Consider the following 56,473-nt stretch of genomic DNA (forward strand, 5'->3'; position numbering starts at 1 on the left):
GTGATGACGGCCGTGTGCGTCATCGGCACCGAGCTGTCGGCCAAGGTGCAGAACGTCCTCATCCTGGCGCAGGTCGCCTGTCTGCTGATCTTCGTGGCCGTGGCGCTCTACGCGGTCTACGCCGACACCAGCGTCTACGAATCGGCCGAGCCCTCCTGGAGCTGGCTCAACCCCTTCGGCGCCGGTGGCGCCGCGCTGACCGGCGGGCTCCTCCTGGGCGTCTTCATCTACTGGGGCTGGGAGTCTGCCGTCAACCTGACCGAAGAGGTCAGGGACTCCGCGAGCGCCCCGGGCCGGGCGGGCCTCTGGTCGACCGTCATCCTGCTCGTCACCTACGTGTCCGTCGGCTTCGCGGTCGTCGCCTACGCCGGGCCGGCGTTCCTCGCCGAGAACGCGGACGAGGAGGAGTTCATCTTCGCCCAGCTCGCCGGGGACGTCCTGGGCGGCTGGGACTGGATCCTGCTGATCGCCGTCTCCACCTCGGCGATCGCCTCCACCCAGACCACCATCATCCCGGCCTCGCGCACCGCGCTGTCCATGGCCCGCCGCCGGGCGCTGCCCGAGCACTACGGCCACATCAGCCCGCGCTTCCGTACCCCTGACGTCAGTACCTGGTGGGTCGCCGCCATCGCCATCGGCTGGTACCTCGTGGTCAACCAGATCAGCAGCAACGCCCTCTACGACTCGCTGACCGCGCTCTCGCTGCTGATCTCCTTCTACTACGCGCTCACGGGCCTGGCCTGCGTCGTGTACTACCGCCGCCATCTCTTCGAGAGCGTGCACAACTTCCTGCTGATCGGCCTCGGGCCGCTGGTCGGCGCCGGACTGCTGACCTGGCTGCTCGTGAAGTCGGTCTCGGACATGTCCGACCCGGCCAACTCCTACAGCGGCACCTCCTGGTTCGGCCTCGGCCCCCCGCTCGTCATCGGCATCTGCATCGCCCTCACCGGGGTGGTCCTCATGATCGTCCGGCGGTTCGTTGCCCCGGCCTTCTGGAGCGAGCGCCCGGGCGTGGCCGATCCCGACCTGGTGCACGGCAGCGGCCCTGGCTCCGGCCCCGGCTCGGGTCCCGGCTCCGGCGAGGAGAGCTGAGATGTCGGTCGTGCTCGGCTACGACGAATCACCCGGCGCCGCCCGCGCGTTGCGGATCGCCGTCGAGGTGGCGCACGCCTTCGACGAGACGCTCGTCCTGGTCTACGGCGCCGCGGTCCCCGGCCCCACGGGCGAGGAGTACCGGTCCCACCATGAGGCCATCCGGGAGGCGGGCCGCACCGGGCTGCGGCACGCGGTCACGGAGGCCGAACGGGTGGGCGTGCCGACCGTCGTCGAGGTGATCGACCGGAAGCCGGCGGAGGCCCTGATCGACGCCGCGAACCGGCACGCCGCACGCGTCATCGTGGTCGGCAGCTGGGGCGAGAGCCCGATGCGCGGCGCGCTCCTGGGCTCGACGCCCCACAAGCTGCTGCACATGTCCCGCGTCCCCGTCCTCTGCGTGCCAACCGAGGACTGAGGGCTCAGCGGACCGGGTGGCCGTTCTCCAGCTCCACCGGGCCGCCGCCGCGCGCCAGGGCGTCGAGGGCCGCGACCACCCGCCGGCCCAGCGAACCGGGGAGATGGGCGATCGCCTCCGAGGGGTCGATCAGCTTCCAGGAGAGCAGCTCCTCCTCCTGGAGCCGGATCGCGGCGAACCGCTCGTCCGGCAGCACCCCGCCGTCGTAGATGTACGCCACGATCGGCGGCCGCTCCGTGCCGTGCACCCAGTCGACCGCGAGCAGCGCCCCCAGCTCCAGATCCAGGCCGATCTCCTCAGCCGTCTCGCGGCGCGCCGCCTGACGGGGCGTCTCACCCGCGTCCGACTCGATCGTGCCGCCGGGCAGCGTCCAGCCCTCGCGGTAGTTCGGCTCGACGATCAGGACGCGCCCCTCGCCGTCCCGGAAGAGCGCGGCGGCTCCGGCGAGGACGCGGGGCAGGCCGGCGATGTACAAGGCGTAGTCGTTCGTCGTCATACGGTCAGCGTAGCCAGCCGCAGCGTCCGCTCGGCCAGCTCGCTGATCCGCACCCGGTCGAAGCCGAACACCGCGCTGCGCACTCGGTCCTCCAGCGGCTCCGACCACTGCGGCGGGATCGCCGCCGCCCCGCACATCACCCCCGCCACCGAGCCGGCCGTCGCCCCGTTCGAGTCGGTGTCCAGGCCGCCCCGGACGGTCAGGGCGAGGGTGGCGCTGAAGTCGCCGCCGCCGTACAGCAGCCCGGCCGTGAGGACCGCCGCGTTCGGCACGGTGTGGATCCAGCCCAGGCCGGCCGTCCGCTCCGCGAGTTCGGCGAGCGCGTCGGACCACTCCACCCCCGCCTCGTGCAGCGCCATCGCGTGCCGGACGGTGCGCGCGAGCCTGCTGCTCGCCGGGATCCGCTCGAGCGCCGTCTCCAGCGCCGTCCGCACGTCCGGCGCGGTGAAGGCGGCGGCGATCAGGGCGGCCGCCCACATCGCTCCGTACACCCCGTTCCCCGTGTGGGACAGCACCGCGTCCCTGCGGGCGAGCGAGGCGGCGCGCCGGGGGTCGCCGGGGGAGGTCCAGCCGTACACGTCGGCCCGGATCAGCGCGCCGATCCACTCCTGGTGCGGATTGTCGTACGTGGCGGTCAGCGGCGGCTTCAGCCCGTTGGCGAGATTGCGGTAGGCGGTCCGCTCGGCGGTGAACGTCTGGAGGTACGGCAGCCGCAGCAGCCAGTGCTCGCCCACCTGCTCGGTCGTGAAGGCGAACCCCCGGGTCTCCAGGAGGTGCAGGCCGAGGACCGAGTAGTCGATGTCGTCGTCCCGGCAGCTCCCCCGGATCCGCCCGCGCACGCAACCGGGCCACTCGGGCCGCAGCTCGAACCCCTGGGCGAGAGCGTCGGGCGGCGGTGGGGGCAGGTAGTCGGTGAGCGGAAGGGCGTCCGTGACCCGCAGGTACCGGTCGATGAGCTCGGGCGTCCACAGGTCGCCGCGCTCGACGGGCTTGCCGAGCATGTTCCCGGCGATCCGGCCCGTCCAGCCACCGAGGATGCGGTCGGCGAGTTGGCTGTGATCGATCGGATCCGATTCCGTGCTCATATGGACCCACTATGGTGCGAAATATGGCCTTATCAGGGGGTGGCACGCCGTCTGGGGTGCGGATAGGGTCGGCCACGGCGCGACTGCACGTTCGAAAGCAAGGGATGCAAGGTGACGGACGGAGCAGTAACTGAGGTCGCACGCGTACTCGTCGCGGCCGACAAGTTCAAGGGCTCGCTCACGGCCGTACAGGTCGCGGAGCGGGTCACAGCAGGTCTGCGACGGGTCGTCCCGGAGCTGGAAGTGGAGACCCTGCCGGTGGCGGACGGCGGCGACGGTACGGTCGCGGCCGCGGTGGCGGCCGGTTTCGAACGCCGTGAGGTACGGGTGACCGGGCCGGTCGGCGACCCGGTGACCGCGGCGTTCGCGCTGCGCGGCACCACGGCGGTCGTGGAGATGGCGGAGGCCTCGGGCCTCCAGCTGCTGCCGACGGGCGTGTTCGCCCCCCTGACGTCGACGACGTACGGCTCGGGCGAGCTGCTGCGCGCGGCGCTGGACGCGGGCGCGACGACGATCGTCTTCGGCGTGGGCGGCAGCGCGACGACGGACGGCGGCGCGGGCATGCTGGCCGCGCTGGGCGCGGTCTTCCTGGACGCGGAGGGCGAGTTGGTGGGCCCGGGCGGAGCGGCCCTGTCGTCCCTGGCGACGGCGGACCTGTCGGGCCTGGACGAGCGCTTCGCCTCGGTGGACCTGATCCTGGCGAGCGACGTGGACAACCCCCTGACGGGCCCGAAGGGCGCGCCGGCGGTCTACGGTCCGCAGAAGGGCGCGTCGCCGGAGGACGTCGAGACGCTGGACGCGGCGCTCGCGCACTTCGTGACGGTCCTGGAGAAGGCCATCGGCCCCAAGGCGTCCGAGTGCGCGGTCGCCCCGGGCGCGGGTGGCGCGGGCGGCATCGGGTACGGCGCCCTTGTCGGCCTGGACGCGAGCTTCCGCCCCGGCATCGAGCTGATGCTGGACGTCCTGGGCTTCGCCCCGGCCCTCGACCGGGCCACGCTCGTCATCACGGGCGAGGGCTCCCTGGACGAGCAGACCCTCCACGGCAAGGCCCCTGCGGGCGTCGCGGCGGCGGCCCGAGCGGCGGGCAAGGAAGTCATCGCGGTCTGCGGCCGCCTGGCCCTCACCCAGGACGCCCTGACGGCAGCCGGCATCAGCCGCGCCTACCCGCTCTCGGCCCTGGAACCCGACCCGGCCAAGTCCATCCCCAACGCGGGCCCGCTCCTGGAAGAGGTCGCGGCGACCATCGCCCGCGACTACTTGGTGTAGCCGCCGGGCGCGGCGCGAAAGTGACCGCGCCCGCAGGCGCGAAACTGCCGCCGCCTCGTGGTCGCCGGGCTCACGGAGCGGACGCGCCCGCAAGGGCGCCGTCCCGCTGTGCCCACCCGTCCCGCCCCAGCGGGACGATTGCCCACAGCGGGGTGGGGTTGCCGCCGACGCGCCCGCTGCCGCCCCGCCCGCAGCGGGGCGCAGCCCCGCACCCCCACCCGCCCCCGGCAGGGTTTCGGGAAGGGGTGGGGTGGGGGACGTCGCCTTGGCGGTCACCCCGCCCCCGCCCCCGTCAAGCGGAACGCGTCCAACGCCAGTGTCATCTCCGTCAGGTCCCGCGGGCGGGACAAGGACCTCGACGTCAGCTGCTCCAAGCGGCGCAGGCGGTTGAAGACCGTGTTCCGGTGGCAGTACAGGCGGGACGCCGCCCGCCCCGCCGACCCCTCGCAGTCCAGCCAGACGTCCAGCGTCTCCAGCAGGATCGCCCGATCCGCGGGGTCCAGCTCCAGCAGCGCCCCCAGGACGTCCGCCACCAGCAGGCCCGCCAGTTCCGGCTGCCCCACCACCAGCGCCCCCGCCATCCGGCGGTCGAGGCGGACGATCTGCCGCGATTCCGGCGGACTCGTCCGCAGCGCCAGCTCCGCGAGGCGTCGCGCCCGGCCCAGTTCGGCCAGTCCCGTCACCACCGGGCTGATCCCGCCCGGACCCGGGCACCGCCCCTCCAGGAGCTCCGACAGCGCGTCCAGTCCTGTGCCCTCCGCCAGCGACACGACCCCGAACTCGCAGTCCGCGCCCATCCGCCACAGGAACCGCACCCCGGCCCCCTGAAGCCGCCGGTGGAACGGCTCCGGCACCTCCCGGCGGTCGTGCCGCAGCACCACCACCGCGTACCGGCCGTGCTCCGGAAGATCAAGGCCCGCCGCCGCCCGTGACGTGACCTCGGGCGAGCGCTGCCCGTGGAGCAGCGCGTCCAGGAGCGCCTGGAGCTGCTCGTCCGTACGCCGCCGCAGCTCCAGCTCCGTCGCCCGGTACGCCTCCGACGCCGTGTCCGCCTGCGCGTCCACCGCCGACCACATGATCGTCGCCGACTGCGTCAGCGCGGCGAGCCGGGACGGAAACCCCGACGCGTCCTCGATCAGCGCGTCCCACACCAGCTGCCCGGCATGCCGGTACGCGTGTACGACCAGCTCCAGCGGCATGCCCTGCTCGGCCCGCCGCCGCCCCAGCTCGTCCGCGTGCTCCAGATCCCGCCGGGGCGAGTCCCGCGGCGCCGAGATCATCTCGATCCCGATGCGCAAGGCCTCCTGGGCCTCACGCCAGTGCTGGTCGTACGGCACGATCCGGCCGTACGCCGGCTCGTACTCGTGCAGCTCCCTCAGATGCTCGTCCACCAGCTCCGGCAGCCGCTCCAGAAGCGCCGTGCACGCCTCCGACAGCAGCTTCCAGTCGTCGCCGGTCCGCGGTCTGCGCCGTCCCATGCCCGGAGGATGCCACCCCCGCCCCCTTCCCGACAGGCCCCTGACACGCGGTGTTGTGCGCGTGCACAACCCACCGCCACGCCCGCTGGTCACCGGCAGCGATTCGGCCGCCGAACGTGGACGGGCGGCCACCGCGGTGCTGGGGTGAGCGCCACTGAACGGGCCACGGAAGGGGAGCCATGGGAGGGACCGCACTCGCCCTCGAGGTAGCGGACCTGTCGGCGGGATACGGACCGGTACGTGCGCTGAGGCAGGTGTCGCTCACCGTGCCGGAGGGCGGAGTCGTCACCGTCCTCGGCGGCAACGGAGCGGGCAAGTCCACGCTGCTGCGGGCCGTCTCGCGCACACTGTCGTTCCACGGCGGAGCCGTCACTTCCGGCACCGTGACCTTCGGCGGCCGCCCGATCGGCGGGCTCGCCCCCGACCGGGTCGTCGCCGCCGGGGTCTCCCAGGTGCCGGAAGGGCGGCAGGTCTTCGCGCGGATGACCGTCGAGGACAACCTGCGCGCCGGGGCGCTCGGCGCGCGAGGCGACCGCGCGGGAAAGGCCACCGCCCTCAAGCGGGTGCACGAGCTCTTTCCCGTCCTCGCCGAACGCGCCCACCAGCGCGCCGGGCTCCTCTCCGGCGGCGAGCAGCAGATGCTCGCCGTCGGCCGGGCCCTGATGGCCTCGCCGAAGCTGCTGCTCCTGGACGAGCCCTCGCTCGGCCTGGCCCCGCTGATGGCCGCCCGGATCGCCGACACCATCCGCGAGATCAACGCCCAGGGCACCGCCGTGCTCCTCGTCGAACAGAACGCGGCGCTCGCTCTGCGGCTCGCCACACGGGCGTACGTCCTGGAGGTCGGCGAGGTCACCCTCTCAGGACCGGCCGCCGAACTCGCCGCCTCCGACGAGGTCCGCCGCCGCTACCTGGGCGTCGTGGACGAGGAAGCCGCCGCCGACGCGGCGACCGCCGCCACCGTCCACCCCGTGCTCTCCCGCTGGGAGGGCGGCCGATGACACCCACCGCCGAGCACCCCGAGAGCCTCGAAGTCCGCGACCTCACCGTCCGCTTCGCCGGGCTCACCGCCCTCGACACCGTCTCCTTCGCCGTCCGCCCCGGCACCGTCCACGCCGTCATCGGGCCCAACGGCGCCGGCAAGTCCACCTGCTTCAACGTGCTCTCCGGGGTCTACCGGGCGACCTCCGGCAGCGTCCGCTTCGGCGCCCACGAGCTCACCGCCCTGGCCCCGCACAAGATCGCCGAGCTCGGCGTCGCCCGCATCTTCCAGAACCTCGCGCTGCCGCCCCGCGCCACCGTCGAGGACAGCCTGATGCTCGGCCGCCACCGGCTCACCCGGACCGGCTTCGTCGCCGCCGGGCTCCGGCTGCCCTCCGCCGCCCGCGAGGACGCCCGCCACCGCGCCCGCGTCCGCGAGATCGCCGCCTTCGTCGGCCTGGAGAAGCAGCTCCGGCAGCCCGCGGGATCGCTTCCGTACGGGCAGCAGAAGCTCGCCGAACTCGCCCGTGCCCTCTGCATGGAGCCCAAGCTGCTCCTCCTCGACGAACCCGTGGCCGGCATGACCGCCGACGAGCGGCGCCGTACCGCCGCCGTCATCGCGGGTGTCCGGGACAGCCTCGGGATCTCCATCGTCCTCGTCGAGCACGACATGGGAGTGGTGATGCGGCTCGCCGACGCCGTCACCGTCCTCGACTTCGGCCGCCGCATCGCCGACGGCGCCCCCGGCGACGTACAGAACGACCCGGCGGTCGTCCGCGCCTATCTCGGAGAGGAGACCGCCGAGTGACCACCTTCGCCGAACTCCTGCTCAACGGCGTCTCGTTGGGCTCGATCTACGCCCTCATCGCCCTCGGCTTCGTGGTGATCTTCCGCGCCACCGAGGTCGTCAACTTCGCCCACGCCTCGCTGCTCCTCGCGGGCGGGTACTTCACCGCCGTCCTCCATGACGACATCGGCTTCTGGCCGGCCCTCGCCGTGGGCATCGGGGGAGCGGCGGCCGTCGGCGCCGCCGTCGAGTTCCTCGTGATGCGCCGCTACCGGGGCTCCGACCACAGCGTCCTCGCCATCGTCACCATCGGCGTCGACATCCTGCTCGCCACCGAGCTGACCCGCCGCATCGGTACAGACATCCTGTCGCTCGGCGACCCGTGGGGCGACGCCGTCGTCACCATCGGCCCGGTCACCCTCGCGCAGACCCGGATCGCCGCCTTCCTCCTCGCGGGCCTGCTCATCACGGCCTTCCTGCTGGCCTTCCGGTACACCTCCTGGGGCGTCGCCATGCGCGCCGCCGCCGAGAACCAGGAGACCGCCGCCCTGATGGGCATCAGGCTCGGCCGGGTCTCGCTCGGCGCCTGGGCGGTGGCCGGCGGACTCGCCGCCGTCGCCGCGCTCTTCCTCACCGTCTTCCCCACCCCCGGCCTGGAGCGCTCCACCTCCTTCGCCGCGATGAAGGCCTTCCCCGCCGCCATCCTCGGCGGCCTCGACTCCACCACCGGCGCCCTCGTCGGCGGCCTCCTGGTCGGCGTCACCGAGTCCCTCGCCACCGGCTACCAGGGCGATCTGACCTTCCTCGGCCGGGGCATCGGCGACGTCGCCCCGTATCTGGTGATGGTCGCGGTGCTGCTGATCCGTCCGGCCGGACTCTTCGGTACGAAGGAGCTGGCCCGTGTCTGAGACCCTCGCACCCCGGGCCGCAGCCGCGTTCGCCCGGCCCCGCGTCTACGGCTGGGCCGCCGCCGGGCTCGTCCTCGCCGCCTTCCCCTTCTACCTGGACCGCTTCTGGCTCCAGGCCGGGCTCTTCGCCATGGCCGCCGCGATCGGCGCCATCGGCATCAACCTGCTGACCGGGGCCACCGGCCAGCTCTCCATGGGCCACGCCTTCTTCCTCGCCGTCGGCGCGTACGGCTACTGCGCCTTCGCCGGAGACGGTTCCGACGGCCTCACCGGGCTCGGCCTGCCGGGCTGGCTCGCCGCCGTCCTCGCGGTCGTCCTCGCGGGCCTCGCGGGCGGCGTCTTCAGCCCCATCGCGGGCCGGCTGAGGGGCGCGTACCTCGGCATCGCCACCCTCGCGCTGATCTTCATCGGCCAGCACGTCCTCTTCAACGCCCACGACCTCACCGGCGGCTTCAACGGCCGCGCGGTGCCCCCGCTCAGCCTCTTCGGGATCACCTTCGACGACACCGAGCTGCTCGTCGCCCAGGTGCCCTTCGGCTCCGCCGAGAAGCTCTGGTACCTCGGCCTCGTCCTCCTCCTCGCGGGCGCCCTCTTCGCCCGCGGGGTCCTGCGCGGCCGCCCCGGCCGCGCCATGAACGCCATCCGGGACCACCGGATCGCAGCGGGCGTCATGGGCATCCCCGTGGCCCGCTACCGCGCCGCCGTCTTCGTCCTGTCGTCCATGTACGCGGGTCTGGCGGGCGTGCTCCTCGCGCTGGTCTTCCAGCGCACCGTGCCGGAGTACTTCGGCATGCTGCTCTCCCTCGAATACCTGGCCATGATCGTCATCGGCGGTCTCGGCTCGGTCGCCGGCGCGGTGGTCGGAGGCGTCTTCGTCTCCCTCCTGCCGCAGCTCCTCAACCGGTACAGCGACGCGCTTCCCCTGGTCTCCGCCCCCGGGACGGGCGGGATCGCACCGGGGGAGGCCGCCCGCTACCTCTACGGCGCCGCCGTCGTCGCGGTGGTGCTCTTCCTGCCCGGAGGCCTGGTCCGGCTGGCCGCCCGGAAACCCAAGCGATCCACCCAACCCTCGACCTCGCACTCCTCTGGGGAGGAACGATGACCCACCGACGACTGGCGTCCAGAACCCTGGCCGTCTCGCTCGCCACCCTCGTCGCCCTGACCGCCGCCGGCTGCAGCTCCAAGGCCAAGACCGGCGAGGACAAGGGCACCGGCGCCGGCGGCGTGAAGGCCGGCAAGGGCGTCACCGACAAGACCATCACGCTCGGCGCGCTCACCGACATGACCGGCGTGTACGCCACGCTCGGCAAGAGCGTCACCCAGGCACAGCAGCTGTACGTGAAGCAGGTCAACGCGGCCGGCGGGATCTGCGGCCGGCAGCTGGAGCTGACGGTCCGCGACCACGGCTACGACCCGCAGAAGGCGCTCTCCGCCTACACCGAGCTGGAGCCGAAGGTGGTCGGCTACGCCCAGTTCATCGGCTCCCCCTTCGTCGCGGCGGTCAAGCAGCGCGTCGACGGCCAGGACAAGGGGCTCGTGCTGCCCCAGGCCTGGTCCGCCTCGCTGCTCGGCTCCCCGTACATCCGCGTCCTGGGCTCCACGTACGACATCGAGACGATCAACGCCGTCGACTTCCTGGTGAAGGAGAAGGGCCTGAAGTCCGGCGACAAGATCGGCCACGTCTACTTCGAGGGCGACTACGGCGAGAACGCGCTCGCGGGCTCGAAGTACGCGGCCGAGAAGGCGGGCCTCACCGTCGTCGAGCAGAAGATCAAGCCCACCGACAACGACATGTCGGCGCAGGTCGCCGCGCTCAAGCAGGCGGGCGTCAAGGCCATCGTGATCAGCGCGGGCCCGCGCCAGGCCGCCTCCCTGGTCGGCGTCGCGGCGGCCACCAAGCTCCAGGTGCCGGTCATCGGCAACAACTCGGCCTTCGCCCCGCAGCTGCTCGGCACCCAGGCCGGTCCGGCCCTGGAGAAGATGTACTGGTTCGCCTCGCCGAGCCTGCCGATCGGCGCGGACACCGCGGCCGCGAAGAAGCTCGTCGCCGACTACAAGGCCGCGTACCCGAGCGACAGCCTCGACAACGGCATCGTCGCCGGCTGGACGGCCGCGACCGTCTTCGGCGAGGCCCTGAAGAAGGCCTGCGCCTCCAAGGACCTCACCCGCGAGGGCATCGACAAGGCGCTGCTGACCCTGAAGGACGTCGACCTCGGCTTCGGCATGAAGCACGACTTCAGCGACCCGAAGGCCCCGTCCTCCCGCGAGTCGGTCATCATCCAGCCCGACAAGACCGTCCCCGGCGGCATGCGCACGGTCCGCGAGCCCTTCGTCTCCGACACGGCGAAGGAGTACACCCCGAAGGCCGGCTGACCCCACACGCCGTCCCTGACGGACGTACGACGAAGGGCCCGGGTGCTGGGGAAGCACCCGGGCCCTTCGTCGTACACGTACACCTGCCGCCTACGGCACCTGCGCGGCCTCCGCCTGGCGGGCCTCGCGGCTCTCGCGGCGGTTGTCACGGAAGGTGTTCACCCGCCGGGCCGTCGCGAAGAGGGGGATCACGGCGCCCAGCACCACCTGCAGCGCGCAGCCGGTCTGGAGCAGCAGCTGCCCGCCCGGGGCGTCGAACGCCCAGGCCGCCAGCATGCCCATCGCGCCCACGATCCAGCTGAGCATCGCCACCGCGAGGATGCCCCGCGGCTTCGGGTACTCGACCCGGCTCACCATCAGCCAGGCGACCCCGATGATCGCGAGCAGCGTCGGGACGAACGGCAGCTCGAGGAGCACGATCGAGACGACCGTCAGCGCGCCGAAGGGGCTCGGCATGCCCTGGAACATGCCGTCCTTCATCGTCACGCACGAGAATCTCGCGAGCCTCAGCACCACCGCGAGCAGTACCGCGACCGCGGCCACCGCCGAGACCTTCTGCTGCGCGCCGTCCGGGACCGCGACCATGCCGTACACGAGGACGAAGTAGGCCGGGGCCAGACCGAAGCTGATGAGGTCCGACAGGTTGTCGAGCTCGGCGCCCATCGGCGACGAGCGCAGCTTGCGCGCCACGATGCCGTCGAAGAGGTCGAAGATCGCCGCGGCCAGCATGAGGATCACGGCGGTGGCGGCGCTGTTGCGCGCCATGCCGGTCTCCGTGCTGCCCGTGAGGTGAGGGATCAGGATTCCGGTGGTGGTGAAGTACACCGCCATGAATCCACACGTGGCGTTACCGAGCGTGAGGGCGTCCGCTATGGACAGCCTCAACGACAGCGGCATCTCCTCCGACTCCTCGGCGTCTTCCGCGTCGGAGTCGGCCCAGTCGGCGGCCCGGGTGTCGGGATCAATCACGGTCAATGCGAGTCACCCCCGCGGTCGTGGTCTGACCGACCTCGACGGCGACGTCGACACCTTCCGGAAGGTAGATGTCAACGCGCGACCCGAAGCGGATCAGACCGATGCGCTCGCCCTGCTCGACCTTCGTCCCCTGGGGGATGTACGGCACGATGCGCCGCGCGACGGCACCGGCGATCTGCACCATCTCGATGTCACCGAGCTCGGTGTCGAAGTGCCAGACAACGCGCTCGTTGTTCTCGCTCTCCTTGTTGAACGCCGGGACGAACCCACCGGGGACGTGCTCCACGGACGTCACCGTGCCGGCCAGCGGCGCGCGGTTGACGTGGACGTTCAGCGGGCTCATGAAGATGGCGACCCGGGTGCGTCCGTCCTTCCACGGCATGATGCTCTGCACCACACCGTCGGCGGGGGAGATGACCCGGCCCTGCGCGATCTCGCGCTCGGGGTCGCGGAAGAACCACAGCATGCCCGCCGCGAGCGCGGTGGTGGGCACGGCGATGGCCGCGGCACGCCGAGACTTGCGCGCACGCACGAGGCTCAGGGCCGCGGTGGCGACGGTCGGCAGAAGCCACGGCGATGCTCCGCGTGCGATGCGTACGCCGGAGAGGCTGTCGCGAGGTGCAGAGGTTTGGCTGTGGGGCATGGATGACCTTCGTAGCGGATGATGCCGCACTGGCAACGGGGACGGCGGCTTTCAAACGATGCTATCGGTTGCGGGCCGCAACTGGGTAAGCCAGAAGCCGAGTCGGCGGCCGGAAGACGAACACAGGGTGTGATCTTCTTCGCGGCCGAACCGACTCAAAGGCGACAATCAACCCTGGAACCGGTACTCCTCGAGCAGCCGACGACCGATGATCATTTTCTGGATCTCGGCGGTACCTTCACCGATGAGCAGCATCGGCGCCTCACGGTAGAGGCGCTCGATCTCGTACTCCTTCGAGAACCCGTACCCACCGTGGATACGGAAGGCGTCCTCGACGACTTCCTTGCAGTATTCGGAGGCGAGGTACTTCGCCATCCCGGCTTCGAGGTCGTTTCGTTCCCCGGAGTCCTTTTTGCGTGCTGCGTTCACCATCATCGCATGAGCGGCCTCGACCTTGGTAGCCATCTCGGCGAGCTTGAACTGAATCGCCTGGTGCTGGGCGATCGGCTTGCCGAAAGTGTGACGTTGCTGGGCATACGAGACGCCCAGCTCGAAGGCACGCTGGGCGACGCCGCAGCCACGCGCCGCGACATTCACGCGGCCGACCTCCACGCCGTCCATCATTTGGTAAAACCCTCGGCCGGTGGCCCCGCCGAGGACCCGATTGGCCGGAATGCGCAGTCCGTCCATGATGAGTTCGGTGGTGTCGACGCCCTTGTAACCCATCTTGTCGATCTTCCCCGGGATGGTGAGGCCGGGGCGGACCTCTCCGAAGCCGGACTCCTTCTCGACGAGGAAGGTCGTCATCGACTTGTGGGGCGCCGTCCCCTCGGGGTGTCCTTCGTCACTTCGGACGAGAACGGCGACCAACGTTGACGTTCCGCCGTTCGTCAGCCACATCTTCTGGCCGTTGAGGACGTACTCGTCGCCGTCCTTGACCGCCTTCGACGTGATGGCCGACACATCCGAGCCGAGGCCCGGCTCCGACATCGAGAACGCGCCACGCGTCTCGCCGGCCGCCATGCGCGGAAGGAAGTAGTCCTTCTGCTCCTGGGTGCCGTGCTGCTTGAGCATGTACGCGACGATGAAGTGCGTGTTGATGATGCCGGAGACCGACATCCAGCCACGGGCGATCTCCTCCACGCACAGCGCGTAGGTGAGCAGCGACTCGCCCAGGCCCCCGTACTCCTCGGGGATCATCAGACCGAAGAGGCCGAGCTCCTTGAGCCCGTCCACGATCTGCTGCGGGTACTCGTCGCGGTGCTCCAGCTCGGTCGCGACCGGGATGATCTCCTTGTCGACGAACTCCCGGACGGTCTTGAGGATCTCCTGCTGGACGTCCGTGAGCCCGGCGGTCTGGGCGAGTCGGGCCATGGCTACTTCTCCGTCTTCTTGGAGGGCTCGATCAGCGTGGGGCGGCCGGGCTGCTCGCCGCCGCGCTCCTTGATGTACGTCTCGGTGGGCACCATCACCTTGCGGCGGAAGACGCACACGAGGGTGCCGTCCTGCTTGTAGCCCTTGGTCTCCACGTACACGATCCCGCGGTCGTTCTTCGACTTCGACGGGGTCTTGTCGAGGACCGTGGTCTCGCCGTAGATGGTGTCTCCGTGGAAGGTCGGCGCCACGTGGCGCAGCGACTCGATCTCCAGGTTGGCGATCGCCTTGCCCGAGACGTCCGGCACGGACATGCCGAGCAGCAGCGAGTAGATGTAGTTGCCGACGACGACGTTCTTGCCGAAGTCCGTCGTGTTCTCGGCGTAGTTCACATCCATGTGCAGCGGATGGTGGTTCATCGTCAGCAGACAGAAGAGGTGGTCGTCGTACTCGGTGACCGTCTTCCCGGGCCAGTGCTTGTAGACGGCGCCGATCTCGAACTCTTCGTAGGTGCGGCCGAACTGCATGGGACTCAGGCCTCCGGGATCTCGAACTTGCTGGTGCGCTGCATGCCAGCGGCGCGGCCCTTGCCGGAGATGACCAGGGCCATCTTGCGGGAGGCCTCGTCGATCATCTCGTCGCCGAGCATGGCCGAGCCCTTCTTCCCGCCGGCCTCGGAGGTGTAGTAGTCGTACGCGTCCAGGATCAGCTCGGCGTGGTCGTAGTCCTCCTGCGAGGGCGAGAAGATCTCGTTCGCGGCGGCGACCTGGTCCGGGTGCAGCACCCACTTGCCGTCGAAGCCGAGGGCGGCGGCGCGCCGGGCGACCGCCTTGTAGCCCTCCTGGTTGCGGATCTGGAGGTACGGGCCGTCGATCGCCTGGAGGTTGTTGGCGCGGGCGGCCATCAGGATGCTCATCAGGATGTGGTGGTAGGCGTCCGCCGGGTAGCCGGGCGGCTGCTCGCCGACGACCAGGGACTTCATGTTGATGGAGGCCATGAAGTCGGCCGGGCCGAAGATGATCGTCTCCACGCGCGGCGAGGCCTGCGCGATGGCGTTGACGTTGTTCAGGCCCTGGGCGTTCTCGATCTGCGCCTCGATGCCGATCTTGCCGACCTCGAAGCCCATCGTCTTCTCGATCTGCGTGAGGAGCAGGTCGAGCGCCACGATCTGCTGGGCGTCCTGGACCTTCGGCAGCATGATGCAGTCGAGGTTCTGGCCGGCGCCCTCGACGACGGTCACGACGTCCCGGTACGTCCAGTGGGTCGTCCAGTCGTTGACCCGCACGACGCGCGTCTTGCCGGTCCAGTCGCCCTCGTTGAGGAACTTGACGATGGTGTGCCGGGCCTCGGGCTTGGCGAGCGGCGCGCAGGCGTCCTCCAGGTCCAGGAAGACCTGGTCGGCGGCGAGCCCCTGGGCCTTCTCCAGGAAGCGCGGGTTGGAGCCGGGGACGGCCAGGCAGGAGCGGCGCGGCCGGAGCCGGTTCACAGTCGTCATGCGGGGACCTCCAGAGGGTCGAGCTTGTTCGCTTTCCGGATCTCGTCGACGATACGGCCGATGATCTCGGTGATGCCGAAGTCCTTCGGGGTGAAGACGGCGGCGACACCCGCCCGCTTCAGTGCTACGCCGTCGGCGTTCGGGATGATCCCGCCGACGATGACCGGGACGTCGTGCGCGCCCGCCTCACGGAGGCGGTCCAGGACGTCGGGGACCAGCTCGGCGTGCGAGCCGGAGAGGATCGAGAGACCGACGCAGTGCACGTCCTCGGCGAGGGCCGCGTTCACGATCTGCTCGGGCGTCAGCCGGATCCCCTGGTAGACCACCTCGAAACCGGCGTCACGCGCGCGTACGGCGATCTGCTCGGCCCCGTTGGAGTGCCCGTCGAGCCCCGGCTTGCCGACCAGGAGCCGCAGCCGCCCGGAGCCGAGATCCGCGGCCGTCTTCGCCACCTTCTCCCGTACGAGAGCCATCGGCGTGCCCGCCTCGGCCGTGACCGCCACCGGGGCGGAGGAGACGCCCGTGGGGGCGCGGTACTCGCCGAACACCTCGCGCAGGGCCCCGGCCCACTCGCCCGTGGTGACCCCGGCGCGGGCGCACTCGAGGGTGGCCTCCATGAGGTTCGCGGTGCCCTGGGCGGCCGCCTTCAGCCGCTCCAGCGCCTTGCAGGGGCGCGGGTGGTTGAAGGGCGGCTGGTAGCGGGTGTCGCGCCAGTGCTTGAGGGAGGCGACGACCTTGGCCTCGTTCGCCGGGTCGACCGACATGATCGCCGTGTCGAGGTCCGCGGTGAGCGGGTTCTCCTCGGTCGACTGGAAGATGTTGACGCCGATGATCTTCTCGTCGCCCGCCTCGATCCGAGCCCGCCGCTCGGCGTGCGAGGAGACCAGCTGCGACTTCAGGTAGCCGGACTCGACGGCGGCCATCGCGCCGCCCATCGCCTGGATCCGGTCGATCTCCGCCAGGCACTCCTCGACGAGCGATTCGACCTTGGCCTCGATGACGTGCGAGCCGGCGAAGATGTCCTCGTACTCCAGCAGGTCGGACTCGTGGGCGAGCACCTGCTGGATACGGAGCGACCACTGCTGGTCCCAGGGGCGGGGGAGCCCGAGGGCCTCGTTCCAGGCGGGCAGCTGGACGGCACGCGCGCGTGCGTCCTTGGAGAGGGTGACGGCCAGCATCTCCAGGACGATCCGCTGGACGTTGTTCTCCGGCTGCGCCTCGGTCAGACCGAGCGAGTTGACCTGGACGCCGTAGCGGAACCGGCGCTGCTTCTCGTTCTCGATGCCGTACCGCTCACGCGTGACCTTGTCCCAGATGCGGCCGAAGGCGCGCATCTTGCACATCTCCTCGATGAAGCGGACGCCCGCGTTCACGAAGAACGAGATGCGGGCGACCACTTCGCCGAAGCGTTCGGCCGGGACCTGGCCGGAGTCCCGGACCGCGTCGAGCACCGCGATCGCGGTGGACATCGCGTACGAGATCTCCTGGACCGGAGTGGCCCCCGCCTCCTGCAGGTGGTAGCTGCAGATGTTGATCGGGTTCCACTTCGGCATGTGGTTCACCGTGTAGGTGATCATGTCCGTCGTGAGGCGGAGGGAGGGGCCGGGCGGGAAGACGTGCGTCCCGCGCGACAGGTACTCCTTCACGATGTCGTTCTGGGTGGTGCCCTGGAGCCTGGTGACGTCCGCGCCCTGCTCCTCGGCGACCACCTGGTAGAGCGCCAGGAGCCACATCGCCGTGGCGTTGATGGTCATCGAGGTGTTCATCTGTTCCAGGGGGATGTCCTGGAACAGCCGGCGCATGTCACCGAGGTGCGAGACCGGGACCCCGACCCGGCCGACCTCGCCGCGGGCGAGGATGTGGTCGGGGTCGTAGCCGGTCTGCGTGGGCAGGTCGAACGCGACCGAGAGGCCGGTCTGACCCTTGGCGAGGTTGCGGCGGTACAGCTCGTTGGACGCCTCGGCGGTCGAGTGGCCGGCGTAGGTCCGCATGAGCCACGGCCGGTCCTTCTGACGCTCTGTCATGGACGTGTCCCGCTTTCTCAGATGTTGCGGAAGCGGTTGATGGCGTCGATGTGCTTCGCGCGCATCTCCGGGTCGCGGACGCCGAGGCCCTCCTGGGGGGCGAGCGCGAGGACGCCGACCTTGCCCTGGTGGAGGTTGCGGTGGACGTCGTAGGCGGCTTGGCCGGTCTCCTCCAGGGAGTAGACCTTGGAGAGCGTCGGGTGGATCTTGCCCTTCGCGATCAGCCGGTTGGCCTCCCAGGCCTCGCGGTAGTTGGCGAAGTGGGAGCCGATGATGCGCTTCAGCGACATCCACAGGTAGCGGTTGTCGTACTCGTGCATGTAGCCCGAGGTCGAGGCGCAGGTGGTGATGGTGCCGCCCTTGCGCGTGACGTAGACGCTCGCGCCGAAGGTCTCGCGGCCGGGGTGCTCGAAGACGATGTCGATGTCCTCGCCGCCGGTCAGCTCGCGGATGCGCTTGCCGAAGCGCTTCCACTCCTTCGGGTCCTGGGTGTGCTCGTCCTTCCAGAACTTGTAGCCCTCGGCGTTGCGGTCGATGACCGCGTTCGCGCCCATCGCCCGGCAGATGTCGGCCTTCTCCGGGGAGGAGACGACACAGATCGGGTTGGCGCCGCCGGCCAGCGCGAACTGGGTGGCGTACGAGCCGAGTCCGCCGCTCGCGCCCCAGATCAGGACGTTGTCGCCCTGCTTCATGCCGGCGCCGTTGCGGGAGACCAGCTGGCGGTACGCGGTGGAGTTGACCAGGCCGGGGGAGGCGGCCTCCTCCCAGCTCAGGTGGCCCGGCTTCGGCATCAGCTGGTTGGACTTGACGAGCGCGATCTCGGCGAGGCCGCCGAAGTTGGTCTCGAAGCCCCAGATGCGCTGCTCGGGGTCGAGCATCGTGTCGTTGTGGCCGTCCGAGGACTCCAGCTCGACCGAGAGGCAGTGCGCGACGACCTCGTCGCCCGGCTTCCACGAGTTCACGCCGGGGCCGGTGCGCAGCACGACGCCCGCGAGGTCGGAGCCGATGATGTGGTACGGCAGGTCGTGGCGCTTGCTGAGCTCGCTGAGCCGGCCGTAGCGCTCCAGGAAGCCGAAGGTCGACACCGGCTCGAAGATCGAGGTCCAGACCGAGTTGTAGTTCACGGAGCTGGCCATGACGGCGACCAGGGCCTCGCCCGGGCCGAGCTCGGGGATCGGCACGTCGTCCAGGTGGAGCGACTTGCGCGGGTCCTTGTCGCGGCTCTCGAGGCCGGCGAAGATCTCCGTCTCGTCCTTGTGGACGGTCACGGCGCGGTACGACTCGGGGAGCTTGATGCTGGCGAAGTCCGAGGACGTGGAGTCCGGGGACTGGATCGCGTCCAGGATGTCCTTCACGGGGTGCCTCCGGCGGAGCGGTGAACGTCAGGGGATTTACTGCGATGGAGGTGTGCCGTCGGTTCGGCGGGTGGTGCGGTGGGTCGCGCCTGGTGGGCGCTGACGTTGCCTGTGACGCAGGCGTCCGGGCGCACAATCACGATCGCTTGTGGGGACAGCCGGCGCACGAGGAGATCTCTGCGCGCCGACCGCCCGGACAACATCAACGTATGGCACCGCGTGTCACCTGACAAGGCACTGCGTGCCAACAATTTCACTCATATGCAATCTGCTGGTCACACATGAGCGATGATCGATCGAAGGTGGGTGCAAAAGAGGCGAAGCCCGCCCCCGGTGCCGGGGGCGCCCTACGCCTTAGGTGCTGCTGTCTTCAGCCCTTCAGGGCCTCCTGGATCGTCCGCATGACCTCGTCCAGGGGTGCGCCCGTGCGGGCCACGGCGATCACCACGTCGCCCTCGCTCGTCGCCGCGGTGGAGACGGCGGCCGTCTGCGGGCCGGCCTGCCCGGCCTGCGTGGCCGACGCCGGCCGGGCGCCTATGCCGGAGCCGAAGGTCTCCCGGACGATCGCGAAGGCGTGGTCCAGCTGCGTCTCCACGTCGCCCTGGCCGCCCGCCCGCAGCCAGCGGCGCAGGACGTGGTTGTGGGCCGTGACGACCGCGGAGGCGGCCACCTCGGCGAGCAGTGGGTCGTCGTTGCCGTCGTGGTGGTCCCGCTCGTCGAAGTGGCCCAGCAGATAGCGGGTGAACAGCCGCTCGTAGCGGGCCACCGAGGCGATCTCGCGCTCCCGCAGGGTGGGTACCTCGCGGGTGAGCCGGTACCGCTCCACGGAGACCGCAGGGGACCCCGCGTACATCTTCATGACTTCCTTGATGCCCCGGCAGACCGTGTCCAGCGGGTGCTCGTGCGGCGGCGCGGCGTTCAGCACCGCCTCCGCCCGCACCAGGGTGTCGTCGTGGTCCGGGAAGATCGCCTCCTCCTTGGACCGGAAGTGGCGGAAGAACGTCCGGCGCGCGACCCCGGCCGCCGCCGCGATCTCGTCGACCGTCGTGGCCTCGTACCCCTTGGTCGCGAAGAGCTCCATCGCCGCGGCCGCCAGCTCACGGCGCATCTTCAGGCGCTGTGCGGCCGCACGGGTGCCCGCCGCGCTCTCCGTGTCGGCGGTGGACAGGGACGTGGCACGGGGTGACTTCGCGGCCTTGGACATGTCCTGAACGTACTGCATCAGTGCGGGAGTGTGCCCAGGTGGGGGAGGGTCGCCAGGGCCTGTGCCCGGGGTGCCGGAGGCGCTCCCGGGGCTCAGCAACCCTCCCCAGCCCGCGGAGGGCTCAGCGACGGGCATATTCGCGGAAGCCGCGCCCCGTCTTGCGGCCCAGGCAGCCGGCCGCCACCAGGTGCTCCAGAAGCGGCGCGGGGGCCAGACCCGGGTCACGGAACTCGCGGTGCAGCACCTGCTCGATCGCGAGCGAGACGTCCAGGCCGACGACGTCGAGGAGCTCGAACGGCCCCATCGGGTAGCCGCCGCCCAGCTTCATCGCCGCGTCGATGTCGTCCAGGGTCGCGTAGTGCTCCTGGACCATCTTGATCGCGTTGTTCAGGTACGGGAAGAGCAGCGCGTTCACGATGAAGCCGGCCCGGTCGCCGCAGTCCACCGGGTGCTTGCGGATCTTCGCCGTCACCTCGCGGACCGTGGCGTGGACGTCGTCGCCGGTCAGGACCGTACGGACGATCTCCACCAGCTTCATCGCGGGCGCCGGGTTGAAGAAGTGCATCCCGATCACGTCCTGCGGGCGCGAGGTCGCGCGGGCGCAGGCGACGACCGGCAGGGACGAGGTCGTGGTGGCGAGCACCGCGCCGGGCTTGCAGATCTTGTCGAGCCGCGCGAAGAGTTCCTGCTTGACCGCGAGGTCCTCGGCGACCGCCTCCACGGCGAGGTCGACCTCGGCGAAGGCGTCGACGGAACCGGCCGCGGTGATCCGGGCCAGCGTCTCGTCGCGGGCCTCGCCGGTCATCCGGCCCTTGTCGACCGAACGGGCGAGGGACTTCGCGATCCGGGCCTTGGCGGTGTCGGCCTTCTCCTGCGAGCGGGCGGCGAGCACGACCTCGTACCCGGCCTTGGCGAAGACCTCGGCGATCCCGGAGGCCATGGTGCCCGAGCCGGCCACGCCGACCGAGCGGACCTCGCGGCCCTGGGCCGTGATGGCGCTCTCCAGCGGGGTCAGCGCGTCGCGGACCGTGGTGGCCGAGCCGGCCGCGTCGTACGTGTAGAAACCGCGCCCCGACTTGCGGCCCGTGAGGCCCGCCTCGCTGAGCTGCTTGAGGATCGGGGCGGGCGCGTGCAGCCGGTCGCGCGACTCGCTGTACATCGCCTCCAGGACCGTACGGGCGGTGTCGACGCCGATCAGGTCGAGCAGCTCGAGCGGGCCCATGGGCAGGCCGCAGCCGAGCTTCATGGCGGCGTCGATGTCCTCACGGGAGGCGTACTTCGCCTCGTACATCGCGGCGGCCTGGTTGAGGTAGCCGAAGAGCAGCCCGTCCGCGACGAAGCCGGGGCGGTCGCCGACCGCGACGGGCTCCTTGCCGAGGTCGTGCGCCAGGGTGGTGACGGCCTCGACGGCCTGCGGCGCGGTGAGGACGCAGGAGACGACCTCGACCAGCTTCATGGCCTGGACGGGGGTGAAGAAGTGCAGCCCGAGCACGCGCTCCGGGTGCGCCGAGTCGGCCGCGAGCCGGGTCACGGAGAGGGCGTTGGTGCCGGTGGCGATGATCGCGTCGGGCCTGATGATGGTGTCCAGGGCCCGGAAGACCTCCTGCTTGGCCTCGTACGACTCGGGCACGACCTCGATCACCAGGTCGGCGTCGGCCGCCGCCTGCAGGTCGGAGTAGGTACGGAAGCGGGCGAGGACGTCCCGCCGCTCCTCCTCGGTGATCCGCTCACGGGCCACCGCGCGGGCGGTGGACGCCTCCAGGGCGGCGACCGCCTGGCCGGCGGCGGCTTCGCTGATGTCGATGCCGATGACCTCGCGGCCGGCCCGGGCGAGGACATCGGCGATGCCCTTGCCCATGGTGCCGAGACCGACGACGGCGATGGTGGAGAGAGGGGTGTCCATCAGGGGACTCCAGGAGGTGAAGAGTGACGACTGAAGGCGGCGATCGCAGGAGCGAAAGGCGAATCGCGAGGCGAAATCGGATCGCGGAGGCGAAACGGATCGCGTAGGGGCGAAACACGGTTCAGGTACGAGCGAGCGGGCGAATCGCGGACGTGGCGAACGGATCGCGTGCGGGCGAAACAGGTCGCGTACGGGCGAAACATGTCGCGTTGCGGGCGCGTGAGGAAACACGCGGGAAAAGGGGCGACGGACTCTGTCCCGAGTCACGCCTGAAACTGCCGAACCGACACACTCGATCTCACGACGGCTGCGTCACCAGGCCGTTGTGAGGGGTGCGGGGGTGACCCGCTCACCTGAGATTAACCGGCGGGTAACGAGCGCGCCAGTCCCGGGGAGTTCGGAAAATGTGATCTGGATCGCGGATACGCTGGCGGCCATGGAAATCGCCCAGGACCCCGAATTCTGCTCGATGATCGATCGATTGCGGGACGAGATCCACGAGGGCGGTGAAGCCGATCGAAAAGCATTCGAGGAACTCGTCGCCTCCGACGATCACGAGGAGTTCGCGCGCGTCCTGACCGCGCCCGGCCAACCGCTCTGGGCCCGCGAGCTCGCCGCCTTCCGGCTCGGCCTCGCCGGTGACCCGCGCGCCTTCGAGGCCCTGGTCCTGCTCCTCAACCACCGCGAACCCGAACGGTGCGTCTCCGCCGCGTACGCCCTCGCCCGGCTCGGCGACCCCCGTACGGCACGGGCCGCCGCCGCCCTCGCGACCAACGAACTCCGCGTCGCCTACGCCCTCTTCCCGGTCCGGCTCCTCACCGACCTGCGCGCCCCCGAATCCGTACCGACCCTGGTCGCCGTCCTCGAACGGCGCCTGGCGAGCGACGATCCGCACTGGCGCGTGGGCCTCGCCTGCGTCGAGGGTCTCGGCGCGCTCGCCGACAGGCGGTCATGGGCGGCGCTCTTAGCGCCCCTCCCCCACCCCCGCCTCGGCGGGGGGCCATGGCCGGCACTCGCCCGGCTCGTGGACTAGATCCCGCTGTCCTCCGGTATCAGCGCGAAGGCCTCGATCTCGATCAGCAGCTCCGGGTGGACGAGCGCGGCGACCTGGACCGCCGAGCTCGCCGGGAGCGGCGCGGCGCCGAACGCCTCGTCCCGCGCGGCCCGGACGGCGGGCAGGTGGGCGACGTCCGTGACGAAGTACGTCAGCTTCACGACGTCCTCGAACCCCGCGCCCGCCGAGGCCAGGCAACGGCGCAGGTTCGCGAAGACCTGACGGGCCTGCGCCGCCGGGTCGTCCGCCCCGACGACAGCGCCCGAGGCGTCGAAGGAGCACTGGCCGGATATCGCGACGAACCGGCCGGTGCCCCATACGACATGGCTGTACTGGGGGCTGGCGGCGACACCGTCAGGGGCGGACACGTGGGTCAGGTGCGAACTCATGACCGACATCCTCGCGCACGCCACTGACAGTCCGGGCCGGGCCCCGACGAGGGGGCCCGGCCCGGTGGTGGTGCGGCGGTTCTGCGAGGGAGTGCCTCAGCGCTCGTGCCCGAGGAGCGCGTGCAGGGCCTCCCCGCCGGTGGCGGCCGGCGCGACGGCGGCGCGCTTCTCCGCGGGCTTCCCGGCGGGCTCCTTCGCGGGCTTCTTCGGCATCGGCTTCGCCTCGGGCTCCGGGAGAGCCGAGCAGACCGCGTCGGCCTCCGCCTGTCCGTCGCCGCGCGGTACGACCCCCGTGGCGAGGTACGACGCCAGGTGCTCGTCCATGCAGTCGTTGCCGGCCAGCGTCACCCCGTGGTTCCCGCCGCCCTCCTCGACCACCAGGCTGGAGCCCTGAACCATCCGGCGCAGCGCCACACCGCCCTCGTAGGGGGTGGCCGCGTCGTCCGTCGCCTGGAGGATCAGGACCGGCGGCACCTCGTCGTTCGAGACGTCCGGCGGCGTCAGCGAATCCACCGGCCAGGACGCGCACGGAGCGTTGTACCAGGCGTTGTTCCAGGTGGAGAACGGCGCCTTGGCGTGCACGTCCCAGTTGTCGGTGCGCCAGGTGCTCCAGTCGCGCGGCCACTTCGCGTCCCGGCACTGCACGCTCGTGTAGATCGAGTAGCTGTTGTCGGCGGCCGCGTCCATCGCCCCGTAGTTCTCGTACGCCCGGGTCAGCGGGACCGCGTCCTTGTCGTTGACGTACGCCGAGAACGCCTCGGCCAGCTTCGGCCAGTAGCCGTTGTAGTACCCGCCGGGCAGATACGTGTCCTCCAGCTCGCCCGGCCCCACCTTGCCGCCCGCCGGAGTGGTCCGCAGCGCGTCCCGCATGCCGTACCAGGCGGCTTCGACCGCCGCCGGGTCCGTGCCCAGGCCGTACGTGGCGTCCTGGCGGGCCACCCAGGCCATGAAGTCCTTGTGGCGGGTGTCGAAGGCGTAGTCCTGCGCGATGTTGTCCTCGTACCAGACGCCCTGCGGATTGACGACCGAGTCGAGCGCCATGCGGCGCACCCGATCCGGGTAGAGCCGCGCGTACACGGCGCCGAGGTAGGTGCCGTAGGAGTAGCCCAGGTAGCTGAGCTTCGGCGCGCCGAGCGCCGCGCGGATCGCGTCCACGTCCCGCGCCGTGCTGACCGTGTCGATGTACGGCAGGACGTCGGCGTACTTGTCCCCGCAGGCCTTCGCGAAGGCCTGCGCCCGTTCGAGGCCGAGCTGCTCGCCCTCCGCCCCGCTCGGCACCGAGTCGGGCCGCACCGGGTCGAAGTGGCCGGGCCGGCAGTTCAGGGCGGGCTCGCTCCTGCCGACCCCGCGCGGGTCGAAGCCGATGACGTCGTACTCCGCCGCCACCTTCGCGGGCAGCGAGGCGGCCACGAACCCGGCCATGGTGCGGCCGCTGCCGCCCGGCCCGCCCGGGTTGACGACCAGCGGGCCCTGGAAGGTCGTGGAGGTGTGCGGGATCCGGGTGAGCGCGAGCGTGATGCTCCGGCCCGCCGGGTCGTCGTGGTTCAGCGGCACCTTGAGCGTGGCGCACTGGAGCTTCGGATACCCCGCCGTGCCACAGCCGCTCCAGACGAGCGGCGCGATCGGGCGGGGGGACGGCTCGGGCCGGGGAGCGGCGGACGCGGGCAGGACGGTGGCCGTCCCGGCGACCAGCGCCCCAGCCGCGATCAGCATTCCTGCGCGTGTGGTCATAGGGCGTCCGTGCCCCGAAGGGAAGGGAAAAGGACCTGTTCCGCCGAGAGTTGACCCGAACAGACGATCCGTCAGCTCATCGGACAGCGGAATCGGCAGGGGCAGGGGCAGGGGCTCAGATCAGGCTCAGCTGCTCCGCCGCCCCCGCGAGCGGCGCGGGCTCCTCCGGTACGGGTATCCGGCGCGGCGCCCCCCGGCCGGCGGGCCCGATCCCGAACTCGGTGGCCAGCTCGTGCACCTGACGGGTGATCCGGCGCTGGTACCAGGTCGGGGCGTAGGCCCCGTCCGCGTACATCCGCTCGTACCGTCCCACCAGCCGCGGATGGTGCTGCCGCAGCCAGGTGAAGAACCACTCGCGCGCCCCCGGCCGCAGATGCAGGACGAGCGGGGTCACGGAGGTCGCGCCGGCCTCGGCGATGGCGCGCACGGTCTCCCGCAGCTGCTCGGGCCGGTCGCCCAGGAAGGGGATCACCGGGGCCATCAGCACCCCGCAGCCGATGCCGTGCTCGCCGAGCGTCCGTACGACGTCCAGGCGCCGCTGCGGGGACGGCGTGCCGGGCTCGACCGTGCGCCAGAGCTCCTGGTCGGTGAAGCCGACGGAGACGGAGATGCCGACCTCGGTCACCTCGGACGCCTGCACGAGCAGATCGAGGTCGCGCAGGATCAGGGTGCCCTTGGTGAGGATGGAGAAGGGGTTCGCGTGGTCCCGCAGGGCCTCGATGATCCCCGGCATCAGCCGGTAGCGGCCCTCGGCCCGCTGGTAGCAGTCCACGTTCGTGCCCATCGCGATGTGCGCGCCCTGCCAGCGGCGGGAGGAGAGCTGGCGGCGCACGAGCTCCGGCGCGTTGATCTTCACCACGATCTGGGAGTCGAAGCCGAGACCGGTGTCGAGGTCCAGATAGCTGTGGGTCTTGCGGGCGAAGCAGTAGACGCACGCGTGCGTGCAGCCGCGGTACGGGTTGACCGTCCACTCGAACGGCATGCGGGAGGCGCCCGGCACCCGGTTCACGATGGAGCGGGCCCGCACCTCGTGGAAGGTGATCCCGCGGAACTCGGGGGTGTCGAAGGTCCTGGTCGTGACCGCGTCCGTGCCGAACAGCGCGGTCTCGGCCGCGACGGCGTTGTCGCCCAGATTGTCCCAGCGCATGGACGCCTCCTCGGTAGCAGTGTCCTCAGCCGTTCCCAGAATAGAACACCTGTTCCCTTGATCGTCGCAAGCCGGGAGGGGAGACCCGGCGGAGATGCCAGGGGGAGCCCGGATTTGGGAGGCCCGGGCGCAGGTGGTTGGGTGGGCGCCACACCCCTGAAGAACCAAGTGCTGGAGGAAGTGCCATGGCGCAGGTCGAGGCCACGACGGAGCGGATCATCGCGGCGGACCCGGAGGCGGTGTTCGACACCCTCGCCGACTACGCCGGCAAGCGCGCGAAGCTGCTGCCGGAGCACTTCAGCGAGTACGAGGTGCGCGAGGGCGGCGACGGCGAGGGCACGCTCGTCCACTGGAAGCTCCAGGCCACCAGCAAGCGCATCCGCGACTGCCTCCTGGAGGTCGGCGAGCCGACCGACGGGCAGCTCGTGGAGAAGGACCGCAACTCCTCCATGGTCACCACCTGGACCGTCACCCCCGCCGGCGAGGGGAAGTCGAAGGTCGTCGTCTCCACCGTGTGGAACGGCGCCGGCGGCATCGGCGGCTTCTTCGAGAAGACCTTCGCGCCCAAGGGACTTGGCCGGATCTACGACGCCATCCTCGCCAACCTCGCCACCGAGGTGGAGAAGTAACGCCCACGCGCTCACCGATTCGAGTGGTTTTCCCGCGACCCCCGCAAGAGCGCCCCGCGCACTCGGGGGTCGCGCGGCTCCCCGTAAACACGCTGATGAGCGCCCCAAGTGCGCCCTGTGACAGGCCCGTTCGCGATCATGGGCGGCGCTGAGCTTCCGTACCGTCCGACTTGCTCCCGCTTCGCGCCCAATGCGAAGAATGGCGCGGCGCTGATGTCGTGACGAGGGGAGCAGCACGTGGGTGCGATGACGCTGGTGAAGGGCGAGGTGCCGGGCGTCGCGGACGATCCGCCGTCCGGCTCGGCTCCACCGCTCCCGTCCGAGGACGGCGCCCTCGATCCCCGCCGCGTCCGGCTCGTCTTCTTCGGCCTGATGCTCGCGCTGCTGCTCGCCGCGCTCGAGCAGATGATCGTCGCCACCGCCCTGCCGAAGATCGTCGGCGAACTCCAGGGCCTGGACCGGATGTCCTGGGCGATCACCGCCTATCTGCTGACCGCCACCATCGGTCTGCCGATCTACGGCAAGCTCGGCGACCTCTTCGGCCGCAAGGGTGTCTTCCTCTTCGCCATCGTGGTCTTCGTCATCGGCTCGGCGCTGGCCGGCTGGTCACGGTCCATGGACGAACTCATCGCCTTCCGGGCCGTGCAGGGCGTCGGCGCGGGCGGGCTCATGATCGGCGTCCAGGCGATCATCGCGGACATCGTCCCGGCCCGGGAACGCGGCCGCTACATGGGCCTCATCGGCGCCGCCTTCGGCCTCGCCTCCGTCGCGGGACCGCTGCTCGGCGGCTTCTTCACCGACCACGTCTCCTGGCGCTGGTGCTTCTACTTCAACGTGCCGTTCGGCCTCGTCACCCTCGCCGTCGTCGCCGTCGTGCTCAAACTCCCCAAGCCGAAGACCCGGGGCAGGCTCGACGTCCTCGGCGCGATCCTGCTCGCCGCCGCCTCCACCTGCCTGGTCCTGCTGACCAGTTGGGGCGGGACCGAGTACGCCTGGGGCTCCAGGGTCATCATCGGTCTCGCCGCGGGCGCGGCCGGAACGGCCCTGCTCTTCCTCGTCGTCGAGCACTTCGCCCCCGAACCCCTCATCCCGCTGCGGCTGTTCCGCGACTCGGTCTTCACGGTCACCAGCCTCGTCGGAGCGGTCGTCGGCATCGCGCTCTTCGGCGCCGCGAGTTATCTGCCGACCTTCCTGCAGATGGTCGAGGGCGCCACCGCCACCGAGTCCGGCCTCCTCATGCTGCCGCTCATGGGCGGGATCGTCCTCGCCTCGATCGTCTCCGGGCAGCTCATCACCCGCACCGGCCACTACAAGATCTACCCGGTGGCCGGCGGGGCGATCTCCGTCGTCGGCATGTGGCTGCTCTCCCGGATGGAGACCGACACCCCGCGCCTCCACCACAGCCTCTGGCAGGCCGTCCTCGGCATCGGCATCGGCCTGGTCATGCCGGTCCTGATCCTGGCCGTCCAGAACTCCGTCCGCCCCGCCGACCTCGGCACCGCCACCAGCGCCCACAACTACTTCCGGCAGATCGGCGGCAGCGTCGGCGCCGCGATCTTCGGCACCCTCTTCGCCTCCCGCCTCGACGACGCCCTCGCCGACTCCCTGCCCCGTACGGCGAGCTCCTCGCTCCCCGCCGCCGAATCGATCACCCCGCAGGCGGTGCACGCCCTGCCACCCGCGCTGCGCGACGCCTACATCCAGGCGTACGCGGACGCGATGCCGCGCATCTTCCTCTACCTCGTGCCGGTCCTCGTGCTCGGCCTCGTCCTCGCCTTCTTCCTCAAGGAGAAACCGCTGGTGTCCCATCACACCCCCACCACCGAGGCCCCCACCGCCGTGCCCCGCGCCCGCGCGGCCGCCGCCCCCGCCGCCGCGTACACCGCGGGGCTCCCCGTCTGCGGCACGGTCCAGCACCACGACGGCAGCCGCGTCCCGCGCGCCGCCCTCACCCTCATCGACGTCCAGGGGCGGCAGATCGGCCGAGGCGGCAGCGGCGAGGACGGCCGGTACGCGCTGAGCGTCCCGGGCCCCGGCGCGTACGTCCTGATCGCGGCGGCCGGCGGCCATCAGCCGCAGGCCGTCTCCGTCACAGTCGGCGAGCGGCCGGTCGAGCTCGACGTGGTCCTCGGCGGCGCGGGCCGGCTGGCGGGCTGTGTCGTGACCGCTGACGGAACTCCCGTACGGGACGCGGCCGTCACCCTCACCGATGTACGCGGCGAGGTCGTCGCCTCCACGCGCAGCGGACGCGAGGGCGGCTACGTCATCACGGAGCTGGTGGCGGGGGAGTACACGCTCGCCGCCAGCGCCCCGGCCTTCCGGCCCGCCGCGCTGCCGGTGAGCGTGCAGGCCTCCCGCGAGACCCGCCAGGACATCGAGCTGGCGGGCGGGGCCGTGCTGCGCGGGACGGTACGGGCCGGGGGCGGCCGGCCCGTCGAGGACGCGCGGGTGACGCTCCTCGACGCGGCCGGGAACGTCGTCGACACCCTCACGACCGGCCCCGACGGCACGTTCCGCTTCGTGGACCTGTCCTCGGGCGAGTACAGGGTGATCGCGGCCGGCTATCCGCCGGTCGCCACCGTGCTCCAGGTCGCGGGCGGCGGACGCACCGAACGCGACCTGCAGCTCGGCCACGAGGACTGACCGGGGAGCCGCCCGGGCCGACCTGGTTCAGGAGGTGGCGGTCGCCTTGCGCAGCGTGTCGATGCAGCTGCCGATCGCCGCCTGAAGGGCTTCGAGGCGCTGGAGCATGTCGTCCTCCATGACGTCCTCCTCCAGGACCTCGTCGAGGGTCAGCTCCTCGAAGACCTTCGTGGCCTTCTGCAGGTTGTTGTAGAACTTCGTACGGCGCTCCTGGACGCGCAGCGCGGGATCCGCCTCCACGGCCTCCGCGACCATGACCTTCACCGCGTCGTACGCCTCGCCGGCCCACTCGCCCGCCTCTTCGGCGTCGTCGAGCTCGTCGATGAGCGAGAGGTGCCGCTCGGCCTCCGCGCGCAGCGCGGCGGGCGCCTCGACGGTCTGCCCGGCGGGCGTCTTGATCTGGCCGTTCTCCACGATCTGCCGTACGTAGCCGATCCGGTCGGCGGCCTTGGCCTCGTTCGCGACGGCCTTCTTCAGGTCGCCGGTCCTGGCGATGGCGCGGGCCATCTCGGTCTGCAGCGCCGGGTCCTCCTTCATCCGGTCGAGCAGTGCGCCGCGCGCGGCCTCCGCCGTGCCGGGGTCGGCGAGGATCGCGGCCCGCAGGGCGGTCGGGTTCTCGGCGACCTCGAGGGCCTTCGTCGGCCGGATGCCCTCGGCCTCGGCGGCGGCGGTGATCGCGTGGCCGCGCACGGAGGAGGCGCTGGAGCGGGAGGAGTAGTACGAGAGCCAGACGTCGGCCTCGGGCAGCTCGATGTCCTCGCCCGGGGTCAGCGCCTCGAACTGCGGGACGACGCCGTCGTCGGCGGCCATGTCCCAGGCCTTGTAGAACCGCATGACCCGCTCGGGGGAGCACTCGGCCAGCTCGGCGAAGGCCTTCGCCGAGACCTTCCCGGACTCTCCGGCGGCCTGCCCGCCGGGGCGCACGCTCCGCGCCACCTTGAGCGCGAACGCCCAGCCGCCGGTCCGGGCGTAGACCCCGAACTCCCGGGCGTCCCGCACCACGACGTCGGGCACGTCCTGGACGACGAAGTCGGCCGTCTCGGGGGCGGTGGCTTCCGAGGGGGCGATCACGGTGGTCACCGAGAGGTCTCCTGACGTAGGGGGTAGGGGGCGCGGGGCGAAAATCCGCAGCGGCCAGCCTATACGTACGGGTTGACGGGATATCGCCCGAATTCCGATCAAGGCGGACATGGTGCCGGCCCGGTGGGGCGCGATCCATATTGGACCGTCCAGTCCAATACTTGCTACGGTGCTCGCATGGCACGCCCGAAGACGTTCGACGAGGCGCGTGCCCTGGACGCCGCGATGCTCCAGTTCTGGCAGAAGGGCTACGAAGCCACCTCCACCCAGGACCTGTGTGACGCGACCGGCCTGGGGCGCAGCAGCATCTACAACACCTTCGTCAGCAAGCACGCCCTGTTCCTGCGGGCGCTGACGCGCTACACCGAGCTGACGACGAACACGCAACTCGCCCTCCTGGAGGACGAGTCGCTCCCGCCCGCCGACCGGCTGAAGGGCGTCATGGCGTCGGTCGTCGAGATGGAGGAGACCCACCGCAGGGCGGGGATCGGCATCGGCTGCCTCGGCGTCAACACCACCGTCGAACTCTCCGGGCGGGACGCCCAGGTCGCCGCGCTCCTCGGGCGGGACCAGGACCGTCGGCTCGCGGCGCTCACGGCGGCCATCGCCGCAGGTCAGGGCGATGGCGTGTTCTCACGGGCCCGCCGGCCCGACGAGTTCGCGCGGTTCTTCACCGCCGCCGTCGCCGGAATGCGCGTCTCCGCGCAGCACGGCGCCGACCGCGCCGTCATCGAGTCCATCGCCGCCGTCACGCTGGACGCCATGACCGCCTGACGCCTTCCGCCTCGTCCGGCGCCCGCTCGTCCGACGTCTGTTCGTCCGGCGCCCGCTCGTCATGCCCGAGGGCCGGGCCACGCCGGGGCTCCGCCCCGCTCGCCCGCGCCCTCATTTCGTACTGATCGGTCCAAAACTGGCCCTGTCACCCCTCCCGAGCAACGAAGGACGTGAACCCACGTGCCACGCGCCGTGTACGTACTGGCCATCGGCATCTTCGCCATGGTCACCAGCGAGTTCGTCGTCGCGGGCCTCATGCCGCAGATGGCGGCCGGGCTCGACGCGACCGTCCCGCAGATCGGTTACCTCATCACCACCTTCGCCGTCGCCATGGCCGTCGGCGGCCCCTTCCTCACCGTCGCCGTGCTCAAGCTGCGCCCAAAGCCCGCGCTCCTCGTGCTCTTCGGCGTCTTCCTGGCGGGCAATCTGCTGGCCGCGACGGCCACTTCGTACGGCGCGATGGTCACCGCGCGCGTCATCACCGGCGTCGCCTGCCAAGCCTTCTTCGGCGTCGCCATCTCCGTCTGCTCCGCGCTGACGCGGGAGGAGGTCCGCGGCCGGGCCATCGGTGTGGCGATGAACGGACTGATGCTCGGCACCCTGCTCGGGCTGCCCCTGGCGACCTTCATCGGCGGGCACCTGGGCTGGCGCGCCGCATTCTGGGCCATCGCCGTGCTGGCCGTGCTCGCCGCAGCGGCGGTGGCGGTGGGGGTGCCCCACCTGGAACTGCCGGGGAACGGTGGCGGTTCCTTCCGTGCCGAGGTCCAGGTCTTCCGCCGGCCCCCGCTGTGGTCGGCGCTTGTCACCAGCACGCTCATCATCGGCGCGACCTTCGCCGCCTTCAGCTACTTCAACCCGATCCTCACCGAGGTCAGCGGCTTCGAGGAGGGGACCGTCCCCCTCCTGCTCGTCCTCTACGGCGCCGCCACGGTCATAGGGAACACCGTCGTGGGCCGGCTCGCGGACCGCCGCACCATCGCCGTGCAGGTCGTCGGCCTCGCCCTCAACGTCCTGTTCCTGAGCGGCTTCGCCCTCCTCGCCGACGTCGGCCCGGCCGCCGTGGGCCTCATGATCGGCATCGGCCTGGTGGGCGTCACCATGAACCCGGCCATGGTCACCCGCGTCCAGCGCGCCGGAAACGCCGGGCCGCTGGTGAACACCGTCCACTCCTCCTTCATCACCCTCGGCGTCATCATCGGCTCGTCCGTCGGCGGTCTCCTCGTCGACACTCGCGGGCTCCGTGCGCCGCTCTGGCTCGGCGCCGCGCTCGCCGTCCTCGGCCTGCTGTCCCTGCTGCCCGAACGCGCGCGTCGCCGCGGTGGCGACCGTGCGCTCATGGAGGTCTAGACCCTTAAACCTTCCCGGGGTCCTGGCCTGGCCCTTCCTCGCGGCGTAACGTGACGCCGCAGGAGGCTCGTCGTCACCGAACGTGAGGGGCAGAGGTTCGTGAAGATCCTTATCAGCGCCGACATGGAGGGCGCCACCGGCGTCACCTGGCCTGCCGATGTACTGCCCGGGACACCGGAGTGGGAGCGGTGCCGGCCTATGTTCACCTCCGACGTGAACGCGGCGGTCCTCGGCTTCTTCGACGGCGGCGCCGACCAGGTGCTGATCAACGAGGCGCACTGGTCCATGCGCAACCTGCTGCTCGAACAGCTCGACGAGCGGGCCGAGATGATCACCGGGCGGCACAAGACCCTGTCCATTGTCGAGGGGGTGCAGCACGGCGACGTCGACGGCGTCGCCTTCATCGGCTACCACACCGGCGCGGGCACCGAGGGCGTCCTCGCCCACACCTACCTGCCCAACTCCCTCACGGGCGTCTGGCTGAACGGCGTCCGGGCGAGCGAGGGGCTGCTCAACGCCCATGTGGTGGCGGAGTACGGCGTGCCCGTCGTCCTCGTCACGGGGGACGACCTGGCCTGCGAGGACGCCCTCGGCTACGCGCCCGAGTCGCGCAAGGTCGCCGTCAAGGACTACGTCTCGCGGTACGCGGCGGTGTGCCGGACCCCGAAGCGCACGGCGAGCGAGATCCGGGCCGCCGCGAAGGACGCCGCCGCCCTCGCCGTACGGCACGAACCGGTGGAGGCCGGGCCGTTCACGGTCGAGCTGGAGTTCGACGCCGAGCACCTGGCCGGCGCCGCGACCGTCGTCCCGGGGGTGGATCGGAGCGGCGAGCGCCGTGTCGCGTACACCAGCGAGAGGATGTACGAGGGCATTCGTACGTTCAAGGCGGTCACCACGATCGTCTCCGCAGCGGTGGAGGAGCAGTATGGCTGAGCCCTTCCGGAGCCTGGACGGCACGGCGCTCGACGAGGTGGTGACCTTCACCTCCGAGCTGATCCGGATCGACACCACCAACCGGGGCGGTGGGGACTGCCGCGAACGGCCCGCCGCCGAGTACGTCGCCGAGCGCCTCGCCGCCGCAGGGCTTGAGCCGACCCTGCTCGAACGGACCCCGGGCCGGACGAACGTGGTGGCCCGGATCGAGGGCACCGACCCGTCCGCCGACGCCCTCCTCGTCCACGGCCACCTGGACGTCGTCCCGGCCGAGCCCGCCGACTGGGCCGTCCACCCCTTCTCCGGCGAGGTCCGCGACGGAGTGGTGTGGGGGCGCGGCGCCGTCGACATGAAGAACATGGACGCGATGGTCCTGGCCGTAGTCCGCTCCTGGGCGCGCCAGGGCGTCCGGCCGCGACGCGACATCGTCCTCGCCTACACCGCCGACGAGGAGGACAGCGCCGAGGACGGCTCGGGCTTCCTCGCCGACCGGCACGCCGGCCTCTTCGAGGGCTGCACCGAAGGCATCAGCGAGTCCGGCGCGTTCAGCGTCCATCCGCAGCCCGGCCTCACGCTCTACCCGATCGCGGCGGGCGAGCGCGGCACGGCCTGGGTCAAGCTCACCGCGCGCGGCCGCGCGGGCCACGGCTCCAAGGTCAACACCGCCAACGCGGTCACCCGCCTCGCCGAGACCGTCGCCCGGATCGGCGCCCACACCTGGCCCGTCCGCCTCACCCCGACCGTACGGGCCGCGCTCACCGAACTCGCCGCGCTGTACGGCATCGAGATCGACGCGACCGCCGAGGGCTTGGACGTCGACGCGCTCCTGGAGAAGCTCGGACCGGCCGCCGCGCTCGTCGCACCGACCGTGCGCAACAGCACCAACCCGACGATCCTGGATGCCGGTTACAAGGTCAACGTCATCCCCGGGCACGCCGTCGCGTACGTCGACGGCCGCACGGTGCCCGGCGGTGAGGAGGAGTTCGCCGCGACGATGGACCTGCTCACCGGGCCCGACGTGGAGTGGGAGTTCCACCACCGCGAGGTCCCGCTGGAGGCCCCGATCGACTCGCCCACCTTCGCCAAACTGCGGGCCGCCGTGGAGCACTTCGACCCGTCCGGGCACGTCGTGCCGTTCGCCATGTCCGGTGGCACCGACGCCAAGCAGTTCTCCCGGCTCGGCATCACCGGCTACGGTTTCTCTCCGTTGAGACTGCCCCCGGAGCTGAACTACGGCGCGCTCTTCCACGGCGTGGACGAGCGCGTGCCGGTCGACGCCCTGCACTTCGGGGTCCGGGTCCTCGACCACTACCTGAAGTCGGCGTAGGTTGCGTCGAGTTCGAGTTCGAGTTCGCGTTCCACCGCCCGAGTCCGTGTAAAGGAAATCGTGATGGTACCCACGGGCGCCTACGGCACCTGGCCCTCCCCGATCGACGCCGCGCTGGCCGCCCGCCACGACGGGCGGCCCGAGTACGTCGGCGTCGTCGGCGACGAGGTGTGGTGGACCGCGCCCCGCCCCACCGAGGGCGGCCGACGGGCGCTCGTACGCCGACGCGCCGACGGCACAGAGGAGTCGGTGCTCCCGGCCCCCTGGAACGTCCGCAGCCGGGTGATCGAGTACGGCGGACTGCCCTGGGCGGGCCTGGCGCGCGAGGACGACGGCCCGCTCGTCGTCTTCGTCCACTTCGACGACCAGCGGCTGTACGCGTACGAGCCCGACGCCCCCGCCGGTGCCGGGCCCCGGCCGCTCAGCCCCGTCTCCTCCGTCGGCGGCGGACTGCGCTGGGCCGACCCGGTGTTGCACCCCGAGCGCGGCGAAGTCTGGTGCGTCCTGGAGGAGTTCACCGGCCCCGCCCCCACCGATGTGCGCCGCGTCCTCGTCGCCGTACCCCTCGACGGATCGGCCGCCGAGGACCGGGGTGCGATCCTTGAACTCTCCGACGGGCGGCACCGGTTCGTCACCGGCCCCCGGCTCTCCCCGGACGGCCGGCAGGCCGCCTGGATCGGCTGGGACCACCCGCGCATGCCCTGGGACGGCACGGAGGTCCTCCTCGCCGACGTCACCCCCGACGGCGCCTTCGGCCCGGCGCGGACCGTGGCCGGCGGACCCGAGGAGTCCGTCCCGCAGGTCGGCTGGTCCGCCGGTGGACAGCTCCTGTACGTCAGCGACCGCAGCGGCTGGTGGAACCTCTACCGCACGGCAGCGGAGGACGGCGGCGAACCGGTCGCCCTGTGTCCGCGCCCCGAGGAGTTCGGCGGACCGCTCTGGAAGATCGGCCTCACCTGGTTCCAGCCCCTGGAGAACGGCCTCGTCGCCGTCATCCACGGCAAGGGCGCCACCGCCCTCGGGATACTCGACCCCGAGAGCGGCGAACTCGTCGACGCCGCGGGACCGTGGACCGAGTGGGCCGCCACCCTCGCCGTGCACGGCGACCGGGTCGTCGGCGTCGCCGCGAGCCCGCGCAGCGGGTACGAGGTCGTGGAGCTGGACACCCGCGCGGGCCGGGCCCGCGTCCTCGGCTCCGCCCACGAGGACCCGGTCGACCCCTCGTACTACCCCGAGCCCCAGATCCGTACCTTCACCGGGCCCGACAACCGCGAGATCCACGCCCACGTCTACCCGCCCCACAGCCCCGACCGGACCCCCTCGGGGCACGAGCTGCCGCCCTATGTCGTGTGGGCGCACGGCGGACCGACCGGGCACGCCCCGCTCGTCCTCGACCTGGAGATCGCCTACTTCACCTCCCGGGGCATCGGCGTCGCCGAGGTCAACTACGGCGGCTCCACCGGCTACGGACGCGAGTACCGCGAACGGCTGCGCGAGCAGTGGGGCGTGGTCGACGTCGAGGACTGCGCCGCCGTCGCAGAGGCGCTCGCCGCCGAGGGCACCGCCGACCCGGCCCGGCTCGCAGTCCGGGGCGGCAGCGCGGGCGGCTGGACCACGGCCGCCTCCCTCGTCACCTCCGATGTCTACGCCTGCGGCACGATCATCTACCCCATCCTCGACCTCCTCGGCTGGGCCACCGACGAGACCCACGACTTCGAGTCGCGGTACCTGGAGTCGCTCGTCGGGCCACTCGCCGAGGTGCCGGCCCGCTACCAGGAACGCTCGCCGCTCGACCACGTCGAGCGGATCTCCGCCCCCTTCCTGCTGCTCCAGGGCCTCGACGACGTCATCTGCCCGCCCGCACAGGCCGAGCGGTTCCTCGCGCGGATGGCGGGACGGGGCGTCCCGCACGCGTACATCGCCTTCGAGGGCGAGGGGCACGGCTTCCGCCGGGCCGAGACGATGATCCGCGCCCTGGAGGCCGAACTCTCCCTGTACGCACAGACCTTCGGCGTCGTGCGCTCGGACATCCCGCCGCTGGAGCTGAGGAAGTGACCGTGACCCCGCTGACCCGACCCGCGCGGCTGCGCCCCGGCGCCCGCGTCGCCGTCGTCGCCCCCAGCGGGCCGATCCCGGAGGACCGGCTAGCGGCGGGCCTCGACATCCTGCGCGGCTGGGACCTGGAACCCGTCGTCGCACCCCATGTCCTCGACGTCCACGGCGAGTTGGGCTATCTCGCCGGAGGCGACGAGGACCGGGCCCGGGACCTCCAGGAGGCCTGGTGCGACCCCGGCGTGTTCGCCGTGCTCTGCGCCCGGGGCGGCTACGGATCCCAGCGGATGGTGGACCTGATCGACTGGCCGGCGATCCGGGCCGCCGGGCCCAAGGTGTTCGTCGGCTACAGCGACGTCACCGCCCTGCACGAGGCGTTCGCCGTCCGCACCGGACTCGCGACCCTGCACGGCCCGATGGTCGCGGCGGCCACCTTCCTCAAGGACCCGCGCACCCAGGAGTCCCTGCGCACCACGCTGTTCGAGCCCGAGTCGGTACGGACCCTCGGCCTCGACACCGCCCGCCCGCTGGCCCCCGGCCGGGCGCACGGCGTCACCCTCGGCGGCTGCGTGAGCCTCCTCGCCGCCGACCTGGGCACCCCGCACGCCCGTCCCTCGGCCCGCGGCGGCCTGCTGCTCCTGGAGGACGTGGGGGAGGAGCCGTACCGGCTCGACCGCATCCTCACCCAACTCCTGCGCTCCGGCTGGCTGGACGGCGTCGCGGGCATCGCCCTGGGCTCCTGGGCGGAGTGCGGCCCCTACGAGGACGTCCGCGCGGTCCTCGCCGACCGGCTTGTCGGACTCGGCGTCCCGGTGGTGGAGGAGCTGGGCTTCGGGCACAGCGAGACGGCGCTCACCTTCCCGCTGGGCGTCCCCGGAGTCCTGGACGCGGAGGCGGCGACGCTGACCCTGGACGTACCGGCGCTCGCCTGAGGCGCGCTTCAAGGACCTTCAGCGCCCTCCGCACTCCTTCACTGAATCTCCGTCAACAACCTCTGCTCGGCGCGTTGACGCGGTCTGACACGTGTCACACCATGGGCCCCACTTGGTACTTACCAGTCGGTAATCCTCAGTGTGGAGGCCCCGTGTCCGTGTCCCGTGCGTTGCCGCTGTCCCTCCCCCGCAAGCTCCTCGCTCTGGCCGCGACCACGGCGGTGGCCGCGCCGCTCGCCCTCGCCGGGCCGGCCAGCGGGGCGGAGGCAGGGGCGCCTGCCGGGGTGTCGGCGTACACCGTCACCCCGCTGACGTTCACCGTCGAGGCGGGCGGGCGGACCTGCGCCGTCGACGCCGACCTGTACCGGCCGGCCGGGGTGGACGCGGCGCACCCGGCGCCCGCCGTGCTCGCCACCAACGGCTTCGGCGGGAGCAAGGCGGACGGGTCCACGGACGCCATCGGGAAGGCCTTCGCCGAGCGCGGCTACGTCGGGCTCGTCTACTCCGGGCTCGGCTTCGGCAAGTCCGGCTGCCTGATCTCCCTCGACGACCCCCGCATCGACGGGCAGGCCGCCGCCCGGCTCCTCGACTTCCTCGGCGGCACCCGGGCGGCCGACGACGGCACCCGGGCGGACTTCGTCACCCAGGACGGCGCGGGCGACCCGCGTGTCGGCATGATCGGCGGCTCCTATGGCGGCGCCGTCCAGCTCGCCACCGCCTCCGTCGACCGCCAGCTCGACGCGCTCGTCCCGCTCATCACCTGGAACGACCTCGCCTACTCCCTCGCCCCGAACGCCGCCGACCGCGCCACGCCCGGCGTCTTCAAATGGCAGTGGGCCAACGGCTTCTACCTGATGGGGGAGGGCCAGCCGCTGCTCGTCCCGTCCCTCGACCCGTCCCGGATCAACAGCCTGCGCTGTCTGCACTTCGTGACCGACGCCTGCGACACCGTCCGGCTGCTCAACTCCGGCCGCTTCCCGGCCGCCGAGACGAAGAAGATGCTCGACTTCGCCCGGAGCGTCTCCCCGGTCTCGTACCTCGACCGGGTCAAGGCGCCGACCCTGATCGTCCAGGGTCAGGCCGACAGCCTCTTCACCCTCAACGAGGCCCAGGACACCTACGAGCGGCTCCAGGCGCGCGGTGTCGAGACCAAGATGATCTGGCAGTCCTGGGGACACAGCGGGGGTCAGGCTCCCGGCGAACTCGACCTCGGGCAGGGCAATCTGGAGAGCACTTACGTCGGCGGGCGCGTCCTCGCCTGGTTCGAACGGTACCTGCGCCGCGCGGCAGGCACCGACACGGGCGCGGAGTTCGCGTACTACCGCTCCTGGCAGAGCGGCTACGGCACCGCGGCCATCGTCCCTGCCCTCAGCCAGAAGCTCTACCTCTCCGGGGACGGCAAGCTCGTCGACAACCGCGCCAAGGTCGCCCGAGGCTCGCGTACGTACAGCAACTGGCTGGTCCCCACGAGCCACTCCGAGTCCTCGCTCACCGGCCTGATCGGGCTGCCCGACCCGCAGCCGTACGACCTCAAGGGCACCCACCTCGCCTGGACCAGCGCCCCGCTGACCGCCCCCGTCGACCTCGTCGGCTCCCCGAAGGCCACCCTCCGGGTCGTCTCCCCGAAGGCCGAGCGGGTCCAGGACTCCGGCGACGCCGCCGACAGGCTGGTGCTCTTCGCCAAGGTCTACGACATCGCCCCGGACGGGAAGAAGACCCTGGTCAACCGGCTCGTGGCACCGGTGCGCGTCCCCGACGTGACCCGGCCCTTCACGGTCGAGCTGCCGGGCATCGCCCATCGCTACGAGGCAGGCCACCGGCTGGAGTTCGTGATCGCCGCGAGCGACGACGCGTACGCCGGGAACCGGGGGGTGAAGCCGGTGATCGTCACCGCCGCGCCGGAGGACACCGGCACCCTGGAACTTCCCCTTGTCAAGGGCCGGGTGGGTTAGCGGCCAGAAGGGTGGATTCACGCGACCTTAGGCCCTTCTTTACCTGATATTTCCCCGCTCCGCGGGCAGCGGGCCGCAGACTGTGCCTCCGCCTACGCACCGTGAGACGCCGGTGCGGGTGGCATCTCCCCGCCTCGTAGAAGGACCGAAGGCCCCGTGCCACTTCCCCTTGTGCTGTCCGGCCGCACCGTACGGCTGGAACCCCTCGCACCACAGCACGCCGTCGCGATCGCCGCGGCCGGCACCGAGGACCGTACGACGTACGCGTTCACGCCCGTCCCCCACAGCCTGGACGCGGCGGAGATCTACATCGAACGGGCCCTGGCCGATCAGGCCGCGGGCCGGGCGCTGCCCTTCGCCGTCGTCAGTACCGCCGACGGGCGGGTGGTGGGCTCGACCCGCTTCCTGGAGCTCGACTACTGGCAGGGACCGCTGGTCTGGCCAGCGGTCCCCGGGGTGCCCCACGGCGACCCGCTCACCGCGGTCCCCGACGCGGCCGAGATCGGCAACACCTGGCTCTCGCCGGGAGCCCAGGGCACCGGCATCAACACCGAGGCCAAGCTGCTGATGCTGCGCCACGCCTTCGAGGCGTGGGGCGTACGCCGCGTCTCGATGCGCGCGGACGCGCGCAACCTGCGTTCCCGGGCCGCCATCGAACGCCTCGGCGCCACCTGCGAGGGCGTGCGCCGGGCCCACTCGCGCGGCCTGGACGGGGCGGTACGGAGCACCGCCTTCTACTCGGTCCTGGACGAGGAGTGGCCGATGGTCCGCGGCATCCTCGAAGCCCGCACGGCGAACCACGCCCCTCGCGCCTCCGACGCCTCCCATGCCTCCCACGCCTCGCGCGCCGAGGCGGCCACGGCCCCGCGGGGCCCGCTCGTCTGCGCGTAGCCGAGCCCGCGCGATCACGGAGAGCAGCCCCCGGCCCGGGGGCTGCTCTTCGCGATTCCGGGCAGGGGCCGCATCGTCGGCCCGAGACTTGCCCGTGACCTGCGGAAAGATCCACGACGGGGTTACCGCGGGTTCCGTTGCTACACGCACAGGATCGTCACCGAACCGACATACCAAGCGGTCGGAAACCCCTTACGCAAGGGCTATACCCATGAGTAACGTACGCGGACCACCAGCGCCACCCGCCCGTTCCCCGGGGCGGCAAGGAGCGAGATCGATGTCGTACCACCAGCCTTTCCCCGGCCCACCGCCCGTCCCCCAGCACCGGAATGCCGGGCGGCACCGCCAAGAGGCGGCGTCGCAGTCCTGGGAGGGTGGATCGCCGTCCTGGGACACCGATCCACAGGCGGCCTGGGACTCGTCCCCGCGAGCGTGGGACTCCTCGCCGCAGGGCTGGGACTCCGCGCAGCAGCCCTGGGACGCGTCCCCGCAGCCGCAACCGCCCGCCGCCACCGACGATCGTGATGATCTGCGCCGGCTCGGATCGGCCTACCGCAGGCTCCGCCGCGTCGCCACCTTCACCGCGCTCGGCTACTTCGTCATCTTCCTTTTCCTGTCCGGCTACGCCCCCTCGGTGATGACCGGCAACATCACCGGTGGCCTCACCACCGGTCTGGTCCTGGGGCTCCTCCAGCTGCCCGTGGCGCTGGCCGCGATCGCGCTGTACGAGCGGATCGCGCGCAAGCGCGTCGACCCGCTCGCCGCGGCGATCCGCGCACGCGCCGAGCGGGCGGCCGCGGCGGCCGCGCCCCGGCCGGAACGCCCGAGCCGCTCCGGACGTCCCGTGTGGCAGCAGCCCGGCGGAGGTGCGCGCGCATGACCAGCTTCAGCTCCGAGGCCCAGACCATGTCACTGATGGCGTTCATCGCGGTCATCACCGTCACGCTGCTGCTGTGCGTGATGACCGCCCCCGACCGTGACGACCTGGGCGATTTCTACACCGGCTACCGCTCGCTCTCCCCCGTGCAGAGCGGCCTCGCGATCGCCGGCGACTACATCTCCGCCGGCACCGTGCTCGGCACCATCGGCATCATCGCGCTCGTCGGCTACGACGGCGTCACGCTCGCCCTGAGCACCGTGCTCTCGCTGGTCCTGATGATGTTCCTGCTCGCCGAACCGCTGCGTAACGCCGGCCGGTTCACGATCGGCGACGTCTTCACCCGGCGTCTCCCCGGCCCCGCCGTGCGGATCACCACGGCCGCGGTCACCCTGACCGCACTGCTGCCCCTGGTGATCTTCCAGCTCGCGGGCGCCGGCGATCTCCTCTCCGTCGTCCTCGGCTTCCACGCCGACGGCTTCAAGACCGGGGCGATCGTGTTCCTGGGCCTGCTGATGATCGCGTACGCGGCGATCGGCGGCATGAAGGGCACCGCCTTCATCCAGATCGTCAAGACCGTCGCCCTGCTCGGCGCGTCCCTCGCGATCGCCGCGCTCATCCTCAACCGCTTCGACTTCAGCCTGCCCTCCCTGCTGGACGCCGCCAAGCGCGGCAGCGGGGCGGGAGACGCCTATCTCGCCTCCGGTCTGCAGTTCGGCGGCAACGAACTCGACATGATCAGCACTCAGTTGACCGTCGTGCTCGGCGCCGCGGTGCTGCCGCAGATCACCATGCGCATGTTCACCGCGCGCAGCGCGGCAGCCGTGCGGCGCTCGATGTCCTGGGCCGTGTCGACCGTCGTCGTGACCTGTCTGCTGATCGCCGTCATCGGCTTCGGTGCGGCGGCGATCGTCGGCCGCCAGGGGATCGTCGCCGGCGACCCGCAGGGCAAGACAGCGTTCCTCATGGTCAGCCAGGCCGTCATGGGCGCGGACCAGACGGCCTTCGAGACGCTGCTGTTCACGGCCGTGACGACAGCCATCTTCCTCACCCTGCTGGCCTCGGTCGCCGGGATCACCCTCGCCTGCGCCAACACCCTGGCGCACGACCTCATCACCCACGGGCTGCGCCGCAAGGCGCAACTGAAGGGCTCCACAGAGATGGCCATCGCCCGGACCGCCGCGGCGGTCGTCGGGCTCGTGGCGATCGCGATCGCCGCCGGTGCACGGCATCTGAACCTTCAGGCACTGCTCACCCTGTCGTTCTGCATCGGCGCGTCCGCGGTCGCACCGGCCCTCATCTACAGCCTCTTCTGGCGCCGCTACTCCCGTACGGGGCTGCTCTGCACCCTCATCGTGGGCAGCGCCTCCGCGTTCATCCTCATGACCGGCAGCAACCTGGTGTCCGGATCGCCCCAGGCGATCTTCCCGGACCAGGACTTCAACTGGTTCCCGTTCACCACGTCGGGCATCCTCTCGGCCCCGCTGGGCTTCCTCGCGGGCTGGCTCGGCACGGTGCTCCGCGAACGTGACCCGGCCGACCAGCGCATGCGGTACGAAGCGGTGGAGGAGACGATCCTGGCCGGCACACCCGCGGCGAACAGCGCCTCCGCGTCCTGACGCGCACGCCCCGACGAAAGGGCGCCCGGCCCGAAGTTCCGGGCCGGGCGCCCTTTCGGCCGTCCAGAGGTGCCTGTTCCGAGGTGCCTAGGGGGTGTCCCCTAGGCCCGCCGCTCCAGGCGGCTTCCTCGCGGCCGGGTGAGGGACATGATGTCGCTGGGGCCGTTCAGCGCGAGCCGGTGCCATCGGCCGCGCGGGACGACCGCCGCGGTCCCGGCCACCAACTCGATCTCCTCCTCGGCCTCCCCCGGCCGCTCGGGGCGGAAGGAGAGCCGTATCCCGCCGGTCAGACAGGCGACCACCTCGTCCGCCTCCGTGTGGACCTCCCAGTGGTCGGCGTGGACATCGGCGTCGTTCTCCACGTGGAAGGTCATCACCTGCCAGCCGTCCCGCTCGGGGTCGAACACGGGCTGCACGGCGCGCACCTGACCGCCGTGGTCGAGCTGGAGGAACGAGGCGTACAGGTCGATCGGGGTGACGCTCATGTCGTCGGGTCCTTTCGTCGGTCTTCGTTCACCTGGGGGCGCCGGTCACCCGGGGGCGCCGGTCACCCGGTGGTGTCGGCCAGCGCGCGGCGCAGGGCCGCGCAGAGTTCGGCGAGCTGCCGCTGGGAGACCTCGGCGGAGAGGATCGCCTGCGACCCGTGGAAGGTGCCGGGCCACTGGTGCAGTTCGACCGGCACGCCCGCCTGGAGCAGGCGTAGCGCGTAGGTGATCTCCTCGTCGCGGAGCGGGTCGAACTCCGCGGTGGAGATGTACGCGGGAGGGAGCCCGGACAGCTCGGTCGCCCGGGCCGGCGCCGCGTAGGGGGTGGCCTGCGCGGAGCCCAGATAGTGCCGCCACGCCATCTCGACGGTGGCGCGGTCCTGCAAGGGCGTGTCGGTGAAGGTGCGCTGCGACCAGGTGTCCTGGCGGTCGTCCAGGGCCGGCTGATTGAGCGCCTGGAAGCGGATCGGGGGACCCTGCTCGTCCCGCGCCCGCAACGCCACCGCCGCCGCGAGCCCGCCGCCGGCGCTGTGGCCGCCGACCGCGATCCGGTCCGGGTCGACGCCGAGTTCTGCCGCGTGCTCGGCCGTCCAGGACAGTACGGCGTACACGTCGTCCAGTGCGGCGGGGAACCGGTTCTCGGGAGACCGGCGGTAGTTCACCGAGATCACGACCGCCCCGGAGCCTGCCGCGAGCCGGGCGCCCCAGTGGCGCTCGGTGTCCAGGTCGCCGACGACCCAGCCGCCGCCGCTCAGCCAGAGGACGGCGCCCTGGGCGTCCTTCGGCCGATAGATCCGTACCGGCACGTCGTGATCGGCGGGCACCGTACGGTCCTGGACGTCCAGGCCCGTGGTGTCCGGCGCCGGTATCGAGGCGGCGAGCGCGGCGACCTTCGCGCGGGCGGCCACCGGGTCGGTGAGGTCCTGTCGGGGGAGCAGGGGGACGAAGGGTTCGAGTTCGGGATCCATGCGGCTCATCCTCACGGCCCCGGTCCGCGCGGTCACCCCGTCGCCCGTCGCGTCTCCCGCCCCGATCGCGCACCGATCGGCGCGCCCCTGCGCGCCCCTCGCGCGTTCTACTCTTGCGCCATGGAGGCACTCGCCGTACGGCTGTCGGGACTGGATGCGTACGCCGAAGGCGCGATCCGCGTCGTCGCGTTCTACGACACGCTCATGCGCCGCCGGGTGGACCTGCCGGCGCTCGCCCGGGCATCGGCGGGGCTTGCCGAGTGCGTGGCGGGGATCCGGCTCCACGGCACGGGTCGGACGCTGCGCGTCGCGCCCGACGGCAGCCCGCCGGCGGAACCGCCGACGCCCGCACCCGGGTCCGCAGCCGAGCCCGCCCCCGCGTCCGCGCCCGTGCCGATCACCCTCGACGAGGAGGAGATCGGCGAGGTGTGGCTGGAGCGGCCCGGACCGCCGCTGCTCCTCGACGCGGTGGTCCTCGAGCGCCTCGCCATCGCCGCCGCGACGGTCGTTGAGCGGTACGGACCGGCCCGGACCACCATGGCCGATCCCGCCCTCGTCGAACTGGTCATCAGCTCCGGCGGCGACGAGGCCGCCACGGCACGGGCGTTACGGCTCCTGGGGTTCGCCCCCGACGTGCCGGTGGAGGTCGTCGCCGTACGGTCGCAGCTGCCGCTCCACCGGATCGGCGCCCTGGTCTGCCAGGGCCGCACGGTGAAGGCGGCCACGGTCGGCGACGTGGGCGTCCTCCTGACCACCGGCGTGGACGAGGACCGCTTCCCGGCGGACGCCCGCGCGGGCATCGGCGCCGCCGACGGCCCGGAACGGTCCTGGCGGCAGGCCCGCAGCGCGCTCCGGTTCACCACCCCGCACCGACCGGTCGTCCACCACGCCAGGATCGGAGCCCTTGCGCTCCTGGCGCAGGTGCCGCCGGGCGCCGCACTGGAGGACGCGGACGTGGCGGCGATCGCCGCCCTCGCCGGCAACACGGGCGACCTGGCGACCCTGGACGCCTACTGCGCCACCGGCTCCCAGCGCCGGGCCGCCCAACTCCTCCACCTGCACCACAGCAGCGTCGCCCGCCGCCTGGAACAGATCGGGAAGACCCTGGGAATCGAACTCGCCGAACCCGCAGGCCTTGTCCGGGCCACCGTCGCGCTCACCGCGTGGCGGCTGCTCGCCGACCGCGAGGGCTGACTGCGAGGGCTGACCGGGACGGCTGACCGGTCCGAGGCGGTCCCCCCGCCTCCGCCCCGGACCCGGTCCCTCGACTAGGCGCTCGCGAGCGCCGCGTAACCCGGGCGGACGATCTCGTCGATCAGCCGCTGCCGCTCCGGGAGCGGGAGGAAGGCGGCGTCGAGGGCCGCGATCGTGAACTCCTCGAAGACCTCGGGGCCGTAGCCGAAGGCGTCCACCATGTGCTGGAACTCCTCGCTCATGGTGGTGCCGGAGACCAGCCTGTTGTCCGTGTTCAGCGTGATCCGGAAGCCGAGCCGGCGCAGCTCGTCGATCGGGTGCGAGGCGTAGTCCTTGGCCGCGCCCGTCTGGAGGTTGGAGGTCGGGCAGACCTCCAGCGCGATCCGGTTGTCGCGGACGTACGCGGCCAGGTGGCCGAGCGTGCCGTCCTCGGCGATGTCGTCCGTGATCCGCACGCCGTGACCGATCCGCTCGGTGCCGCAGACCTGCACGGCCTCGTGGATCGACTCCGCGCCGACGGCCTCGCCCGCGTGGATCGTGAAGTGGCAGTTGTGCCGCTTCAGGTGCTGGAAGGCGGGCAGGTGACGGGCCGGCGGGTTGCCGATCTCGCCGCCCGCGATGTCGAAGCCGGCCACGCCCTGGTCCCGGTGCGCCACCGTGAGCTGGGCGATCTCCAGCGAACGGTCGGTGTGGCGCATGCCCGTGAGGAGGGCGCGGACGGTTATCCGGCCGCCCGAACGGCGCTCGCCCTCGCGGAAGCCGTCGTTGACCGCCTCGACGACCTCGTCCAGGGTCAGCCCGGCCGCCAGGTGCTGCTCGGGGGCGTAGCGGATCTCGGCGTAGACGACCCCGTCGGCCGCCAGGTCCTCGGCGCACTCGGCCGCGATCCGGTGCAGCGACTCGCGGGTCTGCATCACCGCGCAGGTGTGGGCGAAGGTCTCCAGGTACCGCTCGAGCGAGCCGGAGTCGGCGGCGTCCCGGAACCAGACCGCGAGCGCGGCCGGGTCCTCGGTCGGCAGCGCGGTGTAGCCGCACTCCCGGGCCAGTTCGACGATCGTGGCGGCGCGCAGACCGCCGTCCAGGTGGTCGTGGAGGACGGCCTTCGGCGCGCGGCGGATCCACTCGGCGACGACGGCAGGGGCAGCGGCAGGGTTGTCAGACAAGTGCATGGCGCGGAAGTGTACGCCACGGTGGGGGCGGGGCGCTGTGACGGTCGTCGCCCGCTCAGTTCGACTGGAGGACCGGGAGGGCCGGCGCGCCCGTGGGGAGCATGTGCTTGGCGGCCAGGACCGGGGTCTCCCCGACCCGTACCACCTGGGTGACGAGGACCGCCGGGGTGTCGGCGGGGCGGCCGAGCTGCTCGCCTCTGCGCTGCCCGAGCAGGGTCGCCGTCACGCTGCTGTGCGCGCCGAGCGACACCCCGCGCGAGGCCCCGGCGAGCACCGCCAGCATCGAGGTCCGCTCGGGCGCGGGCTCCGTGCGCAGCGCCTCCGCGAAGGCCGGGTGCGCCCGCTCCAGTACGTCGTCGGCCGCCGCCCACTCCTGGCTGAGCGCGGCCGCCGCACCCTCCCCGGCCAGCAGCGACTCCCAGAACCGCAGCTCCGCCCGGGCCGGGGCGAGCAGGTGCTGGGTGGTGAAGTCGGTCGGCTCCTCGACCGCCCGCAGCAGCGCCCGTACCCGCAGCGGCGCGCCCGCGCCGATCAGCTCCTCCAGGGGCTGGATGTGCTCGAAGCCCCGGCGCGGCGGGTGGTCGTTGACCGTCCGGCCGACCCCGCGCCGTACGGAGAGCAGACCGTCCTCCTGGAGCAGCAGCAGGGCCTCGCGCAGGGCGGGGCGGCTGACGCCCAGTTCGCCGGCGAGCTTCGGTTCGGAGGGCAGGGTCGAACCCGGGGGATAGGTGCCGTCGTGGATGGCGTCGGCGATGCGCTCGTAGAGCACCACGACCGGTCGCCGCTGCTGTCCGCTGACCGCCACTGCCCCTCCTTCTTCGACTTGTCGGCAAGTGAACGGTATTCGGAATCACAGGTCAAAGGGTCTTGACGTGTGACGCGCGTAGAACTCACTCTGTTCGGGCGTTGCTTGTCAGACAAGCTCGGTTCATCGTTATGGCATCCACGGCAAAGGGGCCCCAATGTCAGCCACATCCGACCTCAAGGGCCGAGGTCCCATGCTCCTGGCGATGGTGCTCGCCGTCCTCGGGTACCAGATCAACGCCACGATGCTCAGCCCCGCACTGCCGGATGTCATCGAGCGCCTCGGCACCACCACGGCCGCCGCCGGTCTCTCCCAGACCCTGTTCTTCCTGATGGCGGCCATCGGCCAGGTCACCCTCGCCCGCCTCAGCGACCAGCGCGGCCGCAAGCCGATGATGATCGTCTGCGCCTTCGTCCTGATCGCCGGCAACCTGCTCTGCGTCTTCGCGCCGAACATCGAGATCTTCATCGCGGGCCGCATCCTCCAGGGCATGTCGGCGGCGATGTTCACCCTCGCCTTCCTCACCCTGAACCAGCTCCTCACCCCGGCCGGCTTCGGCAAGGCCGCGGGCATCATCACCGCCGTCAACGGCGGCCTCGCCGGGGTCGACGCCATCGCCGGCGGTCAGATCGCCGACACCATCGGCTTCCGCGGCATCTTCGTCTGCTCCACCCTGATCGCCGTCGCGGGCCTGCTCGGCGTACGGAAGTACGTCCCCGACGTCCCGCCCACCGCGACCGACGGCCGCTTCGACTCCCGGGGCATCGCCGCCCTCGCGCTCGGCCTCACCGGCATCCTCGTCGGCCTCGCCCAGGGCGCCGCCTGGGGCTGGACCTCCGTCCTCACCCTCGGATTCCTGCTCGGCGGTCTCGCCTCGCTGGTCTACTTCGTCGTCTCGCAGAAGAGCGCGGCCAACCCGGTCATCGACATCGACGTCCTGGCCTCCCGCCGCGCCTGGCCGCTGCTGCTCACCACCGTCTGCACCCTGGGCGGCGCCTTCGGCGCCATCGCGCTGACCATCCCGCTCTTCTCGCAGGACGCCCGGGTCGGCCTCGGGCTCTCCGCAGTGACCGCCGCCGTCCTCTTCCTCACCCCGATCCAGCTGATCGGTGTGGTCTCCGCCCCGCTGACCGGGCGGCTCGGCCCGAAGATCGGCTGGCGCAAGATCGTCGTGACCGGCGCGATCGCCAACTTCGCGATCTTCCTCCTCGCCACCTTCTTCCTGCACGACGAGTGGATCCTGGTGGCCTCGCTCGCGGCGCTCGGCGTCACCTACGGCGGCTTCATGCTCACGGGCCTCAACGGCCTCGCCGTCACCACCGCCCCCAAGGACAAGCCCGGTTCGCTCTCCGGCCTCAACGGCGCCTGCTTCGGCATCGGGGCCTCCCTCGGCATCGCCCTGGCCTCCGCGATGATCACCGCGGGCAGCGACGCGGGCGGACCGACCGAGGCGGGCTACCAGCACGCGATGTACGCGGCCCTCGCCCTGCTCGGCATCGGCGTCGTCACCGCCCTGCTCATCCAGCGCCCCGACCCGGCGGAGGACACCGCCGACGAGCCGCAACCGGTGCTAGCCCACCACTGAGCCGGTCGGCCCACCGGCCGGGCTCACCGACCAGGGACGACGGGCGAGGCCGCACCCTCACCCGTACGGCCCCTCCCACCGCCCCCGTGCGGACCGGATCCCTCCATCCTGGTCCCACGGGGGCGGCCGCGTACGACGGAGGAGAGGTCCGGGCATGAGTCCCAAGGAGACATCGAGCGGCGGAAGACCCCGCTCCACCGGACCCTTCACGCCCGGCCGGATCGCGATGGCGGTCGTCGCCGTCATCACCCTCGTCCTGATCTTCGAGAACACCCGGCAGGTCAGGATCCGGCTGCTCATTCCCGAGGTGACGATGCCGCTCTATCTGGCGCTCCTCGCCACGACCCTGCTCGGCGGGGCTTGTGGCTACTACACGGCGACCCGGCGGCGCGCATGAGACGGGCGGCGTTCCTCGGGGCCGGTGCCCTCCTCGCCCTCGCGGCCGTGGCGGTCACCTCGGCGGACGACGCGGTCGCGGCCGACGCCGACGGCGTGCCGGTGCCCGCCCGGCCGATGCCGGCCTTCCTCGGCAAGGGCCTCTGGCGGGTCTTCACCGCCCTCGCCCCGCGCACCCGCCTCGACGTCCACGACGTCGGCGGCCGCGACCGGCGGGTGCTCTGGCCGCCGAACTGGTGGGTGTGCACGCAGTACCCGGACGAGGGCGCGGCCCTCGACGGCCGGACGACCGTCGTGATCGGCGTGGTCAAGCGGGGCGAGGCCTGCCCGCCGCGCGTCCGCTCGGCCCGCCGCTGACGCCCCCGCCCCGGCGCCCTGGCACCCTGGGACCATGTCCGACGATCTTGACCTGTACCTCACCGCCGGCCCCCGCGTCGGCCTGCGCGGCTACTCCCTGGACGACGCCGAGGAGTTCACCGCGCGGGCGCGCGAGAGCCGCGCCACCCACCGTCCGTGGCTCTTCCCGCCCGACAGGCCCGAGAGCTACGCGGCGTACGCCAAGGCGCTGACCGAGGACCCCGCGAGGGCGGGGTTCCTGGTCTGCGAGCGGGCGGAGCGGGGCCGGATCGCCGGGTTCCTCAACATCAACAACATCGTCCGGGGCGCGTTCCTCAGCGGCGCCCTCGGCTACGGAGCCTTCACGCACGCGGCGGGCCGTGGGCTGATGGGCGAGGCGCTCGGCCTTCTCCTCCCGTACGCCTTCGGTCCCCTGCGGCTCCACCGCCTGGAGGCCAACATCCAGCCGGGCAACGCCGCCTCACGCGCGCTCGTGCGCCGGGCCGGCTTCCGGCTCGAAGGGTTCTCGCCCGCCATGCTGCACATCGACGGCGCATGGCGGGACCACGAGCGCTGGGCGATCACCGCCCCGGAACCCCCGGCGACGCCCGCTCAGCGCTTGTAGTTGATCTTCATCGTGTCCATGTCGGTCACGGAGGACTTCAGCACCCCGTGGGCGTGCCCGAGCTCCGCGAGCGCCGTCTCCGCCCGGTCCTCGGCGAGCACGCCGGCCATCTCCTCGCCGTCCGCCGCGTCCGAGACGACGATCAGCCGGTACGAGAAGTGCTTCAGGGTCCTGTCGTAGGTGAGCGAGCCCTCCTCGGTGAACCGCATCGCCTCGATCCCGTGCGCGTCCACCTCGGCAAGCAGCCGGGTCCGGCTCTCCTCCGACAGACCGTCGAACGCGCCGCGCACGATCACCCGGTAGGTGTGCTGGGTGCTCATCTCTCTCCGTACTCCCGTCACTGTTGAAGATCCAGAGTACGGCGGAGAGGATGAGGCGCATGCGGAATATCGTGGCCCTCGACGCCCCCTCCAACCTCGGCCTGCGGCCGCCGGTTCCCGGTGCCGTGCCCGGCTGCCACAAGCTCGCCGGAGCGCTCCGAGAGAATCGGATCGTGGCCCGCCTCGGCGCCGTCGAGGGCGGGGTCGTCGTCCCGCCCCGCTACGACCTCGGCGACTGGCAGGAGGGCGACGGCGTCTTCAACGCGGCCGCCCTCGCGACGTACACCCGCACCCTCGCCGACCGGATCGAACACCACGTACGGGCCGGGGACTTCCTCCTCGTCCTCGGCGGCGACTGCTCGATCCAGCTCGGCGCCTCCCTCGCCCTGCGCCGCATCGGCCGCTACGGACTCGCCGCCGTCGACGCCTCTCCCGACTTCCGCCACCCCGGCAACTCCGACGGGGTCGGCGCCGCGGGCGGCGAGGAGCTGGCCCTCGCCACCGGCCGCGGCCAGCGGGACCTCACCGACCTGGAGGGCCGCGGCCCCTACCTCCGCGAGGAGGACGTCCGCCTCTTCGGCATCCGCGACGCCTACCACGACGATCCCGAACTCGTGGAGCTGCGCGCCCTGAAGGTCCCCGTCGTCACCGTCGCCGACCTGCGCGCCTGGGGTCCGGCCGAGCTCGCCGCCGCCACGGTCACCTCCTTCGGGACCCCGGCGCTCGACGGCTTCTGGGTGCACCTGGACGCCGACGTCCTCGACCCCTCCGTGATGCCGGCCGTCGACAGCCCCGACCCCGACGGGCTGCTGCCCGAGGAACTCGTCCCCCTGCTGCGGACCTTGGTCCGCTCCGAGCGCTGCGTCGGCCTCAACGTCACGATCTACGACCCCGATCTCGACCCGGACGGCACGGCCGGAGCGCTCCTCACGGACCTCGTCGTCGCCGCCCTCGCGGAAGACTGACGGGCAGACCCCCTGGTCAGACGCGCGCCCGCCGTGTTCGATGGCGCCATGACGACCGTACGACGTGCCGTACTGACCCTGCCCGCGGCCCCGTTGGGCCCGGACAACCCGCTGCCCGCGCTGCGGATCCTCGACGGGACCCCGGCGGTCGACCCACGGGCCGTCGAGGGCGAGCTGCCGCGCGACATGGCCCGGCAGCTCGGGTACGCGCCGCTGCGCACCGTGCTGCCCGCCCCGGTCCGCGACGGCTACGGACGCGAGCGCGTGCCCGCCGAACTCGACGCGATCGTCATCGAGAACGACCGGGTGCGCGCGACGGTGCTGCCCGGCCTCGGCGGGCGCGTCCACTCCCTGCACCACAAGCTCACCGGACGCGAACTCGTCCACCGCAACCCGGTGTTCCAGCCCGCTGCCTTCGCGCTCAACGGCGCCTGGTTCGCCGGCGGCATCGAGTGGAACATCGGCGCCACCGGCCACACCACCCTCTCCTGCTCGCCGATGCACGCCGCGATCGTCCCGGCGCCCGGCGGCGGGCAGATGTTGCGCCTGTGGGAGTGGGAGCGGCTGCGCGACCTGCCCTTCCAGGTCGACCTGTGGCTGCCCGAGGGCAGCGACTTCCTCCACGTCGGCGTACGGATCCGCAACCCGCACGAGCGGACCGTCCCCGTCTACTGGTGGTCCAACACCGCGGTCCCCGAGGACCGCAGGATCCTCGCCCCGGCGGAGTCGGCGTGGCACCACGGATACGAGCGCGGCCTGCGCCGTGTCCCCGTACCGGTCGCCGAGGCCGGCGCGGGCCGGTCCGAGGACCGTACGTACCCGCTGCGCAGCACCCTCCCCGCGGACTACTTCTACGACGTCCCGGACGCGGGCAGGCGCTGGATCGCCGCCCTCGACGAGACGGGTGGAGGCTTGGTGCAGACGTCCACGGACCTGCTGCGCGGACGCAAGCTCTTCCTCTGGGGCACCGCGCCCGGCGGCCGGCGCTGGCAGGAGTGGCTCACCGCCCCCGGCGCCCCGGGGTACGCCGAGATCCAGGCCGGATTGGCCCGGACCCAGCTGGAGCATCTGAAGCTGGAGGGCGGCGCGGAGTTCAGCTGGCTGGAGACGTACGGACCGCTGACGGCCGACGCCGGGACCGTGCACGGCGAGGACTGGGGCGCGGCCCGCGCGGACGTGGAAGGGGCCCTGGAGTCGGCCCTGCCGCGCGCCGCCGTCGACGCCGCTTACGCGGCCTGGCGGGCCGCTGCCGCCGACGCCGAGCCGGTCACCGTCCTCGCGGCGGGCTCCGGCTGGGGCGCCCTCGAAGTCCTGGCCCACGGGCACGAACTGCCCGGGACACCGTTCCCCGCGGTGACCCTGGGGGAGGAGCAGAAGCCCTGGCTGGAGCTGCTCCGTACGGGCGTCCTGCCACCGCTGCCCCAGGGCGCCCCGCCCGGCCCGTCCCTGGTGGCGGGCCACTGGCGGGACATGCTGGAGACCGCGCCGGCCGAGCCGCTGACCGAGTACCACCTCGGGATCGCTCAGTGGCACGCGGGCGACCTCGCCCAGGCGGTACGGAGCTGGGAGCGCGGACTCCAGCAGGATTGCGGGGTCCGCTGGCCGCTGCTGTACTGCCTGGCCGTCGCCGACCAGGAGGGCGGGCACCCGGCCCGCGCCGCCGAACGGTTCGCCGAGGCCTTCGAGGCCCTGGACGGCGACGACACCGTGGTGACGGGCGCGCTCGGCCGGGAGGCGGTCACCGCGCTCCTGGCGGCCGGGTGCGTACCGCAGGCCCGCGCGCTCCTGGACCGGCTGCCGGAGGAGGCACGCGCGCGTGGGGCCTTCCGCCTCCTGGAGGCCCGTCTCCTCCTCGCCGAGGGGCGGAAGGGCGAGGCCCGGGCCGTGTTCGACACGGGCTTCGAGGTCGCCGACCTGCGCGAGGGCGCGGAGACCCTCGGCGACCTGTGGTCGGCCCTGACCGACGAACCTCTGCCGGACGCGTACGAGTTCCGTATGCGGCCCTAGGGCCTGGCCGGCGGCCCTAGGCTCCACGGGGAGCGCTTGCTGAACAGTTGCGGTCGGGTTGATGACTTCCGTTGATGAATGACCGGAAACCGAACACCCGCGTGGCTAGCTTTTGCTGTATGACACACATACGCACAGCGGCCGGGCTCTCCCTCGCGCTGCTGTTCCTCGTGCTGGGCATCGGCGCCCAGCCCGCGTTCGCGCATGTCTCGCGCGAGCACGCGGAGCTTGTGGTCGCCCCTGGTGACGGTGTCACCAGCGGCCGGCTCATCGTCCACCACGACATCGTGACGCCCGAGCGGGCCGGGGCCTGGGCCTCCGGCCTGCTCGCCGCGGGCTGCCCGGCCACCGGCTCGGGCGTGCCCGGTGACAACGGCGGGGCGCCGGGCGGCGTGGTCGTCGAGCTCGCCTGGAGCTGCCGGATCGACGCCCTCGACCTCGGCCCGCTCATCGAGAAGGCAGGACTGACCCAGGTCGTCGTCGAGTTCGACGGCACGACCGCCGACGCCACCGCGGCCACACCGCTCGTCGACGCCGACGGCGTCCACGCCGTCCCGTCCTTCCCCTGGCGCACCGTGCTCATCATCGCCCTGGGCGCGGCGGCCGCCGCCGCGCTGCTGATGGCGGCCCGTCGGCTGCGCGCCTCCACGCGGCGGGTCCAGGCCGCTGCCGCCGGCGCGCTCGCGCTCTCCTTCCTCGCGCCCCAGGCCGCGTTCGCCGACGACACCGCCGAGCCCGCCACGGTCACGGTCGAGGGCTCGGTCTTCAAGGACGCCAACGGCAACGGCAAGCGCGACCGGGGCGAGCGCCCCATGCCCGGCGTCGACGTCACCGACGGCGCCGCGTGGACGACGACCGGCGCGGACGGCTCGTACCGCCTTCAGCTCGACCCGGCGCGGCGCGAGACCGACCTCGTCAGCATCGTCTCGCCCGACGGCTACACACCCGCCCTGCGCGAGGACTGGATCCCGCGGTTCTTCCACAAGGTCCCCGAAACCGGCGCCACCGGCGTCGACTTCGCCCTCGTACCCGACCGCAACGCCGCGAACCCCACCGAGAAGTGGGTCATGAACTCCGACTCCGAAGTCGGCAACCGCACCGACGACGAGGCCCGCCGCATCCTGCCCCAGTGGACCGGCCAGGTGCGGGCGATGTCCGAGGTCGACGGCGCGACCATGCAGATCGCCACCGGCGACCTCACCGTCACCGACTACGCGGCCGAGCCGCGCCGCCAGGGCGGCTACGACCTGTTCAGCAAGGGACTTGAGGAGGGCCGGCTCGGCCACCCCTTCTACCCGGTCATGGGCAACCACGACTTCGGCGGTACGGCGGCCTCCCAGGGCTACGCCGGCAGCATGGAGTACTACCGCCGCAACCTCGGCCCCGAGTGGTACAGCTTCGACCGCAACGGCCGCCACATCGTCGTCCTCGAGGACAACTACGACGCCAGCGGGCTGAAGCCGCAGCTGGAGTGGCTGCGCCAGGACCTCGCCCGGCACGCGGTCGGCAAGCAGGTCTTCGTCTTCGCCCACCGCTCGCTCTTCACCCAGTGGGGTCCGGGCGCGGGCATGCAGCCCACCATCGACGAGCTCGCCAAGTACGACGTACGGATGGTCGCGGCCGGCCACAATCAGCAGGCCGAGTTCCGCCGCGGCGCGTTCCAGCGGTCCGTCGAGATCAACAACCAGGGCACGTACGGCATCGACGGCGCCCGACCCGACTACAAGGTCCTCGACTTCGGCGGCATCACCGACGACCCGCGCACCCACAGGAACGAGGACTCCGGGCATGTGACCGGTATCCACCGCCAGTTCGACATCGACGACGACGCGGCGCTCGTCAGCCCCGCCGACGGCAGCGTCCACGGCCGCAGGGCCGGTGTCCCCGTCGAGGTGTACGCGGAGGACGACGGCCGCACCCCCGCCAAGGCGGTCCTCACCGTCCGCGACAGCCGGGGGCGCGTGGTCGAGCGCGAGGACGTGCGGTTCGGGAAGGGCGCGTCGCGTCCGGGCATGGAGAACTGCTACACCCCGCCCGGCGGGAAGGCCGAGGCCTGCCCGAAGCCGCGCGGTGCCTGGACCCGCGCGAGCGGCACCGTGGACGGGCTGCGGCCCGGCACGTACACCGCCGAATCGGTCGCGTACGACACCCGGGGGAAGAAGTTCCCGGTCGTCCGCACCACCTTCCGGGTCGTGGACGACTCCGCGCTCGGCAAGCCCCGGGCGGGCCAGGACTGGCTGCGGCAGGGCGGCGGCGAGGAGGGCCGCTCCGCGAGCGGTGACGCCCCGGGCGCCGCGCTCGACCTGAAGTGGGCCCGGCACACCGGCGAGCAGTTCAACCTCAACGGCTCGGTCGTCGCGGACGGCAGGCTCATCGTCTCCTCGCGC

General features: G+C 71.8%; 50 protein-coding genes (2 of these 50 cut by a window edge). 29 read left to right on the forward strand and 21 right to left on the reverse strand.

Annotated elements, in window-relative coordinates; genetic code table 11:
* On the forward strand, positions 1–1,092 hold the 3' portion of the coding sequence (locus tag ACFWRO_RS03655) for an APC family permease (protein WP_384503943.1). It extends 462 nt beyond the left edge of the window; only the last 1,092 of its 1,554 coding nucleotides appear in the window; its start codon lies off the left edge, out of view; its stop codon occupies positions 1,090–1,092.
* A gap of 1 nt (position 1,093) precedes the next feature.
* Positions 1,094–1,510 carry a universal stress protein gene (locus ACFWRO_RS03660; RefSeq protein ID WP_384503945.1) on the forward strand — a complete coding sequence of 139 codons (417 nt, stop codon included), beginning with the start codon at positions 1,094–1,096 and terminating at the stop codon, positions 1,508–1,510.
* 4 nt (positions 1,511–1,514) lie between these two features.
* Here ACFWRO_RS03660 and ACFWRO_RS03665 read toward each other — a convergent pair whose 3' ends face one another.
* Together ACFWRO_RS03665 and ACFWRO_RS03670 are read right to left on the reverse strand one after the other, a co-directional pair.
* Positions 1,515–2,006: an NUDIX domain-containing protein gene (locus tag ACFWRO_RS03665; RefSeq protein ID WP_384503946.1), complete on the reverse strand. Its 492-nt coding sequence runs from the start codon at positions 2,004–2,006 to the stop codon at positions 1,515–1,517.
* Complete coding sequence (locus ACFWRO_RS03670; protein WP_384503948.1) at positions 2,003–3,091, reverse strand: ADP-ribosylglycohydrolase family protein; 1,089 nt, start codon at positions 3,089–3,091, stop codon at positions 2,003–2,005. The genes ACFWRO_RS03665 and ACFWRO_RS03670 overlap by 4 nt, the downstream gene beginning before the upstream one ends.
* Before the next feature lie 111 nt (positions 3,092–3,202).
* Here ACFWRO_RS03670 and ACFWRO_RS03675 point away from each other — a divergent pair, with 111 nt between their 5' ends.
* Entirely contained in the window at positions 3,203–4,357 is a 1,155-nt protein-coding gene (locus ACFWRO_RS03675) for a glycerate kinase (protein WP_384503950.1), read from the forward strand.
* Between the two features lie 272 nt (positions 4,358–4,629).
* Here ACFWRO_RS03675 and ACFWRO_RS03680 read toward each other — a convergent pair whose 3' ends face one another.
* Positions 4,630–5,835, reverse strand: a complete 1,206-nt coding sequence (locus tag ACFWRO_RS03680; RefSeq protein WP_384503952.1) for a PucR family transcriptional regulator — start codon at positions 5,833–5,835, stop codon at positions 4,630–4,632.
* Positions 5,836–6,014: 179 nt separating this feature from the next.
* Here ACFWRO_RS03680 and ACFWRO_RS03685 point away from each other — a divergent pair, with 179 nt between their 5' ends.
* From ACFWRO_RS03685 to ACFWRO_RS03705, 5 genes are read left to right on the forward strand one after another with little or no spacing between them, the layout of a single operon-like run.
* A complete protein-coding gene (locus ACFWRO_RS03685) occupies positions 6,015–6,833 on the forward strand; it encodes an ABC transporter ATP-binding protein (protein WP_384503954.1) in 819 nt (272 codons plus the stop codon).
* Positions 6,830–7,621, forward strand: coding sequence for an ABC transporter ATP-binding protein (locus ACFWRO_RS03690; RefSeq protein ID WP_384503956.1), 792 nt, complete (start codon positions 6,830–6,832; stop codon positions 7,619–7,621). Before ACFWRO_RS03685 ends, ACFWRO_RS03690 begins: the two co-directional genes overlap by 4 nt.
* Complete coding sequence (locus ACFWRO_RS03695; protein WP_384503958.1) at positions 7,618–8,508, forward strand: branched-chain amino acid ABC transporter permease; 891 nt, start codon at positions 7,618–7,620, stop codon at positions 8,506–8,508. Before ACFWRO_RS03690 ends, ACFWRO_RS03695 begins: the two co-directional genes overlap by 4 nt.
* Entirely contained in the window at positions 8,501–9,610 is a 1,110-nt protein-coding gene (locus tag ACFWRO_RS03700; protein ID WP_384503960.1) for a branched-chain amino acid ABC transporter permease, read from the forward strand. The genes ACFWRO_RS03695 and ACFWRO_RS03700 overlap by 8 nt, the downstream gene beginning before the upstream one ends.
* Positions 9,607–10,881, forward strand: a complete 1,275-nt coding sequence (locus ACFWRO_RS03705) for an ABC transporter substrate-binding protein (RefSeq protein ID WP_384503962.1) — start codon at positions 9,607–9,609, stop codon at positions 10,879–10,881. The genes ACFWRO_RS03700 and ACFWRO_RS03705 overlap by 4 nt, the downstream gene beginning before the upstream one ends.
* A gap of 90 nt (positions 10,882–10,971) precedes the next feature.
* On the opposite strand, the gene pssA is transcribed toward ACFWRO_RS03705, so the two are convergent.
* The 9 genes from pssA to ACFWRO_RS03750 all read right to left on the reverse strand — a co-directional run bounded on the left by pssA (position 10,972) and on the right by ACFWRO_RS03750 (position 21,854).
* Entirely contained in the window at positions 10,972–11,850 is an 879-nt protein-coding gene (pssA, locus tag ACFWRO_RS03710; protein ID WP_384504483.1) for a CDP-diacylglycerol--serine O-phosphatidyltransferase, read from the reverse strand.
* On the reverse strand, positions 11,843–12,499 hold the full coding sequence (locus ACFWRO_RS03715) for a phosphatidylserine decarboxylase (protein ID WP_361962999.1): 657 nt from the start codon (positions 12,497–12,499) through the stop codon (positions 11,843–11,845). The genes pssA and ACFWRO_RS03715 overlap by 8 nt, the downstream gene beginning before the upstream one ends.
* A 168-nt stretch (positions 12,500–12,667) precedes the next feature.
* Positions 12,668–13,873, reverse strand: coding sequence for an acyl-CoA dehydrogenase family protein (locus ACFWRO_RS03720; RefSeq protein WP_384503964.1), 1,206 nt, complete (start codon positions 13,871–13,873; stop codon positions 12,668–12,670).
* A gap of 2 nt (positions 13,874–13,875) precedes the next feature.
* The gene (locus tag ACFWRO_RS03725; protein WP_384503966.1) at positions 13,876–14,400 is read right to left on the reverse strand and encodes a MaoC family dehydratase; all 525 of its coding nucleotides are present in this window, start codon (positions 14,398–14,400) and stop codon (positions 13,876–13,878) included.
* Positions 14,401–14,405: 5 nt separating this feature from the next.
* Positions 14,406–15,368 (reverse strand): HpcH/HpaI aldolase/citrate lyase family protein, encoded by a 963-nt coding sequence (locus tag ACFWRO_RS03730; RefSeq protein ID WP_384503967.1) that lies wholly within the window; start codon positions 15,366–15,368, stop codon positions 14,406–14,408.
* On the reverse strand, positions 15,365–17,392 hold the full coding sequence (locus ACFWRO_RS03735) for a protein meaA (RefSeq protein WP_384503968.1): 2,028 nt from the start codon (positions 17,390–17,392) through the stop codon (positions 15,365–15,367). The genes ACFWRO_RS03730 and ACFWRO_RS03735 overlap by 4 nt, the downstream gene beginning before the upstream one ends.
* A gap of 17 nt (positions 17,393–17,409) precedes the next feature.
* A complete protein-coding gene (ccrA, locus tag ACFWRO_RS03740; protein ID WP_384503970.1) occupies positions 17,410–18,747 on the reverse strand; it encodes a crotonyl-CoA carboxylase/reductase in 1,338 nt (445 codons plus the stop codon).
* Positions 18,748–19,117: 370 nt separating this feature from the next.
* Positions 19,118–19,951, reverse strand: coding sequence for a TetR family transcriptional regulator (locus ACFWRO_RS03745; RefSeq protein WP_384503972.1), 834 nt, complete (start codon positions 19,949–19,951; stop codon positions 19,118–19,120).
* A gap of 121 nt (positions 19,952–20,072) precedes the next feature.
* Complete coding sequence (locus ACFWRO_RS03750) at positions 20,073–21,854, reverse strand: 3-hydroxyacyl-CoA dehydrogenase family protein (RefSeq protein WP_384503973.1); 1,782 nt, start codon at positions 21,852–21,854, stop codon at positions 20,073–20,075.
* A gap of 436 nt (positions 21,855–22,290) precedes the next feature.
* Between ACFWRO_RS03750 and ACFWRO_RS03755 the strand changes: the two genes are divergently transcribed.
* Positions 22,291–22,887 carry a HEAT repeat domain-containing protein gene (locus ACFWRO_RS03755; RefSeq protein ID WP_384503975.1) on the forward strand — a complete coding sequence of 199 codons (597 nt, stop codon included), beginning with the start codon at positions 22,291–22,293 and terminating at the stop codon, positions 22,885–22,887.
* On the opposite strand, the gene ACFWRO_RS03760 is transcribed toward ACFWRO_RS03755, so the two are convergent.
* The 3 genes from ACFWRO_RS03760 to ACFWRO_RS03770 all read right to left on the reverse strand — a co-directional run bounded on the left by ACFWRO_RS03760 (position 22,884) and on the right by ACFWRO_RS03770 (position 26,175).
* Complete coding sequence (locus ACFWRO_RS03760) at positions 22,884–23,297, reverse strand: RidA family protein (protein ID WP_384503977.1); 414 nt, start codon at positions 23,295–23,297, stop codon at positions 22,884–22,886. The two genes, ACFWRO_RS03755 and ACFWRO_RS03760, sit on opposite strands and share 4 nt — an antisense overlap.
* Before the next feature lie 96 nt (positions 23,298–23,393).
* Positions 23,394–25,028, reverse strand: coding sequence for an alpha/beta hydrolase (locus ACFWRO_RS03765; protein WP_384503979.1), 1,635 nt, complete (start codon positions 25,026–25,028; stop codon positions 23,394–23,396).
* A gap of 115 nt (positions 25,029–25,143) precedes the next feature.
* Complete coding sequence (locus tag ACFWRO_RS03770) at positions 25,144–26,175, reverse strand: Rv2578c family radical SAM protein (RefSeq protein WP_384503980.1); 1,032 nt, start codon at positions 26,173–26,175, stop codon at positions 25,144–25,146.
* A 185-nt stretch (positions 26,176–26,360) separates the two neighbouring features.
* Here ACFWRO_RS03770 and ACFWRO_RS03775 point away from each other — a divergent pair, with 185 nt between their 5' ends.
* Together ACFWRO_RS03775 and ACFWRO_RS03780 are read left to right on the forward strand one after the other, a co-directional pair.
* The gene (locus ACFWRO_RS03775) at positions 26,361–26,804 is read left to right on the forward strand and encodes an SRPBCC family protein (protein ID WP_384503982.1); all 444 of its coding nucleotides are present in this window, start codon (positions 26,361–26,363) and stop codon (positions 26,802–26,804) included.
* A gap of 237 nt (positions 26,805–27,041) precedes the next feature.
* Positions 27,042–29,447, forward strand: coding sequence for an MFS transporter (locus ACFWRO_RS03780; protein ID WP_384503984.1), 2,406 nt, complete (start codon positions 27,042–27,044; stop codon positions 29,445–29,447).
* 27 nt (positions 29,448–29,474) lie between these two features.
* Here the strand turns inward: ACFWRO_RS03780 and ACFWRO_RS03785 are convergent, their stop codons facing one another.
* On the reverse strand, positions 29,475–30,518 hold the full coding sequence (locus ACFWRO_RS03785) for a hypothetical protein (RefSeq protein ID WP_384504484.1): 1,044 nt from the start codon (positions 30,516–30,518) through the stop codon (positions 29,475–29,477).
* A 186-nt stretch (positions 30,519–30,704) separates the two neighbouring features.
* Here ACFWRO_RS03785 and ACFWRO_RS03790 point away from each other — a divergent pair, with 186 nt between their 5' ends.
* From ACFWRO_RS03790 to ACFWRO_RS03835, 10 genes are all read left to right on the forward strand, one after another.
* Positions 30,705–31,301, forward strand: coding sequence for a TetR/AcrR family transcriptional regulator (locus tag ACFWRO_RS03790; RefSeq protein WP_384503985.1), 597 nt, complete (start codon positions 30,705–30,707; stop codon positions 31,299–31,301).
* 180 nt (positions 31,302–31,481) lie between these two features.
* The gene (locus tag ACFWRO_RS03795) at positions 31,482–32,648 is read left to right on the forward strand and encodes an MFS transporter (RefSeq protein ID WP_384503986.1); all 1,167 of its coding nucleotides are present in this window, start codon (positions 31,482–31,484) and stop codon (positions 32,646–32,648) included.
* Positions 32,649–32,747: 99 nt separating this feature from the next.
* Positions 32,748–33,581: a M55 family metallopeptidase gene (locus tag ACFWRO_RS03800; RefSeq protein ID WP_384503991.1), complete on the forward strand. Its 834-nt coding sequence runs from the start codon at positions 32,748–32,750 to the stop codon at positions 33,579–33,581.
* Positions 33,574–34,908 (forward strand): M20/M25/M40 family metallo-hydrolase, encoded by a 1,335-nt coding sequence (locus ACFWRO_RS03805; protein ID WP_384503993.1) that lies wholly within the window; start codon positions 33,574–33,576, stop codon positions 34,906–34,908. Before ACFWRO_RS03800 ends, ACFWRO_RS03805 begins: the two co-directional genes overlap by 8 nt.
* Positions 34,909–34,971: 63 nt before the next feature.
* Positions 34,972–36,963 carry a prolyl oligopeptidase family serine peptidase gene (locus tag ACFWRO_RS03810; protein ID WP_384503995.1) on the forward strand — a complete coding sequence of 664 codons (1,992 nt, stop codon included), beginning with the start codon at positions 34,972–34,974 and terminating at the stop codon, positions 36,961–36,963.
* On the forward strand, positions 36,960–37,892 hold the full coding sequence (locus ACFWRO_RS03815; protein ID WP_384503996.1) for an LD-carboxypeptidase: 933 nt from the start codon (positions 36,960–36,962) through the stop codon (positions 37,890–37,892). The genes ACFWRO_RS03810 and ACFWRO_RS03815 overlap by 4 nt, the downstream gene beginning before the upstream one ends.
* Before the next feature lie 158 nt (positions 37,893–38,050).
* A complete protein-coding gene (locus ACFWRO_RS03820; protein WP_384504486.1) occupies positions 38,051–39,844 on the forward strand; it encodes a CocE/NonD family hydrolase in 1,794 nt (597 codons plus the stop codon).
* Between the two features lie 156 nt (positions 39,845–40,000).
* Entirely contained in the window at positions 40,001–40,735 is a 735-nt protein-coding gene (locus ACFWRO_RS03825; RefSeq protein WP_384503998.1) for a GNAT family N-acetyltransferase, read from the forward strand.
* Between the two features lie 277 nt (positions 40,736–41,012).
* Entirely contained in the window at positions 41,013–41,615 is a 603-nt protein-coding gene (locus ACFWRO_RS03830) for a DUF485 domain-containing protein (protein WP_384504000.1), read from the forward strand.
* Positions 41,612–43,231, forward strand: coding sequence for a cation acetate symporter (locus ACFWRO_RS03835; RefSeq protein ID WP_384504002.1), 1,620 nt, complete (start codon positions 41,612–41,614; stop codon positions 43,229–43,231). The genes ACFWRO_RS03830 and ACFWRO_RS03835 overlap by 4 nt, the downstream gene beginning before the upstream one ends.
* 101 nt (positions 43,232–43,332) lie before the next feature.
* Here ACFWRO_RS03835 and ACFWRO_RS03840 read toward each other — a convergent pair whose 3' ends face one another.
* Positions 43,333–43,716 (reverse strand): cupin, encoded by a 384-nt coding sequence (locus ACFWRO_RS03840; RefSeq protein ID WP_384504004.1) that lies wholly within the window; start codon positions 43,714–43,716, stop codon positions 43,333–43,335.
* Positions 43,717–43,778: 62 nt separating this feature from the next.
* Complete coding sequence (locus tag ACFWRO_RS03845) at positions 43,779–44,684, reverse strand: alpha/beta hydrolase (protein ID WP_384504005.1); 906 nt, start codon at positions 44,682–44,684, stop codon at positions 43,779–43,781.
* 120 nt (positions 44,685–44,804) lie between these two features.
* Here ACFWRO_RS03845 and ACFWRO_RS03850 point away from each other — a divergent pair, with 120 nt between their 5' ends.
* The gene (locus ACFWRO_RS03850) at positions 44,805–45,878 is read left to right on the forward strand and encodes a helix-turn-helix domain-containing protein (RefSeq protein ID WP_384504007.1); all 1,074 of its coding nucleotides are present in this window, start codon (positions 44,805–44,807) and stop codon (positions 45,876–45,878) included.
* Between the two features lie 74 nt (positions 45,879–45,952).
* Here ACFWRO_RS03850 and ACFWRO_RS03855 read toward each other — a convergent pair whose 3' ends face one another.
* Positions 45,953–47,047 carry an adenosine deaminase gene (locus ACFWRO_RS03855; RefSeq protein WP_384504009.1) on the reverse strand — a complete coding sequence of 365 codons (1,095 nt, stop codon included), beginning with the start codon at positions 47,045–47,047 and terminating at the stop codon, positions 45,953–45,955.
* Positions 47,048–47,102: 55 nt separating this feature from the next.
* Positions 47,103–47,852 (reverse strand): GntR family transcriptional regulator, encoded by a 750-nt coding sequence (locus ACFWRO_RS03860; RefSeq protein ID WP_362002424.1) that lies wholly within the window; start codon positions 47,850–47,852, stop codon positions 47,103–47,105.
* Positions 47,853–48,009: 157 nt separating this feature from the next.
* Here ACFWRO_RS03860 and ACFWRO_RS03865 point away from each other — a divergent pair, with 157 nt between their 5' ends.
* The 4 genes from ACFWRO_RS03865 to ACFWRO_RS03880 all read left to right on the forward strand — a co-directional run bounded on the left by ACFWRO_RS03865 (position 48,010) and on the right by ACFWRO_RS03880 (position 50,794).
* Positions 48,010–49,437, forward strand: a complete 1,428-nt coding sequence (locus ACFWRO_RS03865) for an MFS transporter (protein WP_384504011.1) — start codon at positions 48,010–48,012, stop codon at positions 49,435–49,437.
* A gap of 154 nt (positions 49,438–49,591) precedes the next feature.
* Positions 49,592–49,834, forward strand: a complete 243-nt coding sequence (locus tag ACFWRO_RS03870; RefSeq protein ID WP_384504012.1) for a DUF1049 domain-containing protein — start codon at positions 49,592–49,594, stop codon at positions 49,832–49,834.
* Positions 49,831–50,190: a hypothetical protein gene (locus ACFWRO_RS03875; RefSeq protein ID WP_384504014.1), complete on the forward strand. Its 360-nt coding sequence runs from the start codon at positions 49,831–49,833 to the stop codon at positions 50,188–50,190. The genes ACFWRO_RS03870 and ACFWRO_RS03875 overlap by 4 nt, the downstream gene beginning before the upstream one ends.
* 34 nt (positions 50,191–50,224) lie before the next feature.
* Positions 50,225–50,794, forward strand: a complete 570-nt coding sequence (locus tag ACFWRO_RS03880) for a GNAT family N-acetyltransferase (RefSeq protein WP_384504016.1) — start codon at positions 50,225–50,227, stop codon at positions 50,792–50,794.
* Here the strand turns inward: ACFWRO_RS03880 and ACFWRO_RS03885 are convergent.
* The gene (locus tag ACFWRO_RS03885; protein ID WP_384504018.1) at positions 50,782–51,114 is read right to left on the reverse strand and encodes a DUF6204 family protein; all 333 of its coding nucleotides are present in this window, start codon (positions 51,112–51,114) and stop codon (positions 50,782–50,784) included. The two genes, ACFWRO_RS03880 and ACFWRO_RS03885, sit on opposite strands and share 13 nt — an antisense overlap.
* Positions 51,115–51,173: 59 nt before the next feature.
* Here ACFWRO_RS03885 and ACFWRO_RS03890 point away from each other — a divergent pair, with 59 nt between their 5' ends.
* From ACFWRO_RS03890 to ACFWRO_RS03900, 3 genes are all read left to right on the forward strand, one after another.
* On the forward strand, positions 51,174–52,079 hold the full coding sequence (locus ACFWRO_RS03890) for an arginase family protein (RefSeq protein WP_384504020.1): 906 nt from the start codon (positions 51,174–51,176) through the stop codon (positions 52,077–52,079).
* Between the two features lie 48 nt (positions 52,080–52,127).
* On the forward strand, positions 52,128–54,086 hold the full coding sequence (locus ACFWRO_RS03895) for a DUF5107 domain-containing protein (protein ID WP_384504022.1): 1,959 nt from the start codon (positions 52,128–52,130) through the stop codon (positions 54,084–54,086).
* A 119-nt stretch (positions 54,087–54,205) separates the two neighbouring features.
* Positions 54,206–56,473: the 5' portion of a PQQ-binding-like beta-propeller repeat protein gene (locus tag ACFWRO_RS03900; protein WP_384504024.1), read on the forward strand. It continues 1,083 nt past the right edge of the window; the window shows 2,268 of its 3,351 coding nt (coding positions 1–2,268); the start codon lies at positions 54,206–54,208; its stop codon lies beyond the right edge, outside the window.

The organism is Streptomyces sp. NPDC058579, assembly GCF_042718575.1.
Lineage (GTDB): Bacteria > Actinomycetota > Actinomycetes > Streptomycetales > Streptomycetaceae > Streptomyces.

Bases quoted from the DNA above. Each gene is read 5' to 3' on its own strand.
- ACFWRO_RS03670 (WP_384503948.1), bottom strand. From the start codon at position 3,091: ATGAGCACGGAATCGGATCCGATCGATCACAGCCAACTCGCCGACCGC.
- ACFWRO_RS03705 (WP_384503962.1), top strand. From the start codon at position 9,607: ATGACCCACCGACGACTGGCGTCCAGAACCCTGGCCGTCTCGCTCGCC.
- ACFWRO_RS03890 (WP_384504020.1), top strand. From the start codon at position 51,174: ATGCGGAATATCGTGGCCCTCGACGCCCCCTCCAACCTCGGCCTGCGG.
- ACFWRO_RS03835 (WP_384504002.1), top strand. From the start codon at position 41,612: ATGACCAGCTTCAGCTCCGAGGCCCAGACCATGTCACTGATGGCGTTC.
- ACFWRO_RS03875 (WP_384504014.1), top strand. From the start codon at position 49,831: ATGAGACGGGCGGCGTTCCTCGGGGCCGGTGCCCTCCTCGCCCTCGCG.
- ACFWRO_RS03685 (WP_384503954.1), top strand. From the start codon at position 6,015: ATGGGAGGGACCGCACTCGCCCTCGAGGTAGCGGACCTGTCGGCGGGA.
- ACFWRO_RS03730 (WP_384503967.1), bottom strand. From the start codon at position 15,368: ATGACGACTGTGAACCGGCTCCGGCCGCGCCGCTCCTGCCTGGCCGTC.
- ACFWRO_RS03865 (WP_384504011.1), top strand. From the start codon at position 48,010: ATGTCAGCCACATCCGACCTCAAGGGCCGAGGTCCCATGCTCCTGGCG.
- ACFWRO_RS03745 (WP_384503972.1), bottom strand. From the start codon at position 19,951: ATGTCCAAGGCCGCGAAGTCACCCCGTGCCACGTCCCTGTCCACCGCC.
- ACFWRO_RS03660 (WP_384503945.1), top strand. From the start codon at position 1,094: ATGTCGGTCGTGCTCGGCTACGACGAATCACCCGGCGCCGCCCGCGCG.
- ACFWRO_RS03880 (WP_384504016.1), top strand. From the start codon at position 50,225: ATGTCCGACGATCTTGACCTGTACCTCACCGCCGGCCCCCGCGTCGGC.
- ACFWRO_RS03845 (WP_384504005.1), bottom strand. From the start codon at position 44,684: ATGGATCCCGAACTCGAACCCTTCGTCCCCCTGCTCCCCCGACAGGAC.
- ACFWRO_RS03840 (WP_384504004.1), bottom strand. From the start codon at position 43,716: ATGAGCGTCACCCCGATCGACCTGTACGCCTCGTTCCTCCAGCTCGAC.
- ACFWRO_RS03885 (WP_384504018.1), bottom strand. From the start codon at position 51,114: ATGAGCACCCAGCACACCTACCGGGTGATCGTGCGCGGCGCGTTCGAC.
- ACFWRO_RS03805 (WP_384503993.1), top strand. From the start codon at position 33,574: ATGGCTGAGCCCTTCCGGAGCCTGGACGGCACGGCGCTCGACGAGGTG.
- ACFWRO_RS03750 (WP_384503973.1), bottom strand. From the start codon at position 21,854: ATGGACACCCCTCTCTCCACCATCGCCGTCGTCGGTCTCGGCACCATG.
- ACFWRO_RS03775 (WP_384503982.1), top strand. From the start codon at position 26,361: ATGGCGCAGGTCGAGGCCACGACGGAGCGGATCATCGCGGCGGACCCG.
- ACFWRO_RS03680 (WP_384503952.1), bottom strand. From the start codon at position 5,835: ATGGGACGGCGCAGACCGCGGACCGGCGACGACTGGAAGCTGCTGTCG.
- ACFWRO_RS03735 (WP_384503968.1), bottom strand. From the start codon at position 17,392: ATGACAGAGCGTCAGAAGGACCGGCCGTGGCTCATGCGGACCTACGCC.
- ACFWRO_RS03850 (WP_384504007.1), top strand. From the start codon at position 44,805: ATGGAGGCACTCGCCGTACGGCTGTCGGGACTGGATGCGTACGCCGAA.
- ACFWRO_RS03720 (WP_384503964.1), bottom strand. From the start codon at position 13,873: ATGGCCCGACTCGCCCAGACCGCCGGGCTCACGGACGTCCAGCAGGAG.
- ACFWRO_RS03725 (WP_384503966.1), bottom strand. From the start codon at position 14,400: ATGCAGTTCGGCCGCACCTACGAAGAGTTCGAGATCGGCGCCGTCTAC.
- ACFWRO_RS03855 (WP_384504009.1), bottom strand. From the start codon at position 47,047: ATGCACTTGTCTGACAACCCTGCCGCTGCCCCTGCCGTCGTCGCCGAG.
- ACFWRO_RS03830 (WP_384504000.1), top strand. From the start codon at position 41,013: ATGTCGTACCACCAGCCTTTCCCCGGCCCACCGCCCGTCCCCCAGCAC.
- ACFWRO_RS03760 (WP_384503977.1), bottom strand. From the start codon at position 23,297: ATGAGTTCGCACCTGACCCACGTGTCCGCCCCTGACGGTGTCGCCGCC.
- ACFWRO_RS03715 (WP_361962999.1), bottom strand. From the start codon at position 12,499: ATGCCCCACAGCCAAACCTCTGCACCTCGCGACAGCCTCTCCGGCGTA.
- ACFWRO_RS03765 (WP_384503979.1), bottom strand. From the start codon at position 25,028: ATGACCACACGCGCAGGAATGCTGATCGCGGCTGGGGCGCTGGTCGCC.
- ACFWRO_RS03790 (WP_384503985.1), top strand. From the start codon at position 30,705: ATGGCACGCCCGAAGACGTTCGACGAGGCGCGTGCCCTGGACGCCGCG.
- ACFWRO_RS03870 (WP_384504012.1), top strand. From the start codon at position 49,592: ATGAGTCCCAAGGAGACATCGAGCGGCGGAAGACCCCGCTCCACCGGA.
- ACFWRO_RS03895 (WP_384504022.1), top strand. From the start codon at position 52,128: ATGACGACCGTACGACGTGCCGTACTGACCCTGCCCGCGGCCCCGTTG.
- ACFWRO_RS03690 (WP_384503956.1), top strand. From the start codon at position 6,830: ATGACACCCACCGCCGAGCACCCCGAGAGCCTCGAAGTCCGCGACCTC.
- ACFWRO_RS03755 (WP_384503975.1), top strand. From the start codon at position 22,291: ATGGAAATCGCCCAGGACCCCGAATTCTGCTCGATGATCGATCGATTG.
- ACFWRO_RS03770 (WP_384503980.1), bottom strand. From the start codon at position 26,175: ATGCGCTGGGACAATCTGGGCGACAACGCCGTCGCGGCCGAGACCGCG.
- ACFWRO_RS03665 (WP_384503946.1), bottom strand. From the start codon at position 2,006: ATGACGACGAACGACTACGCCTTGTACATCGCCGGCCTGCCCCGCGTC.
- ACFWRO_RS03810 (WP_384503995.1), top strand. From the start codon at position 34,972: ATGGTACCCACGGGCGCCTACGGCACCTGGCCCTCCCCGATCGACGCC.